58 protein-coding genes and 1 pseudogene (2 of these 59 running past the window's edge) are annotated in these 56415 nt (G+C 62.6%); 36 read left to right on the top strand and 23 right to left on the bottom strand.

All coding sequences use genetic code 11. From position 1 onward, the window contains the following. A protein-coding gene (locus FH975_RS08385; RefSeq protein ID WP_162320940.1) for a cytidine deaminase crosses the window boundary here: on the top strand, positions 1 to 357 show its 3' portion. It extends 69 nt beyond the left edge of the window; only the last 357 of its 426 coding nucleotides appear in the window; the start codon falls outside the window, past its left edge; its stop codon occupies positions 355 to 357. A gap of 272 nt (positions 358 to 629) precedes the next feature. On the opposite strand, the gene FH975_RS16940 is transcribed toward FH975_RS08385, so the two are convergent. Further along, on the bottom strand, positions 630 to 761 hold the full coding sequence (locus tag FH975_RS16940) for a hypothetical protein (protein ID WP_328821833.1): 132 nt from the start codon (positions 759 to 761) through the stop codon (positions 630 to 632). Positions 762 to 998: 237 nt separating this feature from the next. On the opposite strand from FH975_RS16940, the gene clpB reads away from it, so the two are divergent. After that, positions 999 to 3608 carry an ATP-dependent chaperone ClpB gene (clpB, locus tag FH975_RS08375; RefSeq protein ID WP_162320939.1) on the top strand — a complete coding sequence of 870 codons (2610 nt, stop codon included), beginning with the start codon at positions 999 to 1001 and terminating at the stop codon, positions 3606 to 3608. Between the two features lie 43 nt (positions 3609 to 3651). Here clpB and FH975_RS08370 read toward each other — a convergent pair whose 3' ends face one another. Continuing rightward, positions 3652 to 4383, bottom strand: coding sequence for a flagellar basal body-associated FliL family protein (locus tag FH975_RS08370; RefSeq protein WP_162320938.1), 732 nt, complete (start codon positions 4381 to 4383; stop codon positions 3652 to 3654). Between the two features lie 145 nt (positions 4384 to 4528). Here FH975_RS08370 and FH975_RS08365 point away from each other — a divergent pair, with 145 nt between their 5' ends. The 5 genes from FH975_RS08365 (at position 4529) to FH975_RS08345 (ending at position 8327) form a co-directional block, all read left to right on the top strand. Then, positions 4529 to 4717, top strand: coding sequence for a DUF3073 domain-containing protein (locus FH975_RS08365; protein WP_162321008.1), 189 nt, complete (start codon positions 4529 to 4531; stop codon positions 4715 to 4717). An 8-nt stretch (positions 4718 to 4725) separates the two neighbouring features. Then, on the top strand, positions 4726 to 5655 hold the full coding sequence (locus FH975_RS08360; RefSeq protein ID WP_162320937.1) for a Sir2 family NAD-dependent protein deacetylase: 930 nt from the start codon (positions 4726 to 4728) through the stop codon (positions 5653 to 5655). 34 nt (positions 5656 to 5689) lie between these two features. Then, positions 5690 to 6088 carry a hypothetical protein gene (locus FH975_RS08355; protein ID WP_162320936.1) on the top strand — a complete coding sequence of 133 codons (399 nt, stop codon included), beginning with the start codon at positions 5690 to 5692 and terminating at the stop codon, positions 6086 to 6088. Positions 6089 to 6194: 106 nt separating this feature from the next. Further along, positions 6195 to 7766 carry an MFS transporter gene (locus FH975_RS08350; RefSeq protein WP_328821832.1) on the top strand — a complete coding sequence of 524 codons (1572 nt, stop codon included), beginning with the start codon at positions 6195 to 6197 and terminating at the stop codon, positions 7764 to 7766. A gap of 12 nt (positions 7767 to 7778) precedes the next feature. Continuing rightward, positions 7779 to 8327, top strand: a complete 549-nt coding sequence (locus FH975_RS08345) for a TetR/AcrR family transcriptional regulator (RefSeq protein WP_162320935.1) — start codon at positions 7779 to 7781, stop codon at positions 8325 to 8327. Here FH975_RS08345 and FH975_RS08340 read toward each other — a convergent pair. After that, the gene (locus FH975_RS08340; RefSeq protein WP_162320934.1) at positions 8309 to 9082 is read right to left on the bottom strand and encodes a queuosine precursor transporter; all 774 of its coding nucleotides are present in this window, start codon (positions 9080 to 9082) and stop codon (positions 8309 to 8311) included. The two genes, FH975_RS08345 and FH975_RS08340, sit on opposite strands and share 19 nt — an antisense overlap. After that, positions 9066 to 10094 (bottom strand): nucleoside hydrolase, encoded by a 1029-nt coding sequence (locus FH975_RS08335; protein ID WP_162320933.1) that lies wholly within the window; start codon positions 10092 to 10094, stop codon positions 9066 to 9068. The genes FH975_RS08340 and FH975_RS08335 overlap by 17 nt, the downstream gene beginning before the upstream one ends. A gap of 74 nt (positions 10095 to 10168) precedes the next feature. Between FH975_RS08335 and FH975_RS08330 the strand changes: the two genes are divergently transcribed. Then, positions 10169 to 10465: a hypothetical protein gene (locus FH975_RS08330; RefSeq protein ID WP_162320932.1), complete on the top strand. Its 297-nt coding sequence runs from the start codon at positions 10169 to 10171 to the stop codon at positions 10463 to 10465. A 25-nt stretch (positions 10466 to 10490) separates the two neighbouring features. Here FH975_RS08330 and purM read toward each other — a convergent pair whose 3' ends face one another. The 3 genes from purM to FH975_RS08315 are packed head-to-tail and all read right to left on the bottom strand — an operon-like array spanning position 10491 to position 13553. Next, positions 10491 to 11675: a phosphoribosylformylglycinamidine cyclo-ligase gene (gene purM, locus FH975_RS08325; RefSeq protein WP_162320931.1), complete on the bottom strand. Its 1185-nt coding sequence runs from the start codon at positions 11673 to 11675 to the stop codon at positions 10491 to 10493. Beyond that, complete coding sequence (gene purF / locus FH975_RS08320; protein ID WP_162320930.1) at positions 11638 to 13269, bottom strand: amidophosphoribosyltransferase; 1632 nt, start codon at positions 13267 to 13269, stop codon at positions 11638 to 11640. Before purF ends, purM begins: the two co-directional genes overlap by 38 nt. Before the next feature lie 2 nt (positions 13270 to 13271). Further along, positions 13272 to 13553, bottom strand: coding sequence for a hypothetical protein (locus tag FH975_RS08315; RefSeq protein WP_162320929.1), 282 nt, complete (start codon positions 13551 to 13553; stop codon positions 13272 to 13274). Positions 13554 to 13803: 250 nt separating this feature from the next. Here FH975_RS08315 and FH975_RS08310 point away from each other — a divergent pair, with 250 nt between their 5' ends. From FH975_RS08310 to FH975_RS08295, 4 genes are read left to right on the top strand one after another with little or no spacing between them, the layout of a single operon-like run. Continuing rightward, complete coding sequence (locus FH975_RS08310) at positions 13804 to 14445, top strand: SipW-dependent-type signal peptide-containing protein (RefSeq protein WP_162320928.1); 642 nt, start codon at positions 13804 to 13806, stop codon at positions 14443 to 14445. Positions 14446 to 14447: 2 nt separating this feature from the next. Then, the gene (locus tag FH975_RS08305; RefSeq protein ID WP_162320927.1) at positions 14448 to 15104 is read left to right on the top strand and encodes a SipW-dependent-type signal peptide-containing protein; all 657 of its coding nucleotides are present in this window, start codon (positions 14448 to 14450) and stop codon (positions 15102 to 15104) included. Between the two features lie 55 nt (positions 15105 to 15159). Then, positions 15160 to 16569, top strand: a complete 1410-nt coding sequence (locus FH975_RS08300) for a signal peptidase I (RefSeq protein WP_328821831.1) — start codon at positions 15160 to 15162, stop codon at positions 16567 to 16569. Then, positions 16569 to 17606 carry a hypothetical protein gene (locus FH975_RS08295; protein WP_162320925.1) on the top strand — a complete coding sequence of 346 codons (1038 nt, stop codon included), beginning with the start codon at positions 16569 to 16571 and terminating at the stop codon, positions 17604 to 17606. The genes FH975_RS08300 and FH975_RS08295 overlap by 1 nt, the downstream gene beginning before the upstream one ends. A 17-nt stretch (positions 17607 to 17623) precedes the next feature. Here the strand turns inward: FH975_RS08295 and FH975_RS08290 are convergent, their stop codons facing one another. From FH975_RS08290 to FH975_RS08280, 3 genes are all read right to left on the bottom strand, one after another. Next, positions 17624 to 17977, bottom strand: coding sequence for a sterol carrier family protein (locus tag FH975_RS08290; protein WP_162320924.1), 354 nt, complete (start codon positions 17975 to 17977; stop codon positions 17624 to 17626). 120 nt (positions 17978 to 18097) lie between these two features. Next, positions 18098 to 19126 (bottom strand): asparaginase, encoded by a 1029-nt coding sequence (locus FH975_RS08285; protein WP_235928565.1) that lies wholly within the window; start codon positions 19124 to 19126, stop codon positions 18098 to 18100. A 54-nt stretch (positions 19127 to 19180) separates the two neighbouring features. Beyond that, positions 19181 to 20137 (bottom strand): SDR family oxidoreductase, encoded by a 957-nt coding sequence (locus FH975_RS08280; protein ID WP_162320922.1) that lies wholly within the window; start codon positions 20135 to 20137, stop codon positions 19181 to 19183. 102 nt (positions 20138 to 20239) lie between these two features. Between FH975_RS08280 and FH975_RS08275 the strand changes: the two genes are divergently transcribed. From FH975_RS08275 to FH975_RS08265, 3 genes are read left to right on the top strand one after another with little or no spacing between them, the layout of a single operon-like run. Next, a complete protein-coding gene (locus FH975_RS08275) occupies positions 20240 to 21211 on the top strand; it encodes a helix-turn-helix transcriptional regulator (protein ID WP_162320921.1) in 972 nt (323 codons plus the stop codon). Between the two features lie 48 nt (positions 21212 to 21259). After that, positions 21260 to 22588 (top strand): phosphoribosylamine--glycine ligase, encoded by a 1329-nt coding sequence (gene purD / locus FH975_RS08270; RefSeq protein WP_162320920.1) that lies wholly within the window; start codon positions 21260 to 21262, stop codon positions 22586 to 22588. Next, the gene (locus tag FH975_RS08265) at positions 22585 to 23481 is read left to right on the top strand and encodes a phosphoribosylaminoimidazolesuccinocarboxamide synthase (RefSeq protein ID WP_162320919.1); all 897 of its coding nucleotides are present in this window, start codon (positions 22585 to 22587) and stop codon (positions 23479 to 23481) included. Before purD ends, FH975_RS08265 begins: the two co-directional genes overlap by 4 nt. 346 nt (positions 23482 to 23827) lie before the next feature. Here FH975_RS08265 and FH975_RS08260 read toward each other — a convergent pair whose 3' ends face one another. Next, complete coding sequence (locus FH975_RS08260) at positions 23828 to 24310, bottom strand: MarR family winged helix-turn-helix transcriptional regulator (RefSeq protein WP_162320918.1); 483 nt, start codon at positions 24308 to 24310, stop codon at positions 23828 to 23830. A gap of 57 nt (positions 24311 to 24367) precedes the next feature. Here FH975_RS08260 and FH975_RS08255 point away from each other — a divergent pair, with 57 nt between their 5' ends. Beyond that, on the top strand, positions 24368 to 25210 hold the full coding sequence (locus FH975_RS08255) for an alpha/beta fold hydrolase (RefSeq protein ID WP_162320917.1): 843 nt from the start codon (positions 24368 to 24370) through the stop codon (positions 25208 to 25210). A gap of 198 nt (positions 25211 to 25408) precedes the next feature. Here FH975_RS08255 and FH975_RS08250 read toward each other — a convergent pair whose 3' ends face one another. The 5 genes from FH975_RS08250 to FH975_RS08230 are packed head-to-tail and all read right to left on the bottom strand — an operon-like array spanning position 25409 to position 33512. Further along, positions 25409 to 26350, bottom strand: coding sequence for an ion transporter (locus tag FH975_RS08250; RefSeq protein ID WP_162320916.1), 942 nt, complete (start codon positions 26348 to 26350; stop codon positions 25409 to 25411). A gap of 33 nt (positions 26351 to 26383) precedes the next feature. Next, on the bottom strand, positions 26384 to 28243 hold the full coding sequence (locus tag FH975_RS08245) for an ABC transporter ATP-binding protein (protein ID WP_202923140.1): 1860 nt from the start codon (positions 28241 to 28243) through the stop codon (positions 26384 to 26386). A gap of 50 nt (positions 28244 to 28293) precedes the next feature. Next, positions 28294 to 30282, bottom strand: coding sequence for an ABC transporter ATP-binding protein (locus tag FH975_RS08240; RefSeq protein ID WP_162320915.1), 1989 nt, complete (start codon positions 30280 to 30282; stop codon positions 28294 to 28296). A 48-nt stretch (positions 30283 to 30330) separates the two neighbouring features. Then, positions 30331 to 31236 carry a metallophosphoesterase gene (locus FH975_RS08235; RefSeq protein ID WP_162320914.1) on the bottom strand — a complete coding sequence of 302 codons (906 nt, stop codon included), beginning with the start codon at positions 31234 to 31236 and terminating at the stop codon, positions 30331 to 30333. Between the two features lie 38 nt (positions 31237 to 31274). Further along, positions 31275 to 33512 (bottom strand): transglycosylase domain-containing protein, encoded by a 2238-nt coding sequence (locus tag FH975_RS08230; protein WP_162320913.1) that lies wholly within the window; start codon positions 33510 to 33512, stop codon positions 31275 to 31277. A gap of 161 nt (positions 33513 to 33673) precedes the next feature. Between FH975_RS08230 and FH975_RS08225 the strand changes: the two genes are divergently transcribed. Genes FH975_RS08225 through FH975_RS08215 form a run of 4 tightly spaced genes read left to right on the top strand, consistent with a single transcriptional unit; the run spans position 33674 to position 36811 of the window. Beyond that, positions 33674 to 34930 carry a carboxylate--amine ligase gene (locus tag FH975_RS08225; protein ID WP_162320912.1) on the top strand — a complete coding sequence of 419 codons (1257 nt, stop codon included), beginning with the start codon at positions 33674 to 33676 and terminating at the stop codon, positions 34928 to 34930. A gap of 9 nt (positions 34931 to 34939) precedes the next feature. After that, complete coding sequence (locus tag FH975_RS16290) at positions 34940 to 35104, top strand: hypothetical protein (RefSeq protein ID WP_202923107.1); 165 nt, start codon at positions 34940 to 34942, stop codon at positions 35102 to 35104. Between the two features lie 14 nt (positions 35105 to 35118). Then, positions 35119 to 35577 (top strand): RidA family protein, encoded by a 459-nt coding sequence (locus FH975_RS08220; RefSeq protein ID WP_162320911.1) that lies wholly within the window; start codon positions 35119 to 35121, stop codon positions 35575 to 35577. After that, entirely contained in the window at positions 35570 to 36811 is a 1242-nt protein-coding gene (locus FH975_RS08215) for a carboxylate--amine ligase (protein WP_202923106.1), read from the top strand. Before FH975_RS08220 ends, FH975_RS08215 begins: the two co-directional genes overlap by 8 nt. A 74-nt stretch (positions 36812 to 36885) precedes the next feature. Here the strand turns inward: FH975_RS08215 and FH975_RS08210 are convergent, their stop codons facing one another. Continuing rightward, complete coding sequence (locus FH975_RS08210; RefSeq protein WP_162320910.1) at positions 36886 to 37563, bottom strand: Crp/Fnr family transcriptional regulator; 678 nt, start codon at positions 37561 to 37563, stop codon at positions 36886 to 36888. Between the two features lie 90 nt (positions 37564 to 37653). On the opposite strand from FH975_RS08210, the gene FH975_RS08205 reads away from it, so the two are divergent. Further along, positions 37654 to 38829, top strand: a complete 1176-nt coding sequence (locus FH975_RS08205) for a MarP family serine protease (RefSeq protein WP_162320909.1) — start codon at positions 37654 to 37656, stop codon at positions 38827 to 38829. A 167-nt stretch (positions 38830 to 38996) separates the two neighbouring features. Here FH975_RS08205 and aroQ read toward each other — a convergent pair whose 3' ends face one another. Further along, positions 38997 to 39437 (bottom strand): type II 3-dehydroquinate dehydratase, encoded by a 441-nt coding sequence (aroQ, locus tag FH975_RS08200; protein WP_162320908.1) that lies wholly within the window; start codon positions 39435 to 39437, stop codon positions 38997 to 38999. A 131-nt stretch (positions 39438 to 39568) separates the two neighbouring features. Next, positions 39569 to 41557, bottom strand: a complete 1989-nt coding sequence (gene acs / locus FH975_RS08195; RefSeq protein WP_162320907.1) for an acetate--CoA ligase — start codon at positions 41555 to 41557, stop codon at positions 39569 to 39571. A gap of 190 nt (positions 41558 to 41747) precedes the next feature. On the opposite strand from acs, the gene nth reads away from it, so the two are divergent. Together nth and FH975_RS08185 are read left to right on the top strand one after the other, a co-directional pair. After that, on the top strand, positions 41748 to 42527 hold the full coding sequence (gene nth, locus FH975_RS08190) for an endonuclease III (RefSeq protein ID WP_407938622.1): 780 nt from the start codon (positions 41748 to 41750) through the stop codon (positions 42525 to 42527). Next, complete coding sequence (locus FH975_RS08185; protein WP_162320905.1) at positions 42520 to 43377, top strand: NUDIX hydrolase; 858 nt, start codon at positions 42520 to 42522, stop codon at positions 43375 to 43377. The genes nth and FH975_RS08185 overlap by 8 nt, the downstream gene beginning before the upstream one ends. 10 nt (positions 43378 to 43387) lie before the next feature. On the opposite strand, the gene FH975_RS08180 is transcribed toward FH975_RS08185, so the two are convergent. Beyond that, positions 43388 to 44026, bottom strand: coding sequence for a TetR/AcrR family transcriptional regulator (locus FH975_RS08180; RefSeq protein ID WP_162320904.1), 639 nt, complete (start codon positions 44024 to 44026; stop codon positions 43388 to 43390). Between the two features lie 53 nt (positions 44027 to 44079). On the opposite strand from FH975_RS08180, the gene FH975_RS08175 reads away from it, so the two are divergent. From FH975_RS08175 to FH975_RS16785, 6 genes are all read left to right on the top strand, one after another. After that, positions 44080 to 45033: an ABC transporter ATP-binding protein gene (locus tag FH975_RS08175; RefSeq protein WP_162320903.1), complete on the top strand. Its 954-nt coding sequence runs from the start codon at positions 44080 to 44082 to the stop codon at positions 45031 to 45033. Then, entirely contained in the window at positions 45030 to 46622 is a 1593-nt protein-coding gene (locus tag FH975_RS08170; RefSeq protein WP_162320902.1) for an ABC transporter permease, read from the top strand. The genes FH975_RS08175 and FH975_RS08170 overlap by 4 nt, the downstream gene beginning before the upstream one ends. A 135-nt stretch (positions 46623 to 46757) precedes the next feature. Further along, the gene (locus FH975_RS08165; protein ID WP_162320901.1) at positions 46758 to 47861 is read left to right on the top strand and encodes a hypothetical protein; all 1104 of its coding nucleotides are present in this window, start codon (positions 46758 to 46760) and stop codon (positions 47859 to 47861) included. Then, positions 47854 to 48975: a TadA family conjugal transfer-associated ATPase gene (locus FH975_RS08160; protein ID WP_162320900.1), complete on the top strand. Its 1122-nt coding sequence runs from the start codon at positions 47854 to 47856 to the stop codon at positions 48973 to 48975. Before FH975_RS08165 ends, FH975_RS08160 begins: the two co-directional genes overlap by 8 nt. Continuing rightward, positions 48972 to 49709, top strand: coding sequence for a type II secretion system F family protein (locus FH975_RS08155; protein ID WP_162320899.1), 738 nt, complete (start codon positions 48972 to 48974; stop codon positions 49707 to 49709). The genes FH975_RS08160 and FH975_RS08155 overlap by 4 nt, the downstream gene beginning before the upstream one ends. Further along, entirely contained in the window at positions 49702 to 50283 is a 582-nt protein-coding gene (locus FH975_RS16785) for a type II secretion system F family protein (RefSeq protein WP_162320898.1), read from the top strand. The genes FH975_RS08155 and FH975_RS16785 overlap by 8 nt, the downstream gene beginning before the upstream one ends. 44 nt (positions 50284 to 50327) lie before the next feature. Here FH975_RS16785 and FH975_RS16780 read toward each other — a convergent pair. From FH975_RS16780 to FH975_RS08135, 3 genes and pseudogenes are all read right to left on the bottom strand, one after another. Next, a pseudogene (locus FH975_RS16780) lies at positions 50328 to 50696 on the bottom strand (Rv3654c family TadE-like protein); the annotation flags it as partial. Beyond that, positions 50693 to 51082: a TadE family type IV pilus minor pilin gene (locus tag FH975_RS08140; protein ID WP_162320897.1), complete on the bottom strand. Its 390-nt coding sequence runs from the start codon at positions 51080 to 51082 to the stop codon at positions 50693 to 50695. The gene FH975_RS08140 and the pseudogene FH975_RS16780, both read right to left, overlap by 4 nt. 15 nt (positions 51083 to 51097) lie before the next feature. Beyond that, positions 51098 to 51289, bottom strand: coding sequence for a DUF4244 domain-containing protein (locus FH975_RS08135; RefSeq protein ID WP_162320896.1), 192 nt, complete (start codon positions 51287 to 51289; stop codon positions 51098 to 51100). Between the two features lie 361 nt (positions 51290 to 51650). Between FH975_RS08135 and FH975_RS16565 the strand changes: the two genes are divergently transcribed. The 7 genes from FH975_RS16565 to helR form a co-directional block, all read left to right on the top strand. Then, a complete protein-coding gene (locus FH975_RS16565) occupies positions 51651 to 52091 on the top strand; it encodes an ATP-binding cassette domain-containing protein (protein WP_235928564.1) in 441 nt (146 codons plus the stop codon). Between the two features lie 128 nt (positions 52092 to 52219). Further along, positions 52220 to 52369, top strand: coding sequence for a hypothetical protein (locus FH975_RS16560; RefSeq protein WP_235928563.1), 150 nt, complete (start codon positions 52220 to 52222; stop codon positions 52367 to 52369). Beyond that, positions 52366 to 52689, top strand: coding sequence for a hypothetical protein (locus FH975_RS16935; RefSeq protein ID WP_328821829.1), 324 nt, complete (start codon positions 52366 to 52368; stop codon positions 52687 to 52689). The genes FH975_RS16560 and FH975_RS16935 overlap by 4 nt, the downstream gene beginning before the upstream one ends. Continuing rightward, complete coding sequence (locus FH975_RS16930; RefSeq protein WP_328821827.1) at positions 52682 to 53056, top strand: ABC transporter permease; 375 nt, start codon at positions 52682 to 52684, stop codon at positions 53054 to 53056. The genes FH975_RS16935 and FH975_RS16930 overlap by 8 nt, the downstream gene beginning before the upstream one ends. Next, the gene (locus FH975_RS08120; protein WP_162320895.1) at positions 53053 to 53661 is read left to right on the top strand and encodes a TetR/AcrR family transcriptional regulator; all 609 of its coding nucleotides are present in this window, start codon (positions 53053 to 53055) and stop codon (positions 53659 to 53661) included. Before FH975_RS16930 ends, FH975_RS08120 begins: the two co-directional genes overlap by 4 nt. A gap of 249 nt (positions 53662 to 53910) precedes the next feature. Continuing rightward, positions 53911 to 54216 (top strand): hypothetical protein, encoded by a 306-nt coding sequence (locus FH975_RS08115; protein WP_162320894.1) that lies wholly within the window; start codon positions 53911 to 53913, stop codon positions 54214 to 54216. Positions 54217 to 55030: 814 nt separating this feature from the next. Further along, positions 55031 to 56415, top strand: partial view of an RNA polymerase recycling motor ATPase HelR gene (gene helR / locus FH975_RS08110; protein ID WP_162320893.1) — the 5' portion only. The gene runs 778 nt beyond the window's last position; the window shows 1385 of its 2163 coding nt (coding positions 1–1385); its start codon is at positions 55031 to 55033; its stop codon lies off the right edge, out of view.

Below are 56415 nucleotides of genomic sequence, written 5' to 3'. Positions count from 1 at the left end.
AACGAAGAGGCTGGCGCGGCCGCGATGCTACTCAGCGACGGAAAGGTACTCGTTGGCACCGCCCCGGAAGCAATGAATCCAGCCGTTGAGGTCTGCCACGAAACTGAGCCCTACTGCGCTGCGTACCGGCTCGATCAGAAAGTAGTTGCGTCGATCTGTCTCCACCGAGACGAGCACGGCGAGTACCTCGTCCTGTCGCCGTGCGGGGTATGCCAAGAGCGCCTAGCAGTTCATGGGCCCAACGTGCTAGCTGCTGTTCCGGGGCCGGACGTTGCTCAGTGGGTCCCACTCAAAGAACTCATGCCCCATTACTGGGCGGCGGTCTTTGAAGATGGATCCTCGGAATGGGCATCCTAACCATGCTGGGCTGTTTAAGCCGGTGACCCACTTCGACCAGCGATGCTCAGACCGAGGCCCGCTGACGTCTCGCAACCATGGGTTGCGAGGCAACCAAGGAGGCACCTCTCCCCGGACTAAGAGCCTGGAATCCCGCGGCCAGCGATTTGTCTAAGCGTCTTGCACCGTTTCTCGGCAGGTTATGCACTGCTCTTCAATCACGAAACACTTCTGCACGAGGTGACGATGGAGAACGCTCGCAATCCTATCGTTCACCGCACGCCGGTGAACGATTAGTTCATGGTGTTCTCGAAGACGCTGACCAGCTCATCGGCGAGGGTTGCCGCATCGGCACCGCCGCCTGCGTTCTGCAGTGCGCCATCGCGGACCAGAGCGACGAGTCCGTGAGCGAATGCCCAGCTCACCAGAGCCCGCGCGGGCGGGACGACCTCGGGCTGCCTCTCGGCGACCTCGATCGTACTGGTCGCTGACGCCAGGATCCCGATGCTCTCCGCCTGCGCCCGCTGTCAACCTAACTGGAACCTACAACAAGAATTCGCTCAGAAGCGCCCCGGGGTGACGGAATAACGGGGGCGCGAGTAAAGTTGAGTATGAGTGACTCAAGTTTTTCTTAGCGTTGATTGAAAGGGGGCCGCGAGGCCATGGACGTAAAGCTCACCACCAAGTCGCAGGAGGCTGTCAGTACGGCAGCCATGAACGCCAACACTGCCGGCAATCCGCAGATCGAACCCGCCCATATCCTCAAAGCCCTCATGGACAGCCGCGAATCCGTGGCCGTTGCCGCCCTCAAAGCAGCAGGCGCCGACCCAGACTCCGTGTCTTCCCGCGCCTCAGCCGCTATCAAAGACCTCCCCGCCTCATCCGGGGCATCGGTGGCCAACGCCCAGTTCTCCCGCAACGGGCTCAGTGTCATGCGTAACGCCCAAGCAGAGGCCGAACGCATGGGGGATGACTACGTCTCCACCGAACACCTCCTGCTCGGCATCGCCGGAGTCAACGACCCCGCGGGCAACGCGCTCAAAGACAACGGTGCCGAGGTCAAAGCCCTGCGCGCCGCCGTCGACTCCGTCCGGCAAGGCCGCAAAGTCACCACCGCTGACCCAGAAGGCACCTTCGAGGCCCTCTCCAAGTTCGGCACCGACCTCACCGAGCTCGCCAAAGAAGGCAAACTCGACCCCGTCATCGGACGCGACGCCGAAATCCGCCGCGTGGTCCAAGTCCTCTCCCGCCGCACCAAAAACAACCCCGTCCTCATCGGCGAGCCCGGCGTCGGCAAAACCGCCGTGGTCGAAGGCCTCGCCCAGCGCATCGAAGCAGGGGACGTCCCCAACGCCCTCAAGAACAAGCGCCTAATCTCCCTGGACCTGGGCGCCATGGTGGCCGGCTCCAAATACCGCGGCGAATTCGAAGAGCGCCTCAAAGCCGTGCTCGATGAAATCAAGGCCGCCGAAGGCGAAATCATCAGCTTCATCGACGAGGTCCACACCGTCGTCGGCGCAGGCGGCTCCTCAGACGGCTCCATGGACGCAGGCAACATGCTCAAGCCCATGCTCGCCCGCGGTGAGCTGCGCATGATCGGTGCCACCACCCTGGATGAGTACCGCGAGAACATCGAGTCCGACGCCGCCCTGGAACGCCGATTCCAGCAGGTATACGTCGGCGAACCCTCAGTCGAAGACACGGTCGCCATCCTGCGCGGCATCAAAGAGAAGTACCAGGCCCACCACGGTGTCGAAATTTCCGACGCCGCCCTCGTCGCCGCCGCCGAACTCTCCGACCGCTACATCACCGGCCGGCAGCTGCCCGACAAGGCCATCGACCTGGTCGATGAGGCCGCCTCCCGGCTGAAGATGGAGATCGACTCCGACCCGGTAGAGATCGACGAACTCCGCCGTGCGGTGGACCGGTTGGAAGCCGAACGCCACTGGCTGCAGCAAGAGACCGACGCCGCATCCAAAGACCGGCTCACCGCCCTGGAGGAAGAGCTCGCCAACAAACGCGAAGAGCTCGACGCCCTCAACGCCCGCTGGGAACGCGAACAAGGCGCACACAACCGCGCCGCAGAGCTCCACCGGAAACTCGACGAACTGAAATCGGCCGCCGAACGCGCCGAACGCGAAGGCGACTTTGGTGAAGTCGGACGCCTGCGCTACGGCGCCATCCCGCAAGCCGAGAAAGAACTCGAAGAGGCAGAAGCTCAGGAAGCAGAACCCGACACCCAAGACCGCATGGTCTCAGAGAAGGTCGACACCGACGCCATCGCCGAGGTCATCTCCGCCTGGACCGGCATCCCCACCGGCCGGCTCATGCAGGGCGAAACCGAAAAACTCCTGCAGATGGAAGAACTCATCGGCTCCCGGCTCATCGGCCAGACCAAAGCCGTCACCGCAGTCTCCGACGCCGTCCGCCGGGCGCGGACCGGTATCTCCGATCCAGACAGGCCCACCGGCAGCTTCCTGTTCCTAGGGCCCACCGGCGTCGGCAAAACCGAACTGGCCAAGGCGCTTGCCGAGTTCCTGTTCGAAGACGAACGCTCCATGATCCGCATCGACATGTCCGAATACTCGGAGAAGCACTCCGTGGCACGGCTAGTCGGTGCCCCTCCGGGCTACGTGGGCTTCGACGAAGGCGGCCAGCTCACCGAGGCGGTGCGGCGTCGCCCCTACTCCGTGGTGCTCATGGATGAGGTGGAAAAAGCCCATCACGACGTCTTCGACATCCTGCTCCAGGTGCTCGACGACGGCCGGCTCACCGACGGCCAAGGCCGCACCGTGGACTTCCGGAACGTGGTGCTGATCCTCACCTCCAACCTGGGCTCCCAGTTCCTGGTGGACCAGTCCACTGATGATCGGACCAAGCGGGAAGCGGTGATGAGCGTGGTCAACGCCAGCTTCAAACCCGAGTTCCTCAACCGGCTCGATGACATCGTGATGTTTGACGCGCTGTCCATGGAGCAGCTGACCTCGATCGTGAACCTGCAGATCCACGACCTGGCCGAACGGCTCGCCACCCGGCGGCTCACCCTGGAAGTCACTGACCCCGCCAAAGAATGGCTGGCGTTTACCGGTTACGACCCGGCCTACGGAGCCCGGCCGCTGCGCCGCCTGGTTCAGCGGGAAATCGGCGACAAGCTCGCCAAAGCACTGCTGGCCGGTGAGATCGAAGACGGGTCCACCGTGGTGGTTGACCGGGAAGACCTCACAGTAGAGGGAGACACTATCCAGGGACTGACGGTTAAGAAACTGAGCTGACCCTCAGTGAGGGGACCTGATCCGGGCCTCGGCCTGGGTCAGGTTACTCTTCGTCAGAATCCTGGTCCGTTTCGGCGTCGTCGTTCTCATCTTCGTCGTCAGACTCGGTGTCCTCGCGGTCCTCATCGACCTCGTCGAGATCGGTTCCCTCATCATCTGAGTCAGCATCACCTTCCAGAAGGAAGTCGCCGCTGAGCCGTTCGCCGTCGGTCCGGGAGAGGAAACAGGTGACCAGGCGGTCGTCGTCATTGTTCCAGGTGGATTCAGACGGGTGCCACAACTCGATCTGCAGCTCAGTGTCGACGGCCTCCACCGCTTCAGCGCTGAGTTCGATCTCCTCATGGCACCACTGATTCGCGTTGCCGGCCACGATGTCATCACCGGGATACTCACCGTCTGTGACGTCATCCTCCATCTCACGCTGGAGCAAGACTTGGACATCGTAGTTGCGCTCACAGCTGATCACATTGGCCGGGGAATCCGCATCGGAGAACCCGGTCAAGCACCAGCCGGCCTCCCAATCCTCAGCGGGCACATCGCGGGCGTGCACGCCGTCTGCAGGGTCCTCAGTCCAGGTCCACTCGGCGGCTTCTTCCGCATCCTCGCGGCCCAAGAACCACCACAGCAAACCAGCTGTGACAATGACCACCACAATGCCGGCGATCAAGAACGGAATAGCGTTGAGCCGGAAGCCTGTGTCGCCAGCAGCCGCGCGGCGATCCCGCCGTGACAAGGGCTGCTGTGGGGCCTCATTGTCCCGCGGTGACTCGCTCATCGGTGTGCGACCCTTCCCTTCAGTGCGACGCCATGGTGGCACTCATGTTAACCTAGAGATCACCAACCACTTCATCCAAGAGTCAAGCCGGCGATGAATGTTCATCGTGAGGCCATATCGAGACGACGTTAAGGGGGTCCCGCTCATGGGGCGTGGCCGTCAGAAGGCGAAAGCTACGAAGCAGGCGCGGGAGATCAAGTACTACACCCCGAACACCGATCTGTCCGCCTTGGAGCGCGAGCTTGCCCAGGCACGGGGAGAAATCCCAAGTCCGAGCAGCGACGACGCTGAAGAAGATCCCCCCGGGGATTGGGACGATGACTACGACCGCTGAGCGGTCAGGTGTTCAACCAACAGGCTGAGCGTGCCCACCGGGCTGCGCTGAGGTCCATTGCGCGCAGTGTCGAGGAATCTGTACCGCCGCATGATCCCGTGACCGCCAAGTCCGGGATCCTCTCCCAGCTGCGCAGCGGATCTGTCCTCTGTGTGACCGGTGCGGGGATATCCACCGACTCGGGGATTCCTGACTACCGGGGGCCCGGTGGATCGCTGAAGAAGCACCGGCCCATGACGTATCAGGAATTCAAGTACGACGCCGCCTCCCGCCACAGGTACTGGGCACGCTCCTTCGTAGGCTGGCGTCACCTGGGACAGGCCCAGCCGAATCCGGGCCACGACATCCTGGCCCGTTGGCAGCAGTCGGGGCTGCTCACCGGGGTAGTCACCCAAAACGTCGACGGACTTCACGCTGCTGCCTCAACTGCGGACGCCACCCTAGTACCTCTGCATGGGGACCTCTCCCGCGTGGTGTGCCTGACCTGCGGAAACTATGAATCACGAACCTCGCTTGATGAGCGGCTTGAAGAAGCGAACCCCGGTTATGCCGAGGCTGCCGCCGTAGCTGCGGAGAACGTCAACCCTGACGGTGATGTCACTCTGGATGACGAATGGGTCCAACGGTTCATTCTGGTCACCTGCCTGGTGTGCCGGGCCGACACCCTCAAGCCCGACGTCGTCTACTTCGGTGAGAGCGTGCCAGTTGAACGCAAAACCGCGGTAGACAAGCTCGTGGCTGAATCCAACTCGCTGCTGGTCATCGGTTCCTCCATGGCCGTCATGAGCGGGTACTCCATCGCACTGCGCATGAGCCGTGCGGGAAAACAGGTCGCGGTCATTAACGGAGGACCCTCACGGGCAGACACCAAGGCCACCTGGCGCTGGCGAACCCCCATCACGCCCGCTCTGCAATCCTTAGCGGTAGAGCTCGGTTAGGGGAACTCCCAAGAAGTTAGGCCACACTGAGTTTATGGACACACCACCGAGCTCAGGCGGCGCTGAACTCGTTGAAGTGCTCGGGGTCTACAACGCCGACGGGGGACTGCGCGGAGAAGTCTCCTACATAGTGGGCAATATGCTGGGGCGTGCTCACTGCGGACTGTGTGACATTACGCACTCGCCCATCCGGCGTAAACAAGATTGGGACGAGTTGGTGGTCCGGGCGCAGGTGCCGATTCGGATCGTGCACCGCAATGAAACCAGTCCCGACGAAACCCAGGCGATTAAGGCCATCTCCCTGCCCTGTGTCCTGGGCCGACGCTCTGACGGTGGCTTCGACCTCCTGCTGAGCGCGGACCAGCTCGACGCGCTGGACGGTTCCGTCGAAGACTTTGCCAACGCCCTCCCTCAGCACATCTGGGCGGCCTAACAGCGAGCGGTCCCGGGAAAGCAATGGACTCCGCAGCTTCAAACTATACCGAACGTACGGTACAGTTTGACGGGTGGTAATGAACAGAAGGCTGCATGGAGACCCGGTGAAGACTGACACAGGAGCACTCAGACTGGCAGGCGTCGCGGAGACGACCGCTGCGCCGGACCGGTCCCTGGCGCGCTGGCAGCGGTGGACGGTGCTCGGCATCGTGTCCTCCGCGCTGCTGCTGATCGCCCTGGACAACACCATCCTCTACACCGCTCTGCCGATCCTCTCCCATGACCTGGGCGCCACCAACTCCCAGCAGCTGTGGATCATCAACGGATACCCCCTCACCATGGCCGGACTCCTCCTGGGATCCGGTGCCCTGGGGGACAGGTTCGGCCACAAGCGCGTCTTCCAGGTCGGACTGATCATCTTCGGCTCCGCGTCGCTGGCTGCAGCTTTCGCCACCAACCCTGATGCCCTGATCGCCGCACGCCTGCTCAAAGGCGTCGGTGCAGCAGCCATGATGCCCGCCACTCTCGCCCTGATCCGGATCAGCTTCGCCGCGGAACGCGAACGCAACCTGGCCATCGCCATCTGGGCGGCCACTGCCAGCGTGGGCATGGCGGCAGGCCCGGTGGTCTCCGGCACCCTGCTCGAATGGTTCTGGTGGGGCTCAGTCTTCCTCATCAATGTCCCGATCGTCATCGCCGCCAGCATCCTGATGATCGCCATCGGCCCCCGCAACCTCAACAACCCCGCCCGCCGGTGGGACGCCGTGTCCTCCACACAAGCACTCGTGGGCATGGCAGCCTCCGTGCTCGCCCTGAAAACCTGGGCCGAGGCGCCACTGAACCTTCCCCTGGCGCTGACCTCCACGGTCATCGGCGCGGTGGTCCTGACCTTCTTCGTCCGCCGCCAGATGCGCCTGATGCGGTCGCCCACCGAACCCCTGGTGGACTTCGCCATCTTCCGCAACCGCGGCTTCAGCGGCGGAGTCGTCGCCGCAGGAGCCTCAATCTTCACCATCATGGGCCTCCAGCTGGTCATCACCCAGCGCTACCAGCTGGTAGAAGGTTTCAGCCCCCTCGAGGCGGGCCTGCTGGTCACCGCCCTGGCAGTTGCTTCCATGCCGTTCGCGATCTTCGGCGGCGCGGTGCTGCACCGGGTAGGACTGCTGGTGCTCGTCGCCGGCGGCATCGGAACTGCGGCACTCGGCTCAGGCACCGTCATTGTCGCTGCAGTCCGGGACTCCCTGCCGCTGCTTATTGCCGGGCTGATCGTCGCCGGGATCGGAGTAGGAGCGTCCATGTCGGTGGCATCCAGTGCGATTATGGGCAACGTCCCACCCCGCCGCGCCGGAATGGCCGCCTCCCTGGAGGAAGTCTCCTACGAATTTGGCGGACTCGTCGCCGTCGCGACCATGGGCTCACTGCTGACCTTCGTCTACTCCCGCGCCCTGACACTTCCTGAGGGCAGCCGGGACATGGTCGGCAGCTCCCCAGCAGTTGCTCTCACCAGCGACGACGCCGCGATAGTCTCTGCTGCCACCTCCGCCTTCGACTCTGCCTACCTGGCAGTCTTGGTGGCCACATGCGTCGTCGTCACCCTCGGGGCACTGGGCTGTGCGTGGCTGCTGCGGCACTACAGGCCAGGCACTGAATCCCAGGCCTACCCGGACAACCACTAGGCTGGGGGATCGATGAGGGAGTCCAAACGCGAAGCAGCGCTCGAAGCCGCCAAACGCATTGTCCAGCGTGACGGCGTCACCGCACTGTCATACGAGGCGGTCGCCGCAGAGGCAGAACTGACCAAAGGCGGGATCCTGTACCACTTCCCCTCCCGGGAAGACCTGCTGCTGGCCCTGCACAGATACGTAGCAGACCAGTGGGAGCAGTGCATGATCAGCGAGGTTGGTCAGGTGAACGGCCAAAGCCTGGATGAAGACACTAAGACGGCCGCCTATGTGCGGGCCTCGCAGAACCCGGACCGGGCAGAGCTGCTCCTGACCCTGGAAGCTGCCACTCAGAACACAGCAGCCAGTGACGTGTGGAACGGGGTCTATGACCGTTGGGCCGCACAGGAGCCAGCGGCAGCCGAAGATGATGAGGCAGTGCGCCGTTTCATCGCACGGCTGGCCGCCGACGGCCTGTGGTTCTACGAATCAATCGCTGCCGGTGAGCTGCGCCCCGAGGTGCGCGCCCGGCTCGTCGAGGAGATTATTGCCCTGGGTCAGGAACCTATACCGTAGCTCGGCTCCCGGTTCTTCAACATCCGGACCACGCCGTAGGTGACGGGGAACAGCAGGAACTCCACCAGACACTTATAGATCACGCCGAACACAAAGTAGCTGCCGAACTCAGTCCAGCTCATCATCACAAACAGGTCCACACCGGGCAGCACATTGAGGAAGAGCGGGAACGCGGTGAACGCGATCAGACCAAAGATGAACGTATCGGCGACCTGACCGAACACAGTGGAGGACATGATGCGCGCCCACAAATTCGATTCGCCGAAGCGCTCCTTCACTTTCACAATCACCACGGAGTTCATCACCTGACCGAGCACAAAGCCGATCAGCGAGGCGACCAGGATGCGGATGTAGACGCCGTCCCAGCCGAAGAGAATTTCGAAGGCTTCCTGGTTGTGGGAGTCACTCAATGCGGGGGAGATAGTCACCAGACCGAAGACAACGGCACCGACCACCATGACGGTGAAACCGACGAAAACCGCACGCATAGCAGCGCGGAAGCCGTACACCTCAGAAATAATGCCGCCGAGCAGATATGTCAGCGGGAACAGGAAGACGCCGCCGTCAACCACCCAGCCGCCGAAGTCCATCTGTTTGGTGGCGGCGATATTGGAGATCAGGTAGAACGCGGCAAGAAGGGCGACCAGCACGGCGAAGTACTGACTGCCGGGGTGGGCAAAGCGAACGTTTCGGGTTTCTCCGGGGGCCGCAGCGGGTGCGGACCCCTGCCCAGATCCGTTATCGGGCGTGGTCATAGGTCGGGCCTTTCATTAGGGTGGTTTCAAGGTGATGAAGGAAGTCCTCCGCCTGGACGTGGCGGATGAGCTCGGCATTGGGTGCAGCGCCCCAACGCCCAAGCCAGTCTGCCACAGTCTCTCCGCGCGTTAAGGAACCCTGCAGCTCCACATCCACTGCGGCCAGCGCGGTCTTCGCCCACGGGATCCCGCCAGTGCAGGCAGGGTTTCGGGCCCACTGGAGGCCGGCTGCCAGCACATAGGGGTCATGGAGCTGAGCAAGATAACCGTGGCCGTCAGCGGCGTGGAATTCGAAGTAGAAGCGCAGCGCTTCTGCCAGGTGTTCTAACCAGTTGTGCCACTGCGGATCTGAGGTCCCGTGGAGGATCCTGCTGATTCGATCCGGGGTCATCACGATGGCTTCCGTGGCCTCAATGGGACCCACCACCGGACGGTGCTGCGCACTGGCGAAACCAGAGAACACACGGGCAGCTGCCTCTGGATCGTGGTCAATGTTCCACTCCGTGGTCGGCTTAGTGTTCCCTCTGTAGTTGAAGGCGCCACCCATGATGAAGACTCGCTTGATCAGCTGCGGCAGGTCAGGCTCCAGCTCCAGTGCTAAGGCCAGGTTCGTGCACGGACCGGTGACCACACCGATCAGTTCATTCGGGTGGGCCCGGGCGGCATCCACCCACGCCTCAGCCGCTGATATATCTGACGGCGTCGTCCTGGGGGAAGGAAGCACTGCATGGCCGGTCCCGGAGGGCCCGTGCGTGGTGTCGGCGTAGAGCGGGGGAGCCCCAAAAGTTCCATCAGCTGCGGCCAGTGGCAGTTCCGCTCCCGGGTGTACGGGAAGGTCTCCGCGCCCGGCCAACTCCAACCAGCTCAGCGCGTTGAGCGCGGTCTGAGCCGTAGGTACGTTGCCCCCAGAGGCGGCGATTCCCACCACCTCCACGTCCTCCTGGCACATCAGGTAGCCCAATGCCACGGCGTCGTCGATGCCCGGATCACAGTCGAGGAGCAGAGGAATCATAGTCCTATTCTCCCCGCCGGGGCTTTGACGGGTCATTTGTGGGTCCTAGGGTGGAAGGCAAGGAGTGATGATCCGTGAGCGAAAGTCAGGAGTCGGAGACCGAAACGGGGATCCGCCAGGAGGAGGTTCCGTGGCCGAGGGACTGGAACTGGCTGCTGCTGAACCCGGAGAAGGTTAGTGGAGGCAAAGCCCTGTTCAACGCTTGGGCCTTCACCATCAACGGCGTGTGCGGGGCTTACCTGCTCCAAGCAGATACCGCAGGCGGCTTACTCCTGGATACCGCCAATTGGATCCAAGTGGCCAGTGGTGTCATAGGCGTGTGCCAGTTTTGGTCAAGCGCCCAGATACGTCGGATCCAACGCACAGCATAGAACGTCGGCGTTCCCAGCGGGCAGGTCAGCGAGTGTAGCGGCCAGTCAGCAGCACTCCGCCGCCGTTGACGCCCTTAGCGCCCTGGACAAAGTCATCGCCGGCGTCGGCGACATCCTCAGGTGAGTACGCACTGACCTCGCCCATCACCCATGCGCTCTGCCCCGCAGCTTTCAAATGGGCGACGACGCGGTCAGCCTGGTCAGCCGCCACTACGGCGATCATTCCGACACCCAGGTTCAGCGTCCGCTCCAGATCAGCCTGCGGCACGCGGCCCAAATCCGCCATCACGGTGAACACATCCGGCCAGGACCACGTGGCCCGATTCACGGTGGCCATCAGGCCAGTGGGCAGAACGCGGGCCAGGTTCGCGGCCATCCCGCCGCCGGTGACGTGGCTGAAGCCGCGCACGGGCGCATCAGGTGCGATCTCCTGCTCGGCCGGGTCCCCATTGAATGTGGTCACCAGGTCCAGGCAGGGGGCCGTGTAGAGCTTGGTGGGTTCCAGCAGCTCTTCGCCCAGCGTGCGGCCGAACTCCGGCACATGGCGGGAGAAGTCCCACCCTGCGTCGCGGACGATCCGCCGGATGAGTGAATAGCCATTGGAATGGATACCGGAAGAGGCCATGCCGATGATCACGTCGCCAGCCTGAACCCGCTCCGGGCCAAGCACAGCAGAGGCGTCGACGACTCCGGTAGCTGCCCCGGCAACGTCGTACTCATCCTCACCCAATAGGCCCGGATGTTCCGCCGTCTCGCCGCCGACGAGCGCAGTCCCGGTCTCAGCGCACGCTTTGGCGATCCCGGAGACGATGCCGGCGATGCGGGCGGGCTCCACCTTGCCGCAGGCGATGTAATCCGTCATGAACAGCGGCTTGGCGCCGGCGACCACAATGTCGTCCACCACCATGCCTACTAGGTCGAAACCGATGGTGTCGTGGATGTCCATGGCCTGGGCAATGGCGACCTTGGTCCCGACACCATCAGTGGACGTGGCCAGCAACGGCTTGGGCAGGCGCTTCAGCTCAGAGGCGTCGTAGAGGCCCGCGAAACCACCGAAACCGCCCACCACCTGAGGGGTGTGCGTGGCCTCGATATGGGCCTTCATCAGTTCCACGGCGCGGTCGCCGGCCTCCACGTCCACGCCCGCAGACGCGTAAGTGATGGGTGAAGTCTCAGTCACCGCTTGCCCTTCCTGACAGTGTTGGCTCATATATTCCGTGGTCTGCCCCGTTGAGCTCCACTTCCTGCTTCAGTGGGGTCTCCGACTCGTCGAGTTCGAACTCCGCATCCGGACCGGGTTCGCAGCCGACCTGCGCCCGCCGGTGCGGCATTCCAGGGAGCACCGGCTGCTCCAGCAGCATTTTGCCGCGGCGTTCCTCCGGCGGTAATTCAATGGGGTAGACCCCGGAGAAGCACGCGGTGCACAGCGTACTGCGCGGCTGGCCCGTGGCGGCCACCATCCCTTCCTCAGAGATGTAGGCCAAAGAATCCGCCCCCACGGCGTTGGTGATCTCTTCAAGAGTGGCTCCGTTGGCGATCAGCTCTGCACGGGTGGCGAAGTCGATGCCGTAGAAGCAGGGCCATTTGATGGGCGGGGAGGAGATCTTCACGTGGATCTCAGCCGCGCCGGCCTCCCGGAGCATCCGGACAATGGCGCGCTGGGTGTTGCCGCGCACGATCGAATCATCGACCACCACCACCTTCTTGCCGCGCACCACATGGTCCTGCACGTTGAGCTTCAGCCGGATGCCCAATTGGCGCAGAGTTTGGCTCGGTTGAATGAACGTCCGGCCCACATAGGCGTTCTTGATGAATCCCTGGGCGAACGGTAACCCGGAGGCCTCTGCGTAACCCACCGCGGCAGGTGTGCCGGATTCGGGCACTGGAATGACGATGTCGGCGTCGTTGGAATCCTCGCGAGCGAGTTGACGGCCCATCTCCACCCGGGATTCGTAGACGCTGCGGCCATTGATATTGGCATCGGGCCGGGCCAAGTAGACGTATTCGAACACGCACCGGGCGGGTGCGGACTCGGCGAACTGGTGGGAACGCACCCCGTCAGCGTCAATGGCGATCAGTTCGCCAGGCTCGATCTCGCGGATGATGGAGGCGCCCACAGTGGCCAGGGCGGACTGTTCAGAGGCCACCACCCAGCCATTGTTGAGCCGGCCAAGCACCAGCGGGCGGACACCCTGCGGGTCGCGAGCAGCGTAGAGCGTGTTCTCATCCATGAATACCAGGCAGAAGGCGCCCTTCAGGGTGGGCAGCAGGGCGAGAGCCTGCTCCTCCATGGAGTCACCCGGCTGGTTCTTCAGCAGTGCGGTGACCAGAGCTGTGTCCGTGGTGTTGCCCTGGGCGAGCTCACCGAACTTGGTGGCGCCGTGACGGGAGACGACCTGATCGTAGAGATCGGCAGAGTTGGTCAGGTTGCCGTTGTGTCCCAGGGCTACCGTTCCGTGAGGAGTGGCGCCAAGGGTGGGCTGGGCGTTGGACCACTGATTTCCGCCGGTGGTGGAGTAGCGGCAGTGTCCGATGGAGATGTGACCCCGTAGGGCATTGAGTGTGGCTTCGTCGAAAACCTGGGAGACCAGACCCACATCCTTGTACACGTGGATATGGTTTCCGTCCGAGGTGGCGATCCCGGCCGATTCTTGGCCACGGTGCTGTAGGGCGAAAAGCCCGTAGAAGGTAAGTTTGGCGACTTCCTCACCCGGCGCCCAGACACCAAAAACCCCGCATTCGTCCTGGGGTAGGGGGTCTTCATCGAGAAGGTTGTGATTGAGGCGTCCGTCTGCACGGGGCATACTCAGCGCTCTCCTGCCGGTTTGATGTCATAGGTGGTGCTGCGCCGCCTGAGCGCCTTGTCCAGAAGAAGCCAGGCAGTGCCCGCCAGCGTTAGGGCCGGCAAGCAGAGGACGAGCGTGATGTACCCCAACGAGGCGACGCGTGAGTAGTTCGGGTCCTCTGGAGTGTTGTACACGACGATCACAGCTGTCGTGAATGCCGCCAACACTGCGCCGACTAAGAACGGCAAGAGTTTGGGGGCGGTACGAACGCTCACCTTTCGGCGCTGCGTCTCAGAAGGCATGTCCTCAATTCTACAGGGGAAGCACGTGGCTCAAATCCGCGCGTGTGCCCGATGAGGGTTGACGCAATTGATATGACTTTTTTGCCTTAACACAGCTGTGCTTAAAACACCAAATGAGTGTAATGTTGATGGTTTGGTCCGGAGCGCGTAATCCCTGGGGAAATTGTTGACTCTCAGTCGCGGCCTATGCAGGCGGATACCGCTGGACCCAGCCATTTCTGTTCCGTTAGAAAACCCGTGAGAGAAAACTATGCCAACGATCTCAGAATCCCCAGAACAGCAGACCTACGTTCCGAACCACAAGACGCGCGCCCGCAAAATCCGCGCAGTGATGGCAGCCGGGGCTGTTCTCGGCGTCGGCGCCCTCATCACCCTGGCGGCATGGACTGACAATCAGTTCGCCGAAGGACTCTTCACCACCGGCTCGTACAACGTCATCAGTTCCGAAGATGGCGGCACGTACAGCGACCACAGCAGCGCTGAGGACTCCGCCACACTGGAAATGCAGGCCGGCAACACCACTCCCGGTGAACAGTTCGCCGCTGGATTCTGGCTACGAACGGATGCCGCCACCACAGTGGACGGCGTCATCACGGGCATTGACGTCGCTTCCTCCAGCGGAAATGTCGAGGAGTACACCTACTCCGTGGTGCACCTTTCGGACCCCGAGGCTGACTGCACGGTGCAGTCGACCGGGGCTCAGATCGCCTCCGGTGAGAGCCTCGGGGACATCAACTTCGTCGAATTCAGTGATGTATCTCTGCACCACGGCGGAGACGATTCTCGAGGAGCCCCGGTGCAGCTCTGCTTCCAAGTGGAGGCTAGCGAAGAGCTGAGCCAAGGTGGCTCGGCTTCCGTGGTCTGGGAAGTCCAGACTGAATCCACAGACTGACCATGAAGGAGTGGGAACGAGCCACTCGTAGAACCCGGCGGGAATCGACACATCCGAAGGATCCGCAGCTCCTCTGGGCTAAGGCACGGGCGATCTGCGCTGCCGGAATTGTCTTAGGACTCGGTTCAATGGTGACGGCCGCAGCCTGGAACGACTCCGCACATGCGGTAGGGAACTTCACCGCTGGGCAATTCAGTCTGTGGGGCTCCACTGACGGCGCGAACTATGAGCTCTACCCCGCAGACGATCCGGGTCAGCTGAGCTTCGGCGTGGAAGCTGATGAGCTTGCCCCGGGAACCAGCATCTATGCGCCCTTCAGCGTACGAACCGGTGAAGAGTCGGTCGGGGGAACCCTCGAAATGTTCGCCGACGAAGAAGCCAATGCGGTGGGTTTGGGGCCCTTCCTCACGTATGGAGTAGCAAGGATCAGCGGACCCGCGTGTGACGCCGGAAGTTTCGCGGAAGGAGCTGAGCTCGTGCAAGACGGCTCACCGCTGACTGCTCACGGCTCCTCGGCGCACAGCCTCGCTGCCGGGGGCGAGGCACCCGTCCACCTGTGTCTGAAGATCACCCACCCCGAGGACAGCTCCGACGCGGCCCGGGGTCAAGGAGTCACCGCAGTGTGGGAATTAAGAGCCACCGCCGGGATCTCTGAATGAGGCGGCCCAGTGCGTACCAGGGGCTCTGGTGCATATGAGAAGAGTGCGGCGGTTCGTGACCGAGACGCTGCTGTGGTTGGCTGCCGCGACAGGCCTGCTCTGCGTAGTGATGGTCATCCTCGCCTACACCATGAGCATCTCCCTGGTACTTTTCCGCACTGGGTCAATGGAACCGGCCATCCCCTCCGGCTCAGTGGCGGTAGTCCAGGAGATCTCGGCTGCAGAGGTGCAGATCGGGGACGTGCTCACTGTTGACCGCCCCGGGCAGCTGCCGGTCACCCACCGGGTCACCTCCATCGAAGATGGAGAAGCACCCCAACAACGCGTGGTCACCATGCAGGGTGACGCCAATGACACAGAAGATCCCCACCCGTACACGATCACCGAGGCCCAGGTCACCCTCTTCTCGGTGCCGCACCTAGCTCAGCCGATTCATCAGATGAGCAACCCTTACGTGCTCGGAACAGTCACTCTGCTCGCCTCCGCGCTTGTCGGATGGGCCTTCTGGCCCCGCGCTTCGCCGCCGCAGCAAAGTGGTCCTCCGGCTCGGAGGACACGCAGGAAACCTCGTGGCTCCGCAGCACTTGGGGCCGGAGTCCTGGGCCTGTGCGCGGGCGGGGCGCTGCTGATCGGTCCCGCCTCGGCACCGGCAGCCGCCCAAACGGACGCGGGCGCCGCAGATGCCACGAGCACAGTGATCCGTGGTGAGTACCTAACCCTCACCTCAGTGCTTTCAGAGGAAGACATTGTGGATTTGGCCCCTGGGGACAGGGCTTACTGGGACATCGGTGTTCAGATCAAGGAAATCCCTGAGGATGCGACCCTGCGGGCCGGAATCGAGGCAACCGGAAGCGTACCGCTGATCATCACCGTGCACTCCTGCAGATCGCAGTGGGAGACCACACCCGCTCAGGCGGCGACCAGGAGCGGACGGTCCTTAAACCAGGAGGATTCCTGTCCCGCTGAGTACCAGCTGCTACTGCAGGACTACAAGCCACTGGAGGCACGAACGGACTCGCTCAGAGCAGGTAATGCCACAGGAGTCCACGACTTGGCTTATCTGCCGATCACATCCGGTGAGCGTCCCCTGTGGTTCAGGCTCGAGGTCACCGTCCCCGAGAGCCTGAGCAATGATATGCAAGCTGCAGGCACGCTCCTCAGAGTTCACATCTCGGCTGCGGGTGAAGACTTCATGGTCTCCCCGATCGGAGGAGAAGAATCAGGCACAGAACCCCTACCGGGTACCGAGGATCCGGAGGTCAGTGAGGAGTCAGCCGTCGCGGGCGCAGAGCAGGGCGCTCCGAGTGGGTTTCCGGTGACAGGGTTTTCTCTGCTCGCAGTGCTCATTGCAGCGATCCTCTCCATTCTGACTGGGATGGTTCTGCGTAAAAAGAGTCGGTCGACGGTCACCCGCCCGGCGCCAGGAGATGTCCGACTCACTCATCAGCCGGAAGGACACGCCTGATGAGTGACCGATCGGTTCATGTGGCTCGGACGGTCGCCGGTATTGCTGTGTTCAGCGCCGCGGTGCTCGCCTTCACCGCTGCGTCCGGCTCAGAACCCCGGATCATCACTTCGGAGGCGTCCTGGTCGGCAGAGGCGCATACCGAGACCCAGCTGCTCTACGACCCCGAAGACTCCGGCCCCACAATCCCAGGTATCCCCCCGGGCGAGGATCCCGGAGCGTATCTCGACACTGCCGCAATCGCGGAGATTAACTCCACGCCAGCGTTGAAGCCAGTCGAACTCACTGAGGGATTGGACTATGCACACTCCGCGCCTCAGGTGCACTGGACCAGCATGGACTTCTGTCATTCCTTTACTCTGGAGAACACCACGAGTGAACCGGTGGAGTGGGAGTTGTCACTCGCAGTCGCGCCCGCGCCGACCTGGGGGTGGCAGCCCTTCAGCACGGCCGTCACCGCACCCGGGCAGGTGACGCATTCAGACGGCAAATACACCTTCGAACAGGGCGCATGGAGCGGCAGCAGCTGGGAGACCGTGAGCTGGGATCCTGGTGAGGGGATATGGACTATCCGCGGAAACACCCAAGCCGATTCGGCGAACCACAGCCCCATCCCAGCAGGGGACACCATCCAGGCCCAGTTCTGCCCGCGTGGTGTGCCCGAACCTGAACCCAACCCGGCCCTCTACACCTGGGAATTTGGCGGGACTCCGGAAAGCTGGGGAGTGAATCTCGGCGTACGTATCGAAACGAGTGTCATCACCTCGATCCCGTGGCGGATCTACATCGACCTCGAAGACTATGTGTGCGGTGACTATCTGGACGAGGGAGCGCGGGTTCGTTGGGGTGATGGCTACATCGTGGAACCGCTGACGGGGGAGGCCCACCTCTACTCGGTGCGACTTCCGAGCGCGGACCAAGACAGTCGGGTACGTGACACCATTACGATTCCGCCCTGGGGAGATTACCGCCACCTCGTCGCCATTGAGGCAGCGCAGGGTTCGAACCTGCTTGACCATCTTCCGCCGAACTGCTGAGCGCGAGGATGGTCACCCTAGATGATCGGCAGCACCGCAGACAGATCAGCCCGGGTACCGGAGGCGCTGATCCGTCCCTCCCTGCGCGCCTGGTCCCAGTCAAGGGTGCCGGTGGCCAGCTCCAGCCATGTGGCGGGGCTGAACTCCACCACATTTGGCGGGGTGCCCCGGGTGTGCGCCATCCCTGCGATGCACTGCGTGACCCCAAACGGCGGGACCCGCACTTCCACTGCGCCTCCGGGTACGCGTTCGCTCAGCTCCTCCAGGAGGTAACGCACTGCTGCAGCCAGCGTGCGGCGGTCCTGCTGGCCCCGTGACCAGGCACCTACCGCTGCCCGGCCGTCCTCGTGGCTGATGCGGCGTCGCGCCATTTCTCTCCGTTCATCAGGTGGTTGTTGGGAAATCAGGTGCCTACAGGATGCTGACAACTCAACAGGAGCCTGATTTTCGAGGGAAGTGGGGGGCGGCGGTGGGCCCTGGCGCCGCATGGGTTACAGCCGGGCGGTGACAGCCTCTGATAAGCGCAGGCCACCGGCTGGCCGCTGGTCCACTCCGCCGGTGATGGGCTTGGCCAGGATCTTCAACGTCCGCTCCAGGTCATCGAGGTCCACCTTGCCGGCGGCGGCCAGCAGGCTCAGCGCCACCAGATGGTTGGGGCGTGCGGAGCCGTCCAGCGTCTTGACCGCAGCAGCCGTCCCGTCCGGCGCAGCCACCACCAGGACTCCCTCAGCGCCTGACTTGGTGAGCAGGCCGAGCTGTTCCATGACTACAGTGTCTGGTTCGCCGTCGCCGCGGACAGCCCAGGGGTAGTCGAGCATGGCCTGAGCGACGGTGAAAGCGTGCACCTCGGCGTCGCGCTGGGTGAGTGCGGAGCTCAGCTTGCCGATTCCGCGGGCCAAGCCGGTCAGGCTCATCGCGGCCGCCGGAGCCCCGCAGCCGTCGACCCCCAGCGTGGTGGGCGCTTCACCGCAGTACTCGGCGTAAACCTGATTGACCATCACTTGCAGTGGATGGTCAGGATCAGTGTAGGTCGCCAGGCGTGAGCCTTGAGTGCGTGTGGCCGCGAGGAAGACGGCGTGCTTGCCGGAGCAGTTGTACGCCAGCGCGGTCTCGGTCTTATCCGCGCGAATATGCGCCTCGAAGTCAGCGCTGCGCGCCGGATAGGCCACCGGGCACTTCAGATGTGACTCGTCCAGCCGCTCTTTGGCGAGCACTGTCGCGGCCACATCCTGATGCCGTTGGGACCCCACATGGGAGCCGCAGGCCAGAGCCACAGCCTCCGGACTCACCAGGGCCCCGGCCCGCAACGAGGCCAGTGCCTGAAGAGGTTTGAGTGAGGAGCGCGGGAACACGATGCTCTCCGGAGCACCGAGCCGATTCAGGACCTCTCCGTCTGGTCCGACCAGCACTGCGGATCCCACGTGGCGTGACTCCGCGAGGCCCGCACGGGTGACCACAGCCAACTCGGCAGACTCAGCGGCAGTGGCGGTATGTGGCGTCGATGCAGCATCAGTGCTCATGGTTTCCACCATACGTCCAGCGGCATGAGTCCGCAGCTGGCACGCGGGTACTACTCAGCGGTATTCCTCGACGTCGAGCTCTTGGGCCGTCGTGTGCTCCATATCGCTCATGAAGCGCCACGCATTGGGCCTGGACCCGTCGACATCAGTGAGGTCATAGTGTTCTGCGAGGTCGAATGAGCTGGTGGACCTCGTGTTCCACTGCGCGCGGTCCGGGTCTGCGGCCAGTGCCGTCACGCCGCGAGCCAACATTGCCGGGGTCTCCGAGATGACGAACTCATAGGGTGGCAGCGCTTCAGGGATGCCGCGGTTTGCCTCGGCATGGTCGCGCCAATCCTGTTCCGTGGTGCTGAAGTGGTCCAGCATCATTTCTGAGCGAAGCCACCCCGGTGAGACCGACACCGCGGTGCCGCCATATGGGGCGAGTTCGTGCCCTTGAGCGAACGCGAACCGATCCACGGCCGTTTTGGCCAGGTCCAGGAAGACCGAGCTGCGGAAATGGGTGGCGTTGTAGTGGCGGGTCCCATCCGTGACCTCTACTACCAGGGCTCCCGTGGTGCGGACCATCAATCCCAGCGCGCAACGGCTGGTGTTCAGGTGCGTTAGCAGTGCAGTGTCGAGCAGGCGGCGGCCAGCGCGCAGATCGTATTCCCAGAGCGGAGTGTCGAACTTTACATACGCCTCGCCACCTATGTCATTGATGAGTATGTCCAGCTGACCCTGCTCCTGATCGATGCGTTCCACCAAGCGTTCGACAGCGCCAATGTCTAGGTGGTCCACCACAGCGGCCCGGGCCTCGCCGCCCGCCTGGACGATGAGTTCAGCGGTTCCTTCAATAGTTTCCGGACGGCCGTAGTCGGAGGGAGCCCCTGCGGTGGAACGTCCGGTGCAGTAGACAAGCGCACCTGCCCGGGCCAGCTCGAGGGCAATTGCTCGTCCGGCGCCGCGCGTTGCTCCGGCGACCAACGCGATCTTTCCGCTCAGATCCGGGGGTGTTGTGGGTGTGGTCAATGGGTCCTCCAACTGGTGAGTGACTGGGTCCGTTCTGAGCCTGACACCTATTGATGACAATGAGTGTCGTAAATAACCCCGGATCGTGCCTAAGATCGCCTCATGCGCACCTCCCGGCTTGTGACCCTGATGCTTCAGCTGACCCGCATCCGCCGGACCACAGTGAAGGAGCTGGCGGATCAGCACGGAGTCTCCACCCGCACTATCCAGCGCGACATCGCCGCCCTGCAGACCATGGGGGTGCCGGTGTGGAGCCGCACCGGACCAGCCGGCGGCATTGGGCTTGTCGAAGGATGGCGCTCGCCACTGACCGGCATGACCGCCACGGAGGTGCAGGCATTGCTGCTGGGTGAGGCTGCGTCCCGGGAGCTCGGCTTGGAGACGGAGTTCCAGACAGCACGGCTGAAGATGCTCGCAGCACCCGGAGCGACACGACAGGACCAGGTCGCCGCTGCAGATCGGATTCATCTCGACTATGGCCCGTGGTTCGCCGAGCCTGAGAAGCTCCCCTGGCTGAGTGAAGCTGCCCGAGCAGTATGGGAGGGACGCCGCATCACCGTGCACTACGCCCGCGAGGGTTCTGCCGCCGAGCCAGTTCGGCTGCTTCTTGACCCGCTGGGACTCGTGCTCAAAACCAACCGGTGGTATCTGGTCGCAGCCCATCACCACGCGGTGCGTACCTATCGGCTCTCCCGCATCGAAAAAGTCGAGGCGCACCGGGAAGCATCCTGGCGGCCAGAGAACTTCTCGCTCGCCGGATATTGGAATTCTGCCCGGGCAGAGTTTGAGGCCTCTGTCGTGAATCTCTCGGTACGGCTCTCCATTCCCGAAACGTCCGCTACGGCGCTTAAGTCCGCGTTACCCGGTACTGAGGTCGGATCCGCTGTGGAGAGCGCTCAGCGCACACCGGGATCCCCTGCGCGCCTTGAGCTGACCCTCATGACGGAGAAGCTTGAGATCGTATCCCACCAGCTGTTGGGAGTCCCCGGTATTGAAGTCCTCCAACCGCCTCAGCTGCGCCGGCTGCTCTTCGAACGTGGGAAAGACCTTGCCGCCTGCAATCCTCCGTGCTGATGGGGCGACGCCCCCAAAGCAGCAGGCCGGGCGGTAAGGTAAGGGACCGTGAAGATTCTGGTCGTGGGCCCCGGAGGCCGAGAACATGCCATTGTCCGTGCGCTCCTGCGCGACCCGGCCGTCACCACGGTGGAGGCCGCCCCCGGAAATGCCGGGATCGCCCGGGATGTGACCTGCCGCGCAGTCGACGCCACAGCACCTGACTCCGTGGCCGCACTCTCCGCTGAAGGCGGCTATGACCTGGTGGTCATCGGACCAGAGGCGCCCCTGGCTGCAGGAGTGGCCGATGCCGTGCGCGCCGCCGGAATCCCCGTCTTCGGCCCCTCGCAGGCTGCGGCCCAACTGGAGGCCTCCAAAGCGTTCGCCAAGGAGATCATGGCGGCCGCGGCAGTGCCCACCGCGCAAGCTGTGCACATCTCGACTGCCACGGAGGCCGCCGACGCGCTCAACCGGTTCGGCCCGCCCTACGTGGTCAAAGACGACGGACTCGCTGCCGGCAAGGGCGTAGTGGTCACTGAAGACCTCGACCAGGCCCAGGCTCATGCGGAGGCCTGCCTGACCGGCGGAAGCACCGTGGTCATCGAAGAGTTCCTCGACGGTCCTGAAGTCTCCCTGTTCGTCATCTGTGACGGCCACAACTTGGTGCCCCTTTCACCGGCCCAAGACTTCAAACGCATTTATAACGACGACACCGGCCCCAACACGGGCGGCATGGGGGCCTATACACCGCTGGACTGGTTGGAGGGCTACACCGAAACCCACGGGGGAGTGACCCGGAACTTCACCGAGATAGTCGTCGACCGGGTGGCGCGACCCACCCTGGAAGAAATGGCTCGCCGTGGCACACCGTTCGTCGGTGTGCTCTACTGCGGTCTGGCCATCACCTCCCGCGGTGTCCGAGTGGTGGAGTTCAACGCCCGTTTTGGTGACCCTGAGATCCAGGCCGTTCTGGAACGCCTCGCCACCCCGCTTGGAAGACTCCTGCTCGACGCCGCCACGGGCCAGCTGGGCCCCGACCGCCACCTTGAGTGGTCCAACGGGTACGCAGCTGATGTGGTGATTGCCGCCGAAAACTATCCTGACGCCCCCCGCAAAGGGGACGTCATCTCCGGCATCGCAGAAGCTGAAGGGCTCGAAGGAGTGGCCGTCCTGCATGCCGGCACCGCTGAGCACGACGGGAACCTCGTCACCGCCGGCGGACGCGTGCTCGCCGTGGTCGGCACCGGAGGTACGCTCCGCGAAGCCGTAGACCGCGCCTATGCCGGAGTCGAACGCATCACCTGGACCGGCGCCCAGCACCGTACGGATATCGCCGCCAAAGCGCTCGCCGGGCAGATCAACCCAGGTGGTCCCCACTCCACGGGGGCGCAGCGGTGACCGCGGCAGCCCTCCCGGGGTGGCAGCATCTGAGCTCGGGCAAGGTCCGGGACCTCTACGCACCGGAAGCCGGCTCAGTGTGGGATGGCCAGGACGTCCTGCTCATGGTCGCCACCGACCGAATCAGCGCCTACGACCATGTGCTGAGTCCCGGCATCCCCGGAAAAGGCGTCATCCTCACCCAGCTCAGTCTGTGGTGGTTCGAGCAGTTGTCCGCTGAAGGAATTGGAAACCACGTGGTCAGCACGGAGGTTCCAGAGGAGGTGGCGGGCCGCGGCGTCGTCGTGCGTGCCCTGGAGATGGTGCAGGCTGAGGCGATTGTGCGCGGTTACCTCACCGGCTCGGGTCTGGCCGAATACCGGGAGAGTGGCACCGTGACCGGAATCGAGCTCCCCGCGGGCCTCACCGACGGATCCGCGCTGCCCGAACCCATCTTCACCCCCTCCACCAAGGCAGAGCAGGGTGACCACGATGAGAACATCAGCTTCGAGCAGCTGAAGCTGAACCTCGGAGCGGACCTCGCACATCGGCTGCGGGATGCGGCGCTGCGAGTCTATGCGCTCGCGGAGGAGAGGGCGCGAGCTGCCGGGATCATCTTGGCTGACACCAAGTTCGAATTCGGGCTCGATGCTCAGGGTGCCCTTGTGCTCGCTGATGAGGTGCTCACCCCGGACTCTTCGCGGTTTTGGCCGGCCGAAGAATGGAGCCCAGGCAAGCCGCAGCCCAGCTTCGACAAGCAGTTCGTGCGCAACTGGCTCACCAGCAGCGCCTCAGGATGGGACCGGAACTCCGATGCCGCCCCGCCCCAACTTCCGGCGGACATCGTCGCGGCCACCCAGGAACGCTACCTGGACGCTTACCGACGCCTCACCGGCGCTGAGCTGACCCTCTGAGCCTGCACCGCCGCAGAGCTCGGGCACCTTGTCTAACGGACGGTGCACGCCGCCCACCGCGCGCGGCACAACATCCGGGGGACTCTTGGCGCAGTGAAGCTGGGTGTCCCATCCGGAGTTGCAGTTTTGGCCCCATGAGCAGGCTCGGCGGCATAGGCGATGGAACGACCGGGACTCGGTGGCTACCGTCCTATCAGTTGTGCCGGTCAGCACCGCGGAGCTGAGAGGAGAGCTCCGCGACGTCGGCTCGCAGCTGTCTGATCTCCTGGTACAGCAGGTGGTGATCATCGACCGCGCCGGTCCCAGCTCCCGTCGAGGCTCGGTTTCGGCTGGGGCCACCCGCGATTCAGAACTCTTTGACGTCGTCGAGGCCTTTAGACATAGCGGTGAGCACTTTGAGAGTTGCCGCGATGTCTTCCCCCGTGAGGCTCCCCGGGACTTGTCCCATAAGTGCGCGCTCATGGGCCACCACCTCGTCGACCGCACCCACGCCTGATTCTGTGAGGCGGATCAACGGCGAAGTCCGGTGTGCGGGATTCGGCCGCGATTGGACCCATCCAGCGGACGTCGCGTCATGAACCATGCGTTGAACGAACTGCCGACTTAGCTCCTGGGAGCGCGCCATTTCTGGAACGGTGAGAGGACCCTCACGGCGCAACTGCTCCAGCACCGCGCGCACACCCACGGACATGCCCATCGTTGGTTGCAGGCGTTCCACGGTTCTGGAGACTTTGCGGTACAGCGGCCCCAAGACTCGATAGACCTCGGCCAGTTGGTGAGCTAGGGGGCCAGGGGGGAGTGGGTCAGCAGACGAGCTGGTGTCATCCATATCGCTATTATGACACCTTAGTTGTCATAAGGCCCAAAATCTGACAACCTGGTTGTCATGAATGACGCCATACAGTATGTGAGCTGCGCGAATGCCAGTATTGCCTATGTGGACCGACCCGCTCGCGTCCCTGCAGCAGGCAGGCCGACACTGGTCTTTCTGCACGGTGGCGCACTGGATCACCGTATGTGGGGCCCCCAGCTCGCCGCCTTCGCGGAACATCGTTGTCTTGCACTCGATGCCCGCGGGCACGGATGGACTCAAGCCCCGGATGGGCAACCCTTCCGGTATGGCGACGATGTCGTGGCCCTCCTTGACGCCTTGGACATCGAAAAAGCTGTGCTCGTTGGTGTTTCCATGGGTGGGTCTACTGCCGTGGATGTGGTGTTGGAGCATCCTGATCGGGCACTGGCTCTTGTAGTCAGTGGGGCCGGAACCAGTGAGCCAGAGTTCCGCGACCCTTGGGTGCTCGACGTACTCGGCGCCTGGCAGCGCAGTTCCGAGGCGCTGGACCCTGAAGGGTGGATTTCTGCTTTCATGCGTTTCGTCGCCGGGCCTCAGCGCGCGTTGAGTGAGGTCGACCCCGGCGTGACTTCAGGGATTGAACGGATGGCGCGGCACACATTGAGCACACATATCGTCCGTGAAGACGGCCCGGTCATACCTACCCCGGCGACCCCGGTGAGCAACACTTGGCAGCGGCTGGCGGGAATCGATCTTCCTGTTCTAGGGGTCTCCGGCAGTCTCGACGCTGAGGATCATCAGCGCATGGTGGTCGAACTTGCCACAGCAGTGCCCAGAGGTGAGGTGCACCAGATAGCAGGAGCGGCACATTACCCGAATATGGAACGTCCAGACGAGTTCAACAAAATTCTTTTAGAACTAGTTGGGAAGTTATAGCCGCTGAATCACACCGATGGCATAAACCGCCAATTGGCGGTGCACGCCGCCCACTGCGCGCGGCACAACATCCGGGGGGACTCTTGGCGCAGTGAAGCTGGGTGTCCCATCCGGAGTTGCAGTTTTGGCCGCCGCCCCCATGGGCAGGCTCAGCGGCACATGCGATGGGACGAACCGGGCGCGGGCGGTACCGTCCTATCAGTTGTGCCGGTCAGCAGCGCGGAGCTGAGAAGAGAGTTCGGCGACGTCAGCCCTTAGCTGTCTGATCTCCTGGTACAGCAGGTGGTGATCGTCGACCGCGCCGGCCCCAGCTCCCGTTCCGGCGCCGGAATCCACACCATTGCGGGACTCAGCCGAGGCGGCGTCGTCGTGCTCATCATCGGATGAGGTGACTACGGTCGCGGAGGGCATATCGTGCAGAGTGTTCATGGCGTCCACAATCACCGCGATGATCAGATTCAGTGCTGTGAAGGCGGCCAGAATGATGAACGGGATGAAGAACGCCCACGCCCAGGGGTGTTCATCCATGGCAGGCCGGACGATGGTCTCCCAGCTGGAGAGCGTGGCGATCTGGAACAGGCTGAACAGGGAGGCGCCGAAGCTGCCGAAGAACTCTGGGAGGGTGTCCCGGAAGAAGGTGGTGGCCATGACTGAGGCCACATAGAAGATCAGCGCCAGCAGCGCGCCCGTGGATAGGATTCCCGGGACCGCATGCAGCAGCGCGCTGACCACCTTGCGCAGCTGCGGCAGGGCGGAGATCAGCCGCAGTACGCGCAGCACCCGAAGTGTCCGCAAGACCTCGAACCCCGCACCCGCCGGCACCAGGGCGATGCCCACCACAATGAAGTCGAAGACGTTCCACGGGTTGCGGAAGAACTTCCACCCGAACGCCACCAGCTTCAGCCCGATCTCCAGCACGAAGATCGCCAGGCAGGCGGCGTCAATCCCGATGAGCAGACCGCCAAAAGCGTTCATCAGCGCGGGCGAGGTCTCCATGCCGAGCACCACCGCGTTGATCAGAATCACCGCGATGACGAACCGCTCAACAGTGGAGGACTCCACCCAAGAGCCGAGCCGTTGGCGCCAGTGAACCTGAGGTGCGGAGGTCACAGGTGTGGCAGGGGAGAGAGCATCTGACATTGAACCAATGGTAGCTGGTGCCTGTGCGGGACCTTACGAGCCCATGGTGGCGGACCAGGCTGAGTGCAGCTTAGAGAAGTAGCCGCCGGCGGCAATGAGGTCCTCGGGAGTTCCATCCTCCACCACGCGTCCTTCATCAATGACCAGCACCCGGTCAGCGATCGCCACAGTGGAGAGCCGGTGGGCGATGATCAGCGCAGTTCGATTGCCCAGCAGGCGCTCCAGGCCCTGCTGCACCAGCTGTTCTGAGGGAAGATCCAACGACGACGTCGCCTCGTCCAGGATCAACACAGCCGGGTCCGCCAGGAACGCCCTGGCAAAAGACACCAGCTGACGCTGACCGGCAGAGATGCGGCCGCCGCGCTTATTGACGTCGGTGTCGTAGCCCTCCGGCAGACTCATGATGAATTCGTGGGCACCGACCGCCTTGGCGGCCTCGATGACTTGCTCGTCGGTGGCATCCGGTTGGGACAGGGCGATGTTCTCCCTGATGGAACCGGAGAACAGGAATGCCTCCTGGGTCACCATGGCCACATGCCGGTGGTGGTCGTCTTCGGCGAGTTCGCGTAATTCCACTCCGTCCAGGGTCAATGATCCGGAGGTGACGTCATAGAACCGGGCGAGCAGCTTCACCAGAGTGGACTTCCCTGCACCGGTGCGGCCCACCACGGCCAGAGTTTGACCCGCCGGGATGTGCAGGTCGAGCTTCTGCATCACCACAGGGCCGTCGGCGCTGTACTTGAATTCTGCGTTGCGGAACTCGATCTCCCCTGCACAGTCAGGCAGCCGCTTGGGGTCCTTCACCTGCCGGACATTGGGTGTTTCCTCCAGGAGCCCGGAGACTTTTTCCAAAGCGGCGGTGGCGGACTGCAGTGAGTTGTAGAACATGGCGATCATGTCCAGCGGTTGGAATACTCGTTTGGTGGAGAGCACAATTCCCAGAAGCAGGCCTGCTCCTAGGTCGCCCTCCAGCACCCTGAATCCTCCCCACAGCAGGACGGCGGCCACCGAGAGGTTGCCGATCAGCATCAGGGACGGTTGCAGCACGCCGAAAAGGCCGATCGAGCGGACCATGTCATCGCGGTAGATTTTGGCCAGTTTCCGGTACTGCCGGGACCGGGCGTCCTCGCGACGGTATGCCTGCACAGCCCGTATACCGGTCATGGACTCCACAAAGTGGACGATCATCCGGGCCGAGGAGATGCGGGTGCGCCGGTAGGCGACCTCGGCGTTCTTCTGGTACCAGCGGCCCAGGAAGTAGATCGGGATGACAGCGCAGAGCAGCACCAGCCCGGAGCGGATGTCGCTGATCCAGATGTAGACCGTAGTGAAGAGCATGAACATGATGCCCTGCACCAACTGGTTGATGCCACCGTCGAGGAGTTCACGCAGCGCTTCCAGGTCCGAGGTCTGCCGGGAGATCACTTTCCCGGAGGTGTAGTCCTCGTGGAAGTCCAAACTCAGCGCCTGGGTTTTGCGGAAGACTTCATCGCGCAGCGTGTACAGCATGGTCTGCGAGGCTTCCGCGGTCATCCGGGTGTACCAGTAGAGCAGGCTGCCTGCAGTCACTGCGCAGATGAGGTAGAGCGCGGCGGGAACCCACAGACCTGTGGCATCACCATCGATCAGCCGGGGGAGGCCCCAGTCGATGGCCAGGCCACCTGCGATGAACGGGGTGGCGGCCTGGGCTGCCTGGGAGACGATGACGGCGATGGCGGTCAGCAGCAGTTTGCCGCGAACGCCGGCTGAGGCCCGCCACAGCAGAGCAAGCGACCGACGCCGAATGAACTTTCGTTCCTCTTTGTCGAAGGTGACGTCCTCCTCGGCGGCGGTGCCACGCAGATGCGCGAAATCGTCCTGCTCGGGCGGGGGAGCAACCTTGGAGAGGTCCAGTACTCCGGTGTCATCGGCCGTTGTGACGCGCCCGTTGGTCTTCTGCTCACTCACCGTGGGACCTCCTGAAAGTCAGCGGGGGCACCGGGGGCGGCGGCGTCGTCGTCCTGCCCTGCGGGGATGGCATCCATCAGCTCTTCTCCGCTGGGTGGGGCTGGTCTCATGATCCCGGCGTAGATGCTGTTGCGCGCCAGCAGCTCGGTGTGAGTACCGACGTCGGCGACCGTGCCCTCATGGAGCAGGGCCACGCGGTCGGCCATCGCCACAGTGGAGGGGCGGTGAGCCACGATCAGCGTAGTGGTGCCCCTGAGGACCTCTCGCAGACGGTCGGTCACACGTTCTTCGGTGCGCACGTCCAGCGCGGAGAGGGGATCATCGAGCAGCAGCACAGAGGGCTTCGCGGCGATTGCGCGGGCCAATGCCAGGCGTTGGCGCTGACCTCCGGAGAGGCTCATGCCCTCTTCGCCGATCCTGGTGTCCAAGCCACCCGGAAGGTCGTGTACGAACTCGGCATCAGCAGTGTGCAGCGCCTGAGTGAGCACCTCGTCCAACTGATCCAGCCGCGGTGCTTTGTCCCGGTGCGGGTGTGAGGGGTCGCCTTCTTCGGGATTGTCATCATTCCGGTGGTGGCCGGTGCCCAGCAGAACATTGGACTTCACCGTGGTGGAGAAGAGCGTGGGGTCCTCGAACGCCACCGCAATTCTGGACCGCAGGTCAGGCAGGCTGTATTCGCGGACATCGACCCCGTCGATGAGCACCCGTCCGCCGGTGACGTCGTAGAGCCGGGGCACCAGGTTCAACAGCGTGGAGGTGCCACCGCCGGTGGCGGAGACCAAAGCCATCGTCTCACCTGGTTCGATCCGCAGGGTCGCGCCCTTGATGAGGTCCTCGCCAGCGTCCGGATAGCGGAAGTGAACGTTATCAAGCTCAACGAGGCCGCGCTCTTCAGAGGTGGTGGGCTGCTCCGGGGATACCACTGTGGGCTCTACATCCATGACATCGATATGACGGTCAATCGATGTTTTGGCCATGAAGACCATGCCGATGAGCATGCCGATGCCTTCAATGGGCTGTTTCAGCACCACCGCCATGGCGAAGAATCCTGCTAATGAGCCGGGGGTGATATCCCCTTGGCCAGCGAGGTAGAGGCCGGTGAAGATGCACAGTGCTAGGACGGACTCCGGCAGAAGGACCATGAACATCTGGAACTTGGCCAGGGTGCGCATCTTGGAGACTTCGAGATCGCGCAGGGTGGCGGCTTCTTCTTTGAAGCTGGAGCGGGCCCAGTCGCCTCGGCCGAATGCTTTGAGCACCCGGATGCCGTGAACTGACTCCTCCACCTTGGTTGCGACCTCACCGGCCTGATCCTGGGCGGAGCGCGAGTAGTGGATGAACTTCTTGCGGAAGGCCGGGCCGAGCACGATCACTGGAACCGCTGCGCAGAGGAACAGTCCGCCGAGCACCGGAGACCAGCTGAACATCACGCCGATACCCACTAGAACCGTGATGGAGGAGGTGACCAGCATCAGAGAACCGAAAGCGAAGAACCGGCGGAGCATGTTCAGGTCGGCAATCGCGCGGGACTGCAGCTGACCAGCTTCCCACGCACCGTGGAAGGCGGCCGACTGATGGATCAGACGTGAGAACAGGGCGACGCGCATGTTCGTCTCTGCATCTGACGCCGGGGGGATGACGAAGAACCGGCGGAGGAACACGAAGAAGGCTTCGAGGACACCCAGGCCCAGAACAACGGCGAAGGCAGTCCAGACCACAGCTGCTGTGGCGTCCACTGTGCCAATGTCATCTACCAGGCCGCCCAGCACCACGGGAACAGACAGCGCGATGACGCCAGCGCCAATGGCTGCGAGCATGCCGAAGAACCACCGCAGCTTCAGACCCTCAAGGTAGGGAATCAGGCGCGCGAGGGCCTGGATGAGTGTGCGACGCTGACCGGATTCGACTCGCTGCTGGGCCGCCCGTTCCTGGGCGCCAAGCTTTGGAGCCGCATTGGCGCTGCGCTTCTGATCAGATGGTTGCATGCCGCAACTACTTTACTCCTCTTGGTCGGGATGACCAAACGACTGAGGTCAGCCGCCCCGGACTGTGAGCAGCGTCGCCTCAGGGGGGCAGAAAAGGCGGACTGGGGCTGTGGCGGAGGTGCCGAGCCCTGCTGAAACATGGACGTGGGTACGCCCACCGTCCGGCCGGTGCCGAGTGTGCAGTCCCTTGGCGTGCCGGGTGGGAAGGTCACAGTTGGTGACCAGAGCGCGACCACTGCCTCTGGTGAAGGACGGAAGGCAGACCTGGCCCCCGTGGGTGTGCCCGGACAGCACGAGGTCTGCACCTGCATCTGCGAACGTGTTCAAGACTCTCTGCTGCGGAGCGTGGGCAACACCTATCCTCAGGTGCGGGTCGGTGGTGGACCAGCCGGTGAATTCGTCGAGCTCCAGATGCGGATCATCGACGCCGGAGAATTCCAGGTTCAGGCCGGCCACAGTCGCTGCGGTGTGGGCGTTGGTGAGATTGGCCCAGCCAGCGGCTTCGAAACCGTCGAAGAGCTCTTCTGTGGGCAGATTCTTCGCAGCCGGGTGTGTGGTGGAGGGGCCGGTGAAGTACTTCAGCGGGTTCTTCAGCCGCGGAGCGTAGTAGTCGTTGGACCCGGGCACGAAGCAGCCGGGTAGGTCCATGAGCGGTTCCAGTGCGCTGAGGACCTCACGAACGGCTCGCCGATCGGAGAGGTTGTCTCCAGTGTTGACCACCAGATCCGGTTTCAACGTGGCCAGCTTCTGCAGCCAGTCATACTTTTGCCACTGCCCCGGGACGTAGTGGATATCGGAGATGTGCAGGATCCTCAACTGACCATCGAACCCGGGAACGTCAACTTCGGCGCGCCGGAGAGTGAACCGGTTCAGCTCCACCCGATTGGCATAGACCAATGTTCCGACTCCCGCAGCCCCAAGAACTCCAAAGGCCGCGCTGAGACTACGAATCAAGAGTCCGAGCCCTCACTGGTCCTGCCTGGTGGGCAGGCTCAGTCGTCATCGTTGTCGTCACCGTCGTCATCGGAGCTGCTGCTGCCGGAGCCCAGTTCGGACATCGCGTAGCGTCCGCCGTATCCGGAGCGGCGCTCGTTGAATGGGGAGTTGTTGGCTTCAGGGAAGTCACCGGTGGCCCGATTGGGCGCTACTTCACGCATGTAGTCGTACCACAGCGGGAAGGCGATTGTCCCGGCGTATGTCTCGTCGGGAACGTTGCCGTTGGACCACAGGGAGCTGTTGTCGTTGATCCTGGTGACATAGGCGCTGGTGGCCACGCCTTCGGTGTAACCCTGGAACGACATGCCCGAGGCGGTGTGGTTGGTACCGGTCTTGCCGGCCATGGGGAATGGTGCCTCACCGTCGCGTTCACCGACGTAGAGGTTCTGCTCGGCAATGTTGATCATCGTGTCATTGACCTGTGCCACGACATCTGGGTCCACAACCTGCTCACAGTTCGATTCCGGAAGCTCGTACTCGTTGCCATGAGCGTCCGTGACTTCGAGGATTGACCGCGGGGTGCAGATGGTTCCGTCATTGGCGAAGGCCGCGTATGCCCGGTTCATGACCAAGGGGGTGATGGAGGCCGAGCCTAGGACGAAGGAGGGTGTGTCGGGCCGAAGGGGGCCCAGTTCGATCCCTTCGCTGGTTCCTTGGATGCCGAGACGGTCTGTCAGGTCGGTAATGGCGCAGAGGTCCATGTCATTGGCGGTGGCCATAGTTGCGGTGTTGATGGAGTGGAAAAGCCCCCAGTCAACTGTCATTTCACGTTCGGTGTCATCCAATACGTTGGAAATGGAGTAGACGTCTTCATCGCCCTCACCCTGGAGCAGTGTCACTGAGCCTCCGGGCATGCAGCTGGCCTGCCAACGCTCCCCGTACTCATACTCGGTTTGGTCGGCATCGACGCGGTCGTCCATGTCATTGCCCTCTTCAACCCAAGCCGCTGCTACGAACGGCTTGAGGATGGAGCCTCCCTGGAAGCCGTTGCTTCCGCCATGGGAGGAACCGACGTTCATATTGAGGGACGTGGTGTTCCAATCGTCACTCTCGTCGTTCGGATCGTAAGTGGTGGACTGGGCCATTGCGAGGATGTCACCGGTTTCCGGATCCATGGAGTTGATCAGGGCAGCTGCCTCGGTACCCCGTGGCTGGTGGTCCATGACAACCTGTTCGGCCTGCCGCTGCATATCCGGATCCAGCGTGGTGACAATCCGGAGTCCACCGCGGGCGAGCAGCTCTGCGCGCTCCTGCTCATCTTCTCCGAACGCCTCGGACTGTGTGAAGTCGTGAATGGCGTAGTCGCAGAAGTATTCACCGAGATCAGCGGCAATACATCCGACCTCGCTGGATTGAATCTCCAGACTCTCGCCGAGGTCGATTGCTACCGCTTCTTCGTATTCCTCTTCGGTGATGAAATCGTGGGCGTACATATTCCGCAGAACCGTGTTGCGCCTGGTCTCCGCCGCGTCCCAGTTGCTCTCAATGTCAGGCCGGAAGTAGTTCGGAGCCTGCACGATGCCGGCCAATGTGGCGGCCTGCTGATGGTCCAGCTCGGAGGCGGAAATTCCCCAGTAGTACTGAGCGGCGGCTTCAACGCCATAGTTGCGTCCGCCCAGCATCACGATGTTCAGGTAACCCTCAAGGATCTCGTCCTTAGTCATCTCCTGCTCGACCTGGACCGCCAGCTTCATTTCCCGCAACTTATCGGCGTAGGTCTTCTCCTGGATGCCCGCAGCCAAGAAATTGCCCTCACCGGAGACCACAGCAGCGTTGTTCAGCACGTTGTTGACGTACTGCATGGTCAGCGTGGAGGCGCCCTGCTGGGTGGAGGCAGTGAAGTTGTGGACTGCGGCACGTGCGACGCCTTGGGCGTCCACTCCGCCGTGCTCATAGAACCGCTCGTCCTCAATGGCGATGATGGCGTCCCTCATCTCCTGTGAGACGTCCTCAAGGTCTACGGGCACACGATTCTCCGCATAGAACGTGGCAATGCGTGTTTCCCCATCACTGGCGTACATATGTGAAGGAGTTGACAGTGGCTCCTCCTGCAGCTCGGCAGGAACCTCGTGAAGGATGTCGCCTCCGGCTGATGCGGCAGCGCCGCCGGTGGCTGCAAGCGGGAAGACGAGGCCGGCAGCAAGCAGGCCGCAGAGTGCGCTGACGCCCAAGAAGGACATGATTTTGCCCACGGTTGTAGCCGTGTCAAAAAGAGGGGATTTGCGGGAAGCCATGATCTATATGATATCGGGGCAGTCAAACCGTGCCGAGCGGGGGCTCAAGCCCCACCTGAACGCCTGTCATCAGGGACTTTTCTGGGATCGGGCCGGCGCTGCGCTGAGCGCATTACGGCTGTGCCCTCAGCAGAAGCCGCGCAGTCCGTTAGCATGATGCGGTGACTTCACACGATGTTCAGGCTGCTCAGACAGCCGGGTTCCTCCCGGTCATCCTCGGCACCAATATCCACGGCTACACGCACGCTCGGAGCTTTCACGAGGTCTACGGCGTCAAGCCGCTGATGATCGGAAAGATCAAGCTCGGTTTCACTTGGGACAGCACCATCCTGGCGATGGACCTCCACCAGGACATCACTGACGACGACGCTTTCCTGCGCATTCTCACCGACAAGGCGCGTCAACTGAACGCCGAGTATCAGGTGCCCCTGCTTCTGGTGCCCAGCACTGATATCTACGTGGAGCTGGTCAGCCGCCACCGCGAGGTGCTCGGGCAGCACTATCTGATGAATACCCCTGACGAGCCGGTGCGTCAGAAATTTATGGACAAGCAGCGGTTCTACGAGCTGGCTGCCGAACACGGTGTGGACATTCCGGAGACTCAGGTGCACCAGGTTGGTGAACCGTTCGAGCTGGAAGTGGATCGCTTCCCTGTCATCATCAAACCGGCGAACCCTAATCAGTGGTGGATGAACCAGCACAAGATTGCTGGCCATCAGAAGGTCTACCGGCTCACCACCGCTCAAGAGGTGGCGGATGTTGTGGCCGCGGTGGAAGCCTCCGACTACCGCGGGGCGCTCATCATCCAGGAGTTCATCCCCGGAGACGACACCAACATCTGGGATTCAGTCCTGTACGTGAACACCGAGGGCCAGTGTGAATTGGTGACTCTGGGCAGGGTCGCTCTGCAGGAACACGAATCACACCTGGTGGGTTCCTACACCGCGATTGTCTCTCAGTACGACGAATCACTGATGCTCACCTACAAGAACTTCCTTGAGGCGGTCGGCTACACCGGGGTGGCCAATGTGGACATCAAATTCGATCCACGTGACCGGAAGTACAAGGTGATGGAGATCAACGCCCGCCCCGGCCGCTCGAGTTACTACACAGCTCTATTGGGTCACCCGGTGATGAAGTATCTGGTCGACGACCTAGTGCACGGGAAGCGCAAAGAACTGACCCTCGCCCAGGGTGATGCCCTCTTCCATGTGGCCCCGCGCTACATTCTGCGCAAATATGTGACCAACCCAGAAGTGCGCAGCGAGGTGAATCGGCTCATCAAGCAGGGCAAGGCCACCAACCCGCTCTGGTACCGGGCGGACCGGTCGCCGAAACGTCTGGCCTACCTCGCCGGCCGTCACTTCCGCCAAGGAAAGAAGTACGAAGCATCCACGTGGAGAGACGGTCTGAGTTAGGCTGAGGATATGGCTGACATGACACAGTGGGAGTACGCCACTATTCCGCTCATTATTCACAACACCAAGGGCATCCTTGACCAGTGGGGAGACGACGGCTGGGAACTAATCACAGTTCTCCCCGGACCTGACGGCAACGCCCCGGTGGCATATCTGAAGCGGCCCAAACAATAGATCAGGAGACGGCAATGTCCACGGTAGAAGAACGTCTTTCCGCGCTGGGCCTCACCGTCCCTGAGGTGGTGCCGCCGGTGGCGGACTATCAGCCTGCGGTCCTCGTCGACAACATCGTCTACGTGTCCGGCCAACTGCCTCTAGTGGGCGGTGAGCTTCCCGCAGAAGGCCAGGTCGGCGCTGAGGTCACCCCGGAGCAGGCCTATGAGCTGGCCAAACAATGCGGCCTAAACCTTATTGCCGCGTTGAAAACAGTCGTGGACCTGGACAGTATTGTCCGGATCGCCAAAGTGGGTGGCTTCGTGGCGTCTGCTGCGGGCTTCACAGGCCAGCCCAAGGTGATCAACGGTGCTTCCGAAATTCTGGGTCAAGCCTTCGGAGAAGCTGGCATCCATGCCCGCAGCGCTGTAGGGGTTTCGGCTCTGCCGCTGAACACTCCCGTTGAAGTGGATCTGATCGCGCACATTGGCTGATCATGACTTTCTCCCGGTCATCATCGGGACAGACCTCAATGCCTACCACATGGCGGCTTCCTTCCATGAGGCCTATGGCGTAAAGCCTCAAGTGGTCGGCAAAGTGCAGTTAGGCTTCACGCACTACTCCTCCATCATCGCCAGCACCACTTTTGTCGAGGACCTGGACAGACCTGAAGTGTTCGTCCCGGCTCTCCGCGACTATGCGCAGAGCCTGCACCACCAGCAGCTGCCCCTGCTGCTGGTGGGCACCAGTGATCACTACGTGCGGCTGATCATTGAAAACGCCGACCAGTTGAAGGACCTCTACCGGTTCAACTACCCCACAGAGGAACTGCTGAACGCCCTGCACGTCAAGGACGCTTTCTACCCGCTTGCGCAGCAGCATGGACTTCAGATCCCTGAGACTCATATTCACCATGTAGGCGCTCCCGTTCATGAGCTCGAAGAGACGATCACGCGGTATCCGGTGATCCTCAAGCCAGGCAACAGCGTGGAGTACTACCGCAATAAGTTCCCCGGTCAGGAAAAGGTCTACAGACTCAACTCCGCAGCGGAGGTGGCCGGCGTCGTCGCCCGGATCAGTGACTCCGGCTACCGGGGCACACTGATCATTCAGGACTTCATTCCCGGTGACGACACCTTCATCTGGGACTCGGTGTTGTACCTCAACACTGCAGGCCGTGCGGAGTTCGTGAACTTCGGACAGGTGCTGCTTCAGGAACATGAAGCCTCAGCAATCGGCAACTACACGGCGATCATTTCTCGGTTCAACCGGGAGGTCATGACTCAGCTCAAGGAATTCTTGGAGGCCATCGGGTACACCGGGATCGCCAATTTCGACATCAAATACGACTCCCGCGACCAAGCATTCAAGGTCTTAGAGGTCAATGTTCGGCAGGGGCGCTCCAGCTGGTACGCCACCGCGCAGGGTCACAACCTCGCCGGGTACCTGGTGGAGGATCTGATTCATGGCAAACAGCGTGAGCCTGGAGAATGCGCCTATGTGGACAAAGATGTGCTGTTCACTGTGGTGCCGCAGTACATCCTGCGCAAGTATGTCACCGCTCCGGGTGTCCGTGAGGACGTCGCCCGTATGATCCGCCAGAAAAAGGTCAAAAATCCGTTGTACTACAGCGGAGACACCTCACTGCTGCGGCGGGCATGGCTGGCAGTCCGGGCAGTGAGATACCGGAAGAAGTACGCCAATGCCACCTGGGCGGACGCCTCCTGAGGCGGAGCGCCCGGTGACTCATGCAGCCGTATCACCGGGCGGAGACAGCACCGGGGCGAACCACCCCGGGAGGGCTACCGGGAGCGCTGGCGGATCCGCTGAATGTCCAAGATGACGACTGCGCGGGCTTCCAGTCGCATCCAACCGCGCTGAACGAACTCCGCCAAAGCCTTGTTGACGGTCTCGCGGGAGGCACCAACCAGTTGGGCCAGCTCTTCCTGGGTGAGCTCGTGAGCCACCAGGATGCCGTCTGGGGCAGGGCGGCCGAAGCGGTCAGCCAGATCCAGCAGGGCCTTGGCGACACGGCCGGGCACATCGGAGAAGACCAGGTCAGCAAGCGACTCATTGGTGCGAGTCAGGCGCTTGGCCAGAGCCTGCAGCAGCTGCACTGAGATCTCAGGGTTAGCGGTGATCAAATCACGGAGATCCTGGTGCTTCAGGCCCGCCAGCCGGGTCTCAGAGACTGCAGTCGCCGTGGCAGTACGAGGGGCTGGATTGAACAGTGCCATTTCGCCAAAGATCTCTCCCGGGCCAAGGACCGCCAGAAGATTCTCACGGCCATCGGGGGTGGAGCGTCCCAGCTTGATCTTGCCGGAGACGATGAAATAGAGCTGGTCGCCCTGATCACCTTCGTGGAACACGGATGCTCCACGCGAGAGCTCCACTTCCGCGAGCTTATTGCTGAGTGCTACGAAGACATCGTCGTCGAGCGTGGCGAAGAGTGGAGCGCGGCGTAGCACTTCGAGATCCATAACCGTTCCGTTCGTGAGGTGTGTGGATAAACATTAGGTTTGGGTTAGAAGTTACCAGGTTGTAGTCCTGTCAGGCTAACCTAAGGGACCGTGACTTTACTGGACATCATCCTGGCGTTTGTGGTCCTCGTGTTTGTGGCCGCAGGGTTCGCTCGCGGAGTCTGGGCCACCGTCGGTGGAGCTGCTGGCTTCCTGGTCGGCGCGACCGCCGCATTTTTCTCGATCCCTCTAGTGGCCTCATGGATGCCCGATTCTCCGTGGCGCGTGGTGGCCGTGATCGGTTGCGCGATCGTACTGGTGGTGGCCGGTCATGCCCTCGGTTCAGCTGCCGGCGCAGAGGTGCAGCGCATGTTCCGCTCCCCGGCGATCAAAACGGTCTCCGCGCTGATCGGTGCGGTGGTCAACCTGGCAGTGGCCTTCCTGGTCATTGCTGCCCTGAGCTTCTCAGTCCAGGCCATGGGCTTCCCACAGGTCAATCACCATATGAAGCAGTCCGCAGTACTCCAGGGCATCAACCAGGTGATGCCGGACCGGGTGGAGTCAATGTTCGCAGATGTCCGATCCACGGTCATGGCCTCCGATATTCCAGAAATCGCTCAACTGCTCGTTCCAGACACCGGTGACGTCCCGGAGTCTGGCGAGCTGACGGAGGCCGCGTCTGCCACAGCACAGTCTGTTGCGCGAATCACCGGCGTGGCGCAGCAGTGCGGGCAGTCTCAGTTCGGCTCCGGGGTGGCGCTGTCTCCGAACCGGGTGATGACCAATGCTCATGTGGTGGCAGGGGTCTCCGAGCCTTCCGTGGAGATGCCTGACGGGCAGATCGCCACTGCGCGCGTGGTGCACTTTGACACATCCAAGGATCTGGCGCTCTTGGCGGTGGACACTCTGGATGCTCCGCCAGCCCAGGTCGGCGGGGCGATGGACCGTAATACCGAGGGTTTCGTGATGGGCTACCCTTCGGGCGGACCCTTCGTGGCGGGGCCAGCGGTGGTGCAAGCTCGTGACGTGTCACAGGTGAACAACATCTACGGAGCCTCAGCATCCGAGTTGGAGATTTACCAGTTGAACGCGGATGTCCGGCGCGGCAACTCCGGTGGGCCCCTGGTGGATCGTGAGGGAAACATCGCTGGCATTGTCTTCGCACGGGCGCTGGAGGGCGACGCCGTGGGGTTCGCAGTCACCGCAGACGCCGCGGGCGAGGCCATGAGCAACCCGGACGCCTTCACCGACACAGTCTCCACCGGGCAGTGCCTGGACCGCTCCTAGGCACAGCCCCGGGCGCTCAGAAAGTCCCGACCAGCCAGCTCAGCGGAATGACACAGCGTTTTCGCACTCACACCTCGCTATAGCGGCGGGTGAAGTCCATAACGCTGGGTAATTTGATTAGGAGCATCGACGAGCGCTCAGACGACGACAGCTGCCAGCACGATCCGCTAGTCGCTCAGCACTGCAGCCAGGTGTTCCACGGCGAAGCGATACCCCTCAATTCCTGCGCCTGCGATCACCGCTGAAGCGTGCGGAGAGACGTAGGAGTGGCTGCGGAACGGTTCGCGGGCGTGCACATTCGACAGGTGCACCTCCACCACCGGCAGGCCCACAGCGGCCAGCGCATCGGCGATCGCCACCGAGGTGTGGGTATAAGCAGCGGGATTGATGACAATGCCGACAGCCGTGCCCTGGGCGGCCTGAATGGCGTCCACCAGCGCGCCCTCGTGGTTGGACTGCACGATGTCGACGGCAAAACCTCCCGCGTCGGCGGCCGCACGGCACACCGCATTGGCGTCTTCTAGAGTCTCTGTGCCGTAAATATCCGGCTCGCGGGTACCCAGAAGATTCAGGTTCGGTCCGTGCACAATCAGCAGTCGACCACTCATCAATTTTGCTCGCTTCCCAATTCATATGCGGCTTCGCCGGGATCCCGGCACGCCTGTGGACAGACTACTCGACGACTGTGGGGCGCACCGAGGGTTCAATCCTCCGTGCGCCCCACAGTGCTCGGCGGGCCTCAGCTGGCGTGCTTGGCGCGCATATCGTCGGCGATCTTCTCCATAACGGAAGGATCAGCCAGGGTGGAGGCGTCACCTACCTCATCACCATTGGCAACGTTCTTCAGCAACCGCCGCATGATCTTGCCCGAACGGGTCTTCGGCAGCTCCGGCACCACCAGAACGTTGCGTGGTTTGGCGATAGGGCCGATCTCGTGGCCCACGTGCTGACGCAGTTGCTGCTCCAGGGCTTCCGTATCGGATGTCGCTTCCGCGGCCGAGCCGGTGAGCATGACGAAGGCGACGACGGCCTCACCGGTGGTGGCATCCTTCGCGCCGACCACGGCAGCCTCGGCCACGGCCTCGTGCGCGACCAGTGCGGATTCGATCTCCGTGGTGGACAGGCGGTGTCCGGAGACGTTCATGACATCGTCAACCCGGCCCATGAGCCAGATATCGCCGTCGTCGTCGTACCGGGCGCCGTCGCCCGCGAAGTACAAATCTCCGAAGCGGGACCAGTAGGTCTCCTTGTACCGGTCGGGGTTCTTGTAGATACCGCGCAGCATCGCCGGCCATGGTTCGTTGATGACCAGCAGGCCTGCCTCGCCGTTGCCGAGGGGCTTGCCCTCTTCGTTCACGACGCCGACTTCTACCCCGGGCACTGGGGTCTGCGCGGAACCTGGTTTGGTGTGCGTCACTCCGGGCAGCGGCGCGATCATATGTGCGCCAGTCTCGGTCTGCCACCAGGTGTCCACGATGGGTGCCGGGTGCTCCTTAGGCGGTTTGCCCGGTCCGTTGTTGGCGCCGATCACCTCGCGGAACCACATCCATGCTTCAGGGTTGATGGCCTCGCCCACAGTGCCGAGCACGCGCACTGAGCTGAGGTCGAACTCATCGGGGATCTCCCGGCCCCATTTCATGCAGGTGCGGATCATGGTGGGTGCGGTGTAGAACTGGGTGACCCCGTACTTCTGCACGATCTCCCACAACCGGCCCTTATGCGGGGTGTCCGGAGTGCCTTCGTAGATCACCTGTGTGGTGCCATTGGCCATCGGCCCGTAGACGATGTAGCTGTGACCGGTGACCCACCCGACGTCGGCGGAGCACCAGTAGACGTCCTGCTCGGGCTTCAGGTCAAAACTGTCCCGGTGCGTGACGGCGGTCTGCGTCAGATACCCCCCGGTGGTGTGCAGGATGCCCTTGGGCTTCCCTGTGGTTCCGGAGGTGTAGAGGATGAACAGTGGGTGTTCGGCATCGTGCGGAACATAGGTGTGGTCAGCGGACTGCTGAGGCACCAGGTCATGCCACCAGATGTCGCGCTCTGATTCGATGTCCACGTTTTCGCCATTGCGCTGGACGACGACGACGTTCTCCACTGTGTGCCCCGGCCTGGCCAGGGCAGAATCGACGTTGGGCTTCAATGGTGACGGCTTGCCGCGGCGGTAGGAGCCGTCGGCGGTCACCACGAGTTTGGCCTCGGCGTCGTCAACGCGGGAGCGCAGGGCGTCTGCACTGAAGCCGCCGAAGACCACGGAGTGGATGGCACCGATCCGGGCGCAGGCCAGCATGGTGACCACCGTCTCGGGGATCATCGGCATGTAAATCGCGACCCGGTCACCCTTGGCGACGCCGAGGGATTCGAAGGCGTTGGCGGCCCGCGATACCTCATCCTTCAGCTCCGCATAGGTGATCTCCCGGGTGTCTCCCGGTTCGCCTTCAAAGTAGAGCGCTACCCGGCTGCCGTTTCCGGCCTCAACATGCCGGTCCACACAGTTGTAGGCAGCATTGAGCTCACCACCGACGAACCACTTGGCGAAGGGCGCCTCTGACCAGTCAAGGGTCTCGGTGAAGTCGGTGTCCCAGCTCAGGGTGGCCCGTGCCTGGTCCGCCCAGTAACCGAGTCGGTCGGCCTTAGCGGCGGCATATTTCTCAGCCGTGGCTACGGCGTCGTGCGCGAACGCATCGCTTGGTGGGAAGGTCTGAGCTTCAGCATCAGGTGTGGTGGTCATGGAATGTACCTCCTTGAGCTTTACGGCTGTGTCTAGGCTCACAATAGCGCGGGACCACGCAATCAGGCGAGGATGTCATGGCAGAGTGGCCAGCATCACAGATGAACGGTTGATTTGGGCCGATGAGTGGGAACCAGTGACGGTGCACCCGCGTGCGTGAGGGCGTGGAGCGCCGCTTAGGATGGGTGCAATGGATAAGACTCTGATCGGGAAAAAGCGCCGGGTACGCAAGGTCAACCGGATACTGGGCGAGACCTACCCCTATGCAGTGGCAGAACTGGACTTCACGAACCCGTTCGAGCTGCTGGTGGCCACGGTGCTGTCTGCTCAGACCACCGATGTCCGAGTCAACTCCATCACCCCGGAGCTCTTCACTCGCTACCCTGACGCCGCCGCTATGGCAGCAGCGGAGGAGGCTGAACTTGCCGAGCTGATCCGTCCCACCGGCTTTTACCAGGCCAAGACCCGCTCGCTGCTCGGGCTGTCGAACGCCCTGGTGGAACAGCACGGCGGGGAAGTCCCAGCCGATCTGGATGCGTTGGTCAAGCTTCCCGGGGTGGGCCGCAAGACCGCTTTCGTGGTGCTGGGCAGTGCGTTCGGCCGGCCAGGATTGACCGTGGACACCCATTTCGGGCGCCTGGCCCGGCGGTTGGGCATGACGGAGCACACCGACCCGGTAAAGGTCGAACACGCGGTCGCGGAGCTGTTCGAACCCAAGGATTGGACCGACCTGAGTCAACGGCTGGTTTATCACGGCCGCCGGATATGTCATGCCCGACGTCCGGCATGCGGTGCCTGCCCGGTAGCGCATTTGTGCCCCAGCTACGGCGCAGGTGAGACCGATGCCGAGGCCGCGCAGCAGTTGCTGAAGTATGAGCTGGCGCCCGGACGTGAAGACCTGCACCAGAAGTTCCTGGCCGGGTACACCCGCCGCCAGCTTCAGGCTGAAGGGTACCCACTCAGTGCCTAATACATCCCCGCACGACGACGCCCGCCCGGGCCCTGGCGCCACGGGCGCTGGCAGACTGCCGCAGACTTATGCGGAACTCACCGAGTCACTCACAGGGTTGGTGGGGCTCGGTGGGGAGTATGTGGCACGGAACCCAGAGGAGGCGTCGTCGGGTGTTTGGTGGTGGGGTGTTCCCTCAACGGAAGTTCACCGGCATATGAGCATCACCGAGACCTCCCGGGAGGCCGCGGTCTTGGCGCTGTTCTGGATGGCGGAGGACGGTCCTCACGTTCTGCTGACGGAGCGCAGTCCGGAGTTGGCCAAGCATCCGGGACAGATCGCGTTCCCCGGCGGTGGGGCAGAGGAATCGGACGCAGATCTGCCCGGCACTGCCCTGCGGGAAGCTCATGAGGAGACGGGACTAGACCCCTCCCGAGCCACAGTGATTGGCACACTGCCGGTGGCACCCATCTTGGCCAGCGGCTTCAACGTCACCCCCGTGATCGCAGTAGCGGAGGACCCGGGTCCGCTCGCCCCGCAGACGGGAGAGGTATCTCGCGTGCTGAGAACCCGCGTCTCTGATCTGGTGGAGCCGGCACATCGGTACACCGCTGTGGTGGTCCACCGAGGTCCGCGATTGCCATCACCGGCATTCCTTTACGGGCTCAGCGGCGACGGCGGGTACCCATCGGTCAACGCCCAGCCGCATGCGCAGGCCGCAGGTGCCACATACGAATTCCAGCACACCGGAGCTTTCGTATGGGGTTTCACGGGAACACTGCTGGACCGGATGCTCACTCGGTTGGGCTGGGCCGGGGAGTGGGACCGGGACCGGGAGATCGACCCGCGGCAGTTCCGACGGAGCCGCTAGAGCTCCTGCTCTAGGGTCTCGGCCGGATGGAATCAAGAGTGGCCATCGCCTCTTTGACGTGGTCGCTGAAGGGGCGTTCGGAGTCGTGGTACCAGTTCTTCAGGATGCTGATGAGGGGCCAAATGATGGAACTGGCGATGACCCGAGCCTGCGCCCGCGACCACGATCCGGTCTCTGCAAGCATGCGGGCCAGCTCTTCGACGGTGTCGTCGACTAGGAGAAAAGCCGCCGACTGAATGGAACGGTTGGCAAAGAAGAGCTCAGTCCGGGCCAGCGTGCCTTCGGCTTCCTCCACAAAGTGATCTTCCTGGATGAGCTCAAGTGCGGCATGCACAGCATCCCACGGTGAAAGACCCTGCTTGATGAAGTGCGCCAAGCCGGCGAAGACCTGATTGTCGAACTCATCGTGGAGCACCAGACGCTCTTTAGTGCCGAAGTATCGGTACACCGTGCTGGGGGAGGCCTCAGCAGCGTCGCTGACCTGCTCAATGGTGACCGCGTCAAACCCATGCTGTGCGAACAGAGACATCGCCGTGTTCTGGATGCGCCGCATAGTCGCTGCCCGCTTGCGTTCACGCAACGGCAGGGGAGGCGGTGGGGGCACGTCCCCAGCGCTGACTGAGGCGGCCCCTGGCGGCGTCGTCGTCATTCACATCTCCCTAACTGACAGTCACTGTCAGCTTATCGTGTAAAGTGACTGTCATGAGAGAGTCACTGTCAGAAAATCTGGTGCAGGCGCAGGGTCTCGTCAAGGCCTTCGGCGCCTTCCGCGCTCTCGACGGCCTTGACCTGAGTGTCGCTGAAGGTGAAGTGCACGGGTTTTTGGGTCCCAACGGGGCGGGGAAGTCGACCACCATCCGGGCCCTGCTTGGGCAGTTGCGCCTCAACGCAGGGAAGGCCGAAGTCTTCGGCATGCACCCGTGGAAGGACTCTGTCCAGATCCACGGTCGGTTGGCCTATGTCCCCGGGGACACCTCCCTGTGGCCGGGACTCTCTGGTGGTGAGTGCATCGACGTACTGGGTGGATTCCAAGGGAGCATGGACTCCCGGCGCCGCGATGAGCTGGTGGAGCGGTTCGAACTGGATCCCACCAAGCGTGCCCGCACGTATTCCAAAGGGAACAGGCAGAAAGTGGCACTGGTCGCCGCGCTGTCCTGCGACGCCGAGCTGTTTATCCTCGATGAGCCCACTTCCGGGTTGGACCCACTCATGGAAGCGGTCTTCCAGAAGGTGATCACCGAACTCAACCGAGAAGGTCGAACAGTGCTGCTCAGCAGCCATATTTTGGCTGAAGTGGAAGCACTATGCGACCGGGTCACCATTATCCGGTCCGGGAAGACTGTCTCCACGGGAACATTGGAACAGCTGCGTTCGGGCACGTTGACGACCGTTGAGGCAACGACCGGGCGACGACCCCCGGGACTGGAGGACATCGACGGGGTCACTGATCTGCGATTCGAGAACCATCCACACGGTGTGCGCCTACGCTTAGTTGCCACTCACGCTGCGATGCCCGAGGCCGTAGCAGCTGTCACCGCAGCCGCACCGACTGACCTGGTGGTCCGTCCGCCGAGCTTGGAGCAGTTGTTCCTGGAGCATTACCAGGACAGCGGTCACAGCCGTGGAGGAGCCGATTCGGCGGTCGGAGAGTCATGACGAGTGCCTCATTGTCATTGACCGGCGTGTTGAGCTTATTGCGGTTGAGTCTGCGGTCCGGCTGGCTGGGCATTCTCGGCACGACCCTGCTGGTCGCCGGGCTGATTACAGCCGTCGCCCTATCGATTGATTCGCTCTACGCGAGCTTGGCTGAGCGGCAACAGTATGAGGCCACACTGGGTGAATCGCCTGCCTCCCAAGCGTTCAATGGGCGAGGCTACGGTCTGGACACCATTGGGGGCATCACCGCCTATGAGGTGGGATTCCTTGGTCAATTGCTGTTTCCGCTCCTGGCTGTGCACTTGGCGATCCGGCACACTCGCCGTGAAGAGGAGGCCGGGCGCACTGAGTTGATGACGGCCACACGTGTGGGACGGTTGGCCCCGCTGGCCGCTGCGTCGCTCACAGTTCTGGTCACGATGACGGCCATAGGGGTGTTAACGTTCGCCGGGACCGTGTGGGTCGGTCTGCCCCCAGCCGGGGCAGGCTGGTACGCAGCAGGCACCGCCGCGCTCATGCTGTGTTTCGCCAGCCTGGGTCTCCTGCTGGGCCAGGTGGCCCAATCGGCCCGCACGGGCTATTTGGTCGGACTGGCGGCCGTCACCGCAGCGTTCCTGGTCCGGGCGCTGATCGACGGTTCCGGGTGGGACGCGGTGTGGGCCAGCCCGTTGGGTTGGTTCGCAGAGTTCCGCCCCTTCAGTGAACCTCAGGTATGGCCGTTGTTCGCCTTCCTGGTGAGCACCGTGGTGCTACTGTCCGGGGCCGCTGTCATTGCTGTTCGGCGCGACCTTGGTGCCGGCATCCTTGCTGCCTCTGCCGGACCTGAACGGGGGCGGGAATACCTCAGTACTGCCATGGGTCTGAGTTGGCGGCTCAACCGAGCTATGGTCCTCGCGTGGGCCGTGACTGCCATGCTGTGGGGAGGCGTGTTCGGCCTCCTGACCCAGGAGATGGCTGAGTTGGTCGATGCTAACCCCACCATGCTTGAGGCTCTGGGCGTGGACGATGGCAGCGATGTGGTGACCAGTCTGGCGGTGGTTGTCATCTGCTTGGCTGCCACAGCGACGGCGGTTCAGGGTATGAGTCGACTGATCTCGGAAGAGTCGAGCGGTCGACTCGGGACTGTGCTGGCTGCTCGCATCTCACGAAAGCGCTTCTGGCTGGGATGGTGGAGTGTGGTCGGCGCCTCAGCGGTGGTGGTCCTGGTTCTGGGTTCTGTGGCCCTGGGGTTGGTGACCTGGACTGTGATGGCTGAGCCTGCGGCTTTGGCCACAGCGATGAAGGTGGGTTTCGGGTACGCGGTGCCGGTAGTGTTCGTGGCCGCGGTGGCTGCTCTGCTGCGCTCAATGGGCCAACGATGGACAGTTCTTGGATGGGCCTTGGTGGGTTGGATCGCCACGGTCGGCTTCCTGGCGGAGACGCTGCAGCTTCCCGGGTGGGCGCGTGATATCTCTCCGCTTCATCTGGTGGGGCAGCTGCCTCAGGAGGACATCAATGGCTGGGCTCTTGCCGTTTTGGCGGCAGGCGGAGGGTTCCTGCTGCTTCTGTCCGTCGGGCTGATGTCCCGGCGGGACCTCGAGACCGGCTGAAGGTGAGCCCACGCGGGGGTTCAACGCATTCAGAGTTCTCCACAGGGTGAAGGGTCAGACGCCCACACGCGGGAGATTCCACAGCAGCGCCGCTGACTGCCTGCCGGGTGCCCTTGCACCAGCACGCTGAGTGCTATGACACGGAATGGACGAGCCACCCCACGTCCAGGGTCCCCACACCGCGAAACGTCCGAAGAACCGGTGCTGCTCCTTGTGGCTGCCGACCAACGTCTGCGCGATGACATTGCACTGATTGCCGCAGTCGTGGGAGCCCGGCTAGAGATCCGCCACCGGTGGGCTCACGTGGAGAGCGCAATCGCTGAAGCGGCCGTGGCCGTCCTCTGCTCAACGCAGACAGTTCCACGCACCGCGGTGTTGGCTGAGCGGTGTCTCCTGGTGGGACATGATGCAGAGTCAGTCTGGCAAGCGGCCGCGGAAGCCCCTGGTCTGCGGCCAGTCCCCCTGCCGGCGGGAGAGAAATGGCTCACCGAGCACCTCTCAACCAAGGTCCTCGACCGGTCCCAGGGCCGGGTGCTCGCCGTGGCAGGATCGGTCGGAGGAGTGGGCGCGACCACGTTTGCTTATCTCTGCGCCGCCGAATTGGCTTCTCGTGGTGTGAGTTCATTGATGGTGGACTCTGTCGGTGGCCCGGGCAGTGGAATCGCCGATCTGGTCCGCACCGCGCAGAGCGAGGGCAGGCTCAGCGGAGGTGGCCTTAACTGGCAGGAGTTGACCTCTGTGGAAGGCGACCTGTCGGCGAACCAACTGCGCGAAGCCGTCCCGCTGTGGGAAGGAATCGGTCTCCTGACGGGGTCGGCCGCTGGTCCGCGCGCGGATTCCCGACTGCGTGCGGCTGTGGTCGCCGGTCGGCGCGCATACGACGTCGTGGTCATTGACAGCGGCCAGCAGACTGAGGCGCTGGTCAGCCTTGGGGAGCAGGTCGACGAGCTGTTGATCATCGTGCGGCCATCACGTCGAGCGGTGGATGCAGCCCGCGATCTCATCAGTGCTGTGCCGCAGACCCGACCGTGGGTCGCGGTCAATGGTTCAGCTGCGCCTGGATGGAGTGCAGCTGATGTGCGTGCTGAGCTCGATGCGCCGGTGATCGCGGATCTGCCGGTACAGAAGTGGCTCGCGCGTGGTGACGAGATCCATGATGCCTATGATCTGTTGCGCAGCCGCCGCGGTGCTGACCTGCTCAGCCGGGTGCTCCACAGGGTGGGGTTGGTCAATGCGTGAAGAACAGCTTGAGGCCGTTCGTGAGCGGTTGACCTCTGCTGCCGAACCAGTGACCGCAGAACGGATTGCTGAGGCGGTTCGCGCGGAGGGCCTGGCACTGGGGACGGGGACCACAGCCCAGCTGGTCAAGAAGCTGCGGGACGAACTGGTGGGCTTAGGCCCACTGCAGCAGTTCGTGGAGACGCCTGGTGTGACGGATGTGGTCCTCGATGCTCAGGGTTGTATTTGGACAGATGGGGAACACGGACTGACCAACACCGGAGTGCGCATCGACTCGGAGGAACAGGTTCGGGCCTTGGCGCGGCGACTGGTGTCGATCGCCGGTGGCCGGCTCGATGAGGGTCACCCGTGCGCCGACGGCACATTAGGAAAATGTCGGATCCACGCGGTGATTCCGCCGATCGCTGTTGAAGGCACAGTTATTTCGGTCAGAGTCGCTCGAAGCTCCACCGCAGGCTTGGAGGAGTTGGCCAACCACTGGCCGGGCGCACACCAATGGTTGGCGGCGCTGCGATCCCTGGTGACCCAGCGCCTCAACTACCTGGTCTCTGGTGCGACCGGGTCCGGAAAAACATCCCTGTTGTCCGCAATGCTCAGCGAGGTCTCCCACAGCGAACGCATTCTGGTGGTCGAGGACACTACGGAGCTGACGCCGGAGCATCCCCATGTTCTGCACCTGCAGAGCAGGGAGGGCAATGTGGAGGGTGCCGGTCGGGTGGATATGGGACAACTGGTCCGCGAGACCCTACGGATGCGCCCGGACCGTCTGATTGTGGGAGAGTGCCGCGGGGCGGAGCTGCGGGATTTCCTCACCGCTATGAATACTGGCCACGCCGGCGCGGGTGGGACGGTTCACGCCAATTCTCCGCATGCAGTGCCGGCGCGATTGATTGCTATGGGTGCGCTCGCGGGACTCACCCCGGAGACCGTTGCGATCCAAGCTGCAGCTGCCCTGAACGCGGTGGTCCACGTAGAGCGTCGGTCCAATCGCCGGATGCCGGTGGCCCTGTCAGCTCTGCGGTACGACGACGGCAGGCTCACTATGGTGCCGGCGCTCTTCACCCGCGGGGATCGGGTAGAGCGCGGTCCCGCATGGGGAGAGTTGATCGCATGAACCTGTTACTGATCATCACAGCTGCAGGTTGTGCAGCAGCCGCGGCACTCGTGGCAGCTCCTTCCCGCACCAGAACTCGCCCCGTCTCCTTCTGGGCGGCCCCCGGGCTTCGGAATCTCTCCCAACAACTAACCCACCGGGTGAGACGGAAACCGGGTCAGATGCGCAAGGATGTGGCAGAACTGCTGCGGCAGTTCTCCGCATTGCTAGTCTCCGGCCGGGGTGAAGGGCAAGCCTGGGCAGATCTCCGCCGGACGTGGCGGAGTCGAGACCCCGATCACCCACTGGTCCACGTCAGTACGCATATCGCTGCTTCGGAAGCTTCCGGTTCCGGCACGGCTGAAGGGATCCGCCGCTATGTGGCTATGAACTCAGAAGCAGACCCAGAACTGACCCGGCTGCTTAACCGGCTGGTAGCTGTGACCGCTCTTTCCGAACAGACCGGTGCCCCACTGTCATCGCTGGTCGAGCAGCTGGCCGACTCCGTAGATGAATCTGCTGAACTCGCCGCAGCTGTGAACACTGCAACTGCCGGCCCGAAACTCACCCAGATGATTCTGAGCCTGCTACCCCTGGGCGGGTTGGCCCTGGGCCAGCTCATGGGAGCGGAACCGCTGACCACAATTCTGGGCAGCAGCATAGGAATAGCCTGCCTGTCCGCCGGCCTTGCCTTTCTAGTCACTGGCCGGCTCTGGAGCCGTCGGATGATCAGCGGGGTGACACAACGTGGCTGATCTCTTGACGGTCCTTTCGGCATTCGCAGCAGGAACTGCGGCGTTGGTTCTGCTGCCACCGAAGGCCCGGGGGGCTGCGACGTTCACATCGCTGCTGCGGCGCAAAGTCGGTGCGCGGCGTCGTCGTGCTGCCGGGGTTGATGAGAGCGCCGATGCTGCTCTTCTTCTTGATCTCACCGCGGCGCTGCTCACTGCTGGGGTGGGGATCGAGGCGGCGCTGGCCCGGTTGGCCGCCACAGTTCCAGGAGCCGAACCACTGGCTGGAGTACATCGGGCGCTCGCCGCAGGGGCCACTTGGGAGCATGCGGCTGAGCTGGTTGCTGAGTATCCCCAACTGCGGGCCTTCTGCGATCACATGAGCTTCGCCTACTCCACAGGCGCGCCCAGTGCTCGGATGTTTCAGGCAGCTGCAGGCAGAGCACGCGCCGAGCTCCGGCATGCAGCAGAGGCCGCCGCTGAAAAACTTGGGGTGAAGATGATGCTTCCCCTCGGCGCCTGTTTCCTTCCTGCGTTCATCCTGGTGGGAGTGGTTCCGGTGGTCGTGAGTATGCTCCCTGAAGCACTGGGCTTCTGATCCGGAGCCTCTGACGAGGGCAAGCCTTCCGGCGGCCCAGCCCGCGATGCGCCGGTCGCCGGCAAGTTCCGCAGGGGAAGCACGGCAGAGAGCACAGGTGGGTCAAAGCCGCGGGTCACTGACACGGTCACCTCGGTAGGAAACTCTCCGCCCACCACACATTCCGCCAGCACTGCCCCGTTCCGGGCGACCACCCGCTCAGCGACTGTACAGGGATCGCCGGAGCTGAGGCCCCGCGCTGTGTCCGCAGCAGCCAAAGCCGCCAGATCAGCGGCGCGTACCGCCTGGGTCTTGGCTACTGCAGCTGCTCCGAGGAGGGAGATGAGGGCGAGCAGAATCATGAGCACGGTAATGATCCCCAGCGCGAGCACTGTGCCCGAACCACGCTCCTCCCGGGCCGCCGCGAAGCTCACGGCACCCCGCCTAAGTCTGTGAGGTGTTCAGTGCGGGCGTAGGCTTCAGCCTCCTGTTCGGAATTGAGCTCAATCATCCCCAGCACCCGCACCGGTTGCGTGAGCACCACATGGGTGTACGTGCCGACGGAAGTGACGGAGACCGTCACCTCATCACCGGCGGTGTCCCGGGCTACCTTCTCAGCAACGGCAGCGGGCTCTCCGCGGGCCAACTCCCGGGCTGCGGCACGAGCTCCATCCTCTAGAGCAATCCGCGCCGCACCCTGCATCGCCAACGAGACCACCAACAGCAGCACGATCACCACTCCAGGAATCACCAGAGCAAATTCAGCGGTGACTGAGCCTCGCTCCGACTGCGGAGCGGATCGATTGTTTTGTGGTGTCATCGCCGGCGACCAGTCTCACCCGGCAGTAAGCGCCTGTTGCACCAGCGCCTCTAGCCAACCACGGACAGTTTCCGAGGTGAGGATGGCGGTAAGCAGACCAGCGAAGGCAACTGCGGCCAACATGACGATGCCGTATTCGGCTGTCGCCAGCCCGTCCTCCTCCTGATGAAGTGTGGCTAAGGAGCGCGGCGTGTGCCCGGTGCTCATGGTGTTCTCCTTTCCTAGACATTGCCGCATACCGATCAGAAGCGGCTGCCTCCACGGTGTTCGAAGAGCTGTCCGGATACAGGCTCGAACGGTGCATCTGTGGAACCTTCGGAGTGTCGGCCCAGCGACACGAGCCGTGGGGAAAAGCGTGGTGATGCTCTCTCACGCGGTCAGCATCACCGCCATAGAGCTGGAGTGTCACGGACCCGCGGTCGCGAGCGAACGAATTGAGACCGCGCCGGATGACCCTGTTCTCTGTTTCTCAAACCAACTCCCGAATGTCGCCATTTGCCCATACATTCGCACAAGGCGCCGTATTTTCGGAGTTGAGAAGGACGCCTCGCCACTGTATATTAAACAAATGTTGAATAAAGATGTCATCAAGGTCACCGACCTCCACGTCGTTAGAGGGAGGCGTACGGTAATACCGGGAATGAACCTCACGGTGCCGGTTGGGTCGATCACCGGCCTTCTTGGTCCCAGCGGTTGCGGTAAGACAACGCTGATCCGCGCAATCGCAGGAATCCAGATCATCAACTCTGGTTCCGTGACGGTGTTCGATCAGCAGGCGGGCAGCACATCTAATCGCGATCGCGTCGCGTATGTGACCCAGGTCAGTTCGGTTTACTCGGATTTGACGGTCGCGCAGAATTTGCGCTACTTCGCACGCTTAGGTGGGGCGTCGTCCTCCGCGGTGTCCCGGGTGCTTGACGAAGTCGGCCTGACGGACCAGAAAGGCGATATGACCGGATACCTATCTGGGGTCAGCGCACCCGCGTCTCTCTCGCGGCAGCTCTGCTGACCGAGGCGGACCTGTATCTGCCCGACGAGCCCACGGTAGGCCTCGACCCGGTGCTCCGCCGGGATCTCTGGGAGATGTTCGCCGGTCTTGCGAGAGCGGGGAAGACTCTCTTAATTTCCAGTCACGTCATGGATGAGGCCGCCCGCTGCGCGCGGGTGCTGCTCATGCGTGAAGGTCAACTGATCGCCGACGCAACACCCGAAGAGCTCCGCAAGCAGACCGGACATGACGATCTCGAACAGGCTTTTTTGGTCATAGCCGAAAGGAGCGCAGCATGACCCGAACCCTTGCCACTGCGCACCGTGTAGCGGCCCAGCTCCTCCATGACCGGCAGAGCCTGGCACTCATTCTCTTATTGCCCTCGCTGTTATTGTGGTTGTTCCGATACGTCTTCGACGGTGATCCGCAGGTCTTCTCCCGGGTCGGCCCGCAGATGCTTGGCCTGTTTCCCTTCATCTTGATGTTCTTGCTGACCTCAGTCACGATGGTGCGGGAGCGAACCTCGGGGACGTTGGAACGGCTTCTGACCACACGGCTGCGGCGCGGCTGGCCTCGTCCAGGCCACGGTGACGTCGACGGTCGCGATTTTGATGCTTGACTTGGATGTCCACACCCCTTGGATACTCGGGGTGTTTGCCGTCGCAAACGCCCTCCTCGGCACGGGTCTGGGCCTGCTGGCCTCGGCGTTCGCGCGTACTGAGTTCCAGGCTGTCCAATTCATGCCTTTGGTGGTGATTCCCCAGATGCTTTTGTGCGGATTGCTGACGCCTCGTGACAGCATGGCTCAGGTGTTGACGTGGATTTCCGATGTGCTGCCGCTGAGCTATACGGCTGATGCGTTCACTCGTGTCACCCACGTCAGCGGTTGGAACGGCGACTTCACCCTCGATCTGACAATCGTGCTTGCCTTCACTCTCGCTTCTGTTGGCCTTGCGGCTCTTACTTTGAGGCGCCGTACACCGTGAGCGGTGCACATCGAGAACGTGGACCCGGGCGACCACCTGGAGCCAATTCAGGACAGACCCGGCAAGCGATCGTAGACGCAGCTCGCCGTCAGTTCGCTGAGCGGGGGTTCCGGGGGGCGTCGGTTCGTTCAATCGCTGCCGAGGCTGGAGTGGATGCGAGCCTCATCAACCACCACTTCGGCGACAAAGCCGGGTTGTTGATCGCGACCATGAAATTGCCCTTCGACCCCCTCAGGAGAATCGATGAAGTACTTGACGGTTCCTTGGAGGGTCTTGCCGCACGGCTGATCCGAACCTTCTGTGAATCGTGGGATCCGCAACGAGAGGTCTTCAGCACGGTTGTCCGTAGTGCGATGGGCGGCGGACTGGACGACTCGCCGTTGTTTGATCTCTTGAAGGACGTTATTATCGTGCGGTTCGCCGACCGGCTGAAGGGCGAGGGCGCGCCGCTGCGAGCCACCTTGGTGGGGAGCCAGATCGTCGGACTCGCTGTTATGCGCTATGTGGCGCAGCTCGAACCCCTCGCCAGTGCCGATGTCGACCACGTCGTCGCCGCCTATGCGCCCGCGCTTCAGACCATCATGACCCCACTAGAAAGTTCGTGAGCTGGCTTTTAGATGGCTCTCTCCCGGACAGGGCTGACGCAGGCATAAGTGACGCGCATAATGCATGAGTCCTCGTCGCTGATGCGAGTGGCAATGTAGGCGACTGACAGCAGTGCCACTCATCCTTGAGCTGATCCGCCAATGGAATGGCCAAGAGGGTGTGCAGCCGATGCGTGTTTGCCAGTCACAAGCAGGACTTCATACGGGCAGCCACCTAGATCCACTCTGGTACCTGACAGTATCGCTGGGATGGTGACGCACGCCGGCCAGCGCCAGCCGATCTTCGAGCACTGCCTCACCACCTCGGCGCGGCAGACTGCGATGAGTATCGGCACAGAAGCGGTTAAAGAACCAGCACTCCTGATCGTCGGGACTCCCACACCACCGACGTTGGGGGCGGGCCTGAATTTCTCGCGGCCGAATGGTCGTGCCCATGCCGGTCTACATGGAGTCGAGCTTGCGGGAAAGACTTACTTCAGGGACCTACGTCAAGAGCAAGAAGAGAGCAAAATTTCAATTGTCAAAGGCATACTCTTGGCCACTCTTAATTTATAGCGTATGGGGGGTCTTGTGGCAAGGCCCCCCATCTCAGGCAGAATCAGGGAGTCAAACACACCAATTGGGCGGAAGGCGAGGGGATTTTGCCATACGCGGCGCAGACCCCACCGCCCCGAGGAGACTCCAAAATGTGGCCATTGCATGCCCCTTCCTCACTTCTGGAGAGAGCACCTGTGCCTCGTTTACCACGCAGCTCCCTGACGATTGCACTCACAATGATCGCTGGCAAGCTCATGATCGGGATGGACATGAAGATCATGCATATCGCGATTTCCCGGTTCTTGCATGACACTGACGCCTCACTGTCAGTTATCCAGTGGCTAGTGACTGCGAACAAGCTTGCTCTGGCGACGGCGATACCCGCGACGGATTGGGTGATTAGGAGATATAGCGCGCGGCGGTTGTGCTGGTCCCGCTCGGGGTTCTCACCCTGGCCCTGCGCAACGTTCCGCAGCTGCCTTCCGTCCCCAACCCACGACTCGATAAGCCCGGCGTCCTGTCACTACCACCTGCGACTGCGATGCTCGCCCTCGGGATCTCATCGGACCCCAAAAAATCGCATGACCGGGATGCTACTAACGCTCGGCGCCGGCATCGCACTGCTAACGGTCTTCGTCTGGCGCGCTCAGCTGGCCGAGCTCTGCCTACCCGTCGTTCTGATGGGGCAGCTGCGGTTGTCGCGATATCAACCCTCGGAAACTTGCCTGCTCCTTACTAAGGCCAGCTGCCCAGTGACCCCGACGCTCAACTTTCCCTAGCGGAATACCCACCCAAGTACCAGTACCAACTGACTCTCAAGAACGGAACCGTCATGAGACCTTCTGCGACCAGTCCCTTCAACATCCCCGACCGACTTTCCGTTAAGACCGATCCCCAACTGATCGCTCATGACGATCAGCATCTCTCAAGGATTGCGGACAGCCTCCGGCAGAAGATCACTGACCTCACAGGCCGTCTCAGTACACTGCGTCGTGAGCCCGGCGGCAGGGGTCAGGCGGGAGTCCAGCGAGACGCAGAAATCCACCGATACGCAAGACAGCTCAACGTCCTGCAACGCTTTGGTATGGACCTGTGCCTGGGCCGGATCGTTAGAACTGATCATCCAGAACCTATCTACATTGGCCGGAGCGGCCTTACTGACTCGGACGGACGACGGCTACTCGTCGATTGGCGCGCCCCAGCGGCTGAGCCATTCTTCGCGGCGACACATGCCACTACGATGGGTTTGATCAGCCGTCGCCGCTACCGATGGGCCCATGGGCAGGTCGTCGACTACTGGGACGAGGTGTTCGCCCCGGAAGAACTGAACGGGCGAGCCGCCCTCGATGATCAGTCGGCGTTCATCGCCAGCTTGGGCGCCAGCCGCTCACCGCAGATGCGGGACGTGCTCGCTACGATCCAGGCCGACCAGGACGCTATCATTCGGGCTGGGTCCCTTGGTGCACTTGTCGTTGATGGCGGTCCTGGCACCGGAAAGACCGTGGTGGCGTTGCACCGGGCCGCTCGCCTCATCTATTCGGAGCCCCGCCTAACCAGTGGTAGGGGAGGGTTGCTTTTTATTGGCCCCACCCAGGCGTACCGATCATATGTGGAGGATGTCCTGCCCAGCCTCGGTGAGGACAACGTACAGATCTGCACCCTCCGCGATTTCTTAGTCGAGGGAAACTCCGCCATAGATGAGCCTGATCCGGAAGTGGCTCATCTCAAATCCTCCAGGCGCCTCTTGGAAGCCATCGAGGTAGCTGTGACTCTCCACGAACAGCCGCCTACACAAGGCATGAGCGTTGAGACCCCTTGGGCAGATCTCTGGATCGGCCCGGAAGAATGGCGCGAAGCGTTTGACGCCGTTGACCCTGGCACACCGCATAATCAAGCTCGCCCCCAAGTGTGGGAATCTCTTGTGGAAATCCTGACGGACAAGATCGATGGGTATGACGAATTGTCGATTTCCCAGCTGCGCAAATACGCAGCACAGGACGAGGAGCTCCAGCAGAGGATCGTATCGGCATGGCCCCTTCTAGATCCTACGAGCGTGGTCGCCGATTTATGGTCCGCACCGGAATACCTTGGCAAGTGCGCCCCTTGGCTCACTCCCAAAGAATTGGAGCTGCTCCAACGTGAGGAACCACGGGCGTGGACCGTCTCTGATCTGCCTCTCCTGGATGCAGCTCGTCAGAGGATCGGTGATCCTGAACA

Source organism: Nesterenkonia haasae, from assembly GCF_010119385.1.
In the GTDB taxonomy this organism is placed as follows: Bacteria; Actinomycetota; Actinomycetes; order Actinomycetales; family Micrococcaceae; genus Nesterenkonia; species Nesterenkonia haasae.
The sequence above is the reverse complement of the archived record's forward strand: the minus strand, read 5'-3'. Positions and strand labels throughout refer to the sequence as shown.

Bases quoted from the DNA above. Each gene is read 5' to 3' on its own strand.
- FH975_RS08310 (WP_162320928.1), top strand. From the start codon at position 13,804: ATGCCAACGATCTCAGAATCCCCAGAACAGCAGACCTACGTTCCGAAC.
- FH975_RS08295 (WP_162320925.1), top strand. From the start codon at position 16,569: ATGAGTGACCGATCGGTTCATGTGGCTCGGACGGTCGCCGGTATTGCT.
- FH975_RS08370 (WP_162320938.1), bottom strand. From the start codon at position 4,383: ATGAGCGAGTCACCGCGGGACAATGAGGCCCCACAGCAGCCCTTGTCA.
- FH975_RS08135 (WP_162320896.1), bottom strand. From the start codon at position 51,289: ATGAGCACCGGGCACACGCCGCGCTCCTTAGCCACACTTCATCAGGAG.
- FH975_RS08285 (WP_235928565.1), bottom strand. From the start codon at position 19,126: ATGAGCACTGATGCTGCATCGACGCCACATACCGCCACTGCCGCTGAG.
- FH975_RS16560 (WP_235928563.1), top strand. From the start codon at position 52,220: ATGGATGAGGCCGCCCGCTGCGCGCGGGTGCTGCTCATGCGTGAAGGT.
- FH975_RS08345 (WP_162320935.1), top strand. From the start codon at position 7,779: ATGAGGGAGTCCAAACGCGAAGCAGCGCTCGAAGCCGCCAAACGCATT.
- FH975_RS08140 (WP_162320897.1), bottom strand. From the start codon at position 51,082: ATGACACCACAAAACAATCGATCCGCTCCGCAGTCGGAGCGAGGCTCA.
- acs (WP_162320907.1), bottom strand. From the start codon at position 41,557: ATGACCACCACACCTGATGCTGAAGCTCAGACCTTCCCACCAAGCGAT.
- FH975_RS16935 (WP_328821829.1), top strand. From the start codon at position 52,366: ATGACCCGAACCCTTGCCACTGCGCACCGTGTAGCGGCCCAGCTCCTC.
- FH975_RS08175 (WP_162320903.1), top strand. From the start codon at position 44,080: ATGAGAGAGTCACTGTCAGAAAATCTGGTGCAGGCGCAGGGTCTCGTC.
- FH975_RS08250 (WP_162320916.1), bottom strand. From the start codon at position 26,350: ATGTCAGATGCTCTCTCCCCTGCCACACCTGTGACCTCCGCACCTCAG.
- aroQ (WP_162320908.1), bottom strand. From the start codon at position 39,437: ATGAGTGGTCGACTGCTGATTGTGCACGGACCGAACCTGAATCTTCTG.
- FH975_RS08210 (WP_162320910.1), bottom strand. From the start codon at position 37,563: ATGGATCTCGAAGTGCTACGCCGCGCTCCACTCTTCGCCACGCTCGAC.
- FH975_RS08155 (WP_162320899.1), top strand. From the start codon at position 48,972: ATGAACCTGTTACTGATCATCACAGCTGCAGGTTGTGCAGCAGCCGCG.
- nth (WP_407938622.1), top strand. From the start codon at position 41,748: ATGGATAAGACTCTGATCGGGAAAAAGCGCCGGGTACGCAAGGTCAAC.
- FH975_RS16290 (WP_202923107.1), top strand. From the start codon at position 34,940: ATGGCTGACATGACACAGTGGGAGTACGCCACTATTCCGCTCATTATT.
- FH975_RS08260 (WP_162320918.1), bottom strand. From the start codon at position 24,310: ATGGATGACACCAGCTCGTCTGCTGACCCACTCCCCCCTGGCCCCCTA.
- FH975_RS08180 (WP_162320904.1), bottom strand. From the start codon at position 44,026: ATGACGACGACGCCGCCAGGGGCCGCCTCAGTCAGCGCTGGGGACGTG.
- FH975_RS08240 (WP_162320915.1), bottom strand. From the start codon at position 30,282: ATGCAACCATCTGATCAGAAGCGCAGCGCCAATGCGGCTCCAAAGCTT.
- FH975_RS08160 (WP_162320900.1), top strand. From the start codon at position 47,854: ATGCGTGAAGAACAGCTTGAGGCCGTTCGTGAGCGGTTGACCTCTGCT.
- purM (WP_162320931.1), bottom strand. From the start codon at position 11,675: ATGAGCCAACACTGTCAGGAAGGGCAAGCGGTGACTGAGACTTCACCC.
- FH975_RS08220 (WP_162320911.1), top strand. From the start codon at position 35,119: ATGTCCACGGTAGAAGAACGTCTTTCCGCGCTGGGCCTCACCGTCCCT.
- FH975_RS08170 (WP_162320902.1), top strand. From the start codon at position 45,030: ATGACGAGTGCCTCATTGTCATTGACCGGCGTGTTGAGCTTATTGCGG.
- FH975_RS08230 (WP_162320913.1), bottom strand. From the start codon at position 33,512: ATGGCTTCCCGCAAATCCCCTCTTTTTGACACGGCTACAACCGTGGGC.
- FH975_RS08340 (WP_162320934.1), bottom strand. From the start codon at position 9,082: ATGACCACGCCCGATAACGGATCTGGGCAGGGGTCCGCACCCGCTGCG.
- clpB (WP_162320939.1), top strand. From the start codon at position 999: ATGGACGTAAAGCTCACCACCAAGTCGCAGGAGGCTGTCAGTACGGCA.
- FH975_RS16930 (WP_328821827.1), top strand. From the start codon at position 52,682: ATGCTTGACTTGGATGTCCACACCCCTTGGATACTCGGGGTGTTTGCC.
- FH975_RS08290 (WP_162320924.1), bottom strand. From the start codon at position 17,977: ATGGCGCGACGCCGCATCAGCCACGAGGACGGCCGGGCAGCGGTAGGT.
- FH975_RS08315 (WP_162320929.1), bottom strand. From the start codon at position 13,553: ATGCCTTCTGAGACGCAGCGCCGAAAGGTGAGCGTTCGTACCGCCCCC.
- FH975_RS08255 (WP_162320917.1), top strand. From the start codon at position 24,368: ATGAATGACGCCATACAGTATGTGAGCTGCGCGAATGCCAGTATTGCC.
- FH975_RS08355 (WP_162320936.1), top strand. From the start codon at position 5,690: ATGGACACACCACCGAGCTCAGGCGGCGCTGAACTCGTTGAAGTGCTC.
- FH975_RS08165 (WP_162320901.1), top strand. From the start codon at position 46,758: ATGACACGGAATGGACGAGCCACCCCACGTCCAGGGTCCCCACACCGC.
- FH975_RS16565 (WP_235928564.1), top strand. From the start codon at position 51,651: ATGTTGAATAAAGATGTCATCAAGGTCACCGACCTCCACGTCGTTAGA.
- purF (WP_162320930.1), bottom strand. From the start codon at position 13,269: ATGCCCCGTGCAGACGGACGCCTCAATCACAACCTTCTCGATGAAGAC.
- FH975_RS08335 (WP_162320933.1), bottom strand. From the start codon at position 10,094: ATGATTCCTCTGCTCCTCGACTGTGATCCGGGCATCGACGACGCCGTG.
- FH975_RS08365 (WP_162321008.1), top strand. From the start codon at position 4,529: ATGGGGCGTGGCCGTCAGAAGGCGAAAGCTACGAAGCAGGCGCGGGAG.
- FH975_RS08115 (WP_162320894.1), top strand. From the start codon at position 53,911: ATGGTGACGCACGCCGGCCAGCGCCAGCCGATCTTCGAGCACTGCCTC.
- FH975_RS08305 (WP_162320927.1), top strand. From the start codon at position 14,448: ATGAAGGAGTGGGAACGAGCCACTCGTAGAACCCGGCGGGAATCGACA.
- FH975_RS08275 (WP_162320921.1), top strand. From the start codon at position 20,240: ATGCGCACCTCCCGGCTTGTGACCCTGATGCTTCAGCTGACCCGCATC.